Source organism: Sphingopyxis sp. GC21 (genome assembly GCF_025727575.1).
GTDB classification, from domain to species: domain Bacteria; phylum Pseudomonadota; class Alphaproteobacteria; order Sphingomonadales; family Sphingomonadaceae; genus Sphingopyxis; species Sphingopyxis terrae_A.
On the sequence record NZ_CP095845.1, the window covers coordinates 2,440,845 to 2,496,883 of the forward strand.

Consider the following 56,039-nt stretch of genomic DNA (forward strand, 5'->3'; position numbering starts at 1 on the left):
CTTCACCGCATGGATGCTGGTGTCGCGGACCATCGATTCGACGCGGTCGACGAGCAGCATCGGGTAACGATGCGGAAGCAGACTCAGGATCCGGCGGATATCCGCCGGACCCATCGTCTTGTCGTCACTGTCGGTCATGCGCGCTTAGCGGGTGACCGGCGGCGTGCCGCCCGACGCGGCCGGCTGGGCAGCCGCGGCGGCGCGCGCCTGGTCCATCGCCTGCTGGTTCTTCTGCTGCACGAGCTGGCCGGGCTTGTAACCCGCCGGCGGCGTGATCGACACGTTCGGCAGAATGCGGTTAAGTTCGGTAACGACCGCATCGGTGATGTCGGTGCTCGGGTCACGCGCCAGCACGGCGTCGGGCTGCAGCAGCAGGTCGACCTTCTTGGCGGTCATCGCGGCGCGGATCGCCTCGTTCATGCGAACGCTGATCTGATCCTCGACATAGGCGATCGCGAGGTCGACGGGTTCGCCGATCTTGTTAAGCTCGGCGGAAGCCGCCTGGCGCTTGTCCTGCACGGCCTTGGCAGCGGCCTGGAGCGCAGCCTGATTCTGCGGCGTCTTCTTCGCTTCCTCATTATATTTGGCCACCAGCACGTTCAGTTCGGCCTGCAGCGTCTGACCGCGGGTTTCCTGCTGGTCGATCTGCGCCTTGTAGGTCGTCTGGATCTGCTGCGATGCGACGGTGAAGGCGTTCGAACGCGAGGCCGCGACGCGAACGTCGGCGAGCGCGACCGATTTTGCCTGTGCAACGGCCGGAGCCGACAGAAGCGGCGAAACCGAAAGCGCGGCAATGGCGAGCGCCGAGGCGGCAATAATTTTCTTCATCAGAATTGTGTTCCTACATTGAATGAGAAGCGTTTCGTATCGTCACCCTCTTCTTTGCGAAGGGCGTAAGCGAAGTCGATCCGGAAAGGACCAAACGGAGAGTTCCAGTTGACGCCGGCGCCAATCGCGACGCGCGGTTTCCAGCTGTCGCCCAGATAGCGTTCCTCGAATGGTGCCAGCGGCGTGAAGCCGTTGGTGGCGTCGCAAGTGGTATATTGCCCAGTCGGCGTCACCACACCGGTCGTTGTGTCGGTGACGACGGTCTGACTCGCAAATGTCGTCGCGCCGGTCGAGGCATTACGGCAAAGATATTTGGTGATACCATCGGCCGGGTCTCTGAAATCGGCCAGCGTTGTCAGCGTCGGGCGCTTAACGCCCCAGACCGACCCGAAGTCGAGGAATACCGACGGGCGAAGGCCGAGCTCCTTGGCGCCGCTGCCGAGCGGAATATCGACCTCGAACCGCCCCTTGTAATAGGCGCGTCCGCCCAGGGCGTCGTCGACGCGGGCATTGTCCGACGTGTCGAGGATCGGGTTCATGGGATCGGTCAGATCGACATTGCCGTAGCGCACGACGCGGGGGCCGACGCCGCGGATGTCGAAGCCGCGCAGTTGCGGTTCGCCAAGGAAAAAGCGGTCGGTCAAACGCACCTTGTCGCTGGTCGGCGACGGAGCATCGCCAAGGGGATAGATATAGCCGCCTTCGGCTGAGATGTTCAGGATGAACTTGCTGCCGAGGTTGAAATGCTTGCTCGCCGTCGCGGTCGTCCGGACATACCGAACACTGCCGCCGAGGCCGGCAAAATCCTGTCCGAGCGTGAAGGACTGACCGCGCGTCGGGCGCAGGCGGTTGTCGCGATCGTCATAGGCGATGGTGTATCCTACGAGCGACGTCGTGCGCTTGCCGATCGCGTCGCAAAGATAGCGGCCGGCGACCAGCGGGTCGCAATTGCCCCCGAAATAATAGAGATTCTTGTCGAGCGTCACATCGTCGAGATTGAGGCTGTAGCGGCCGAACACCGACATGAATTCGGTAAGCGGAACACCCATATTGACCTGGAAGCCCGTCGTAATCTGCTGGAAGGTCGTCTGGCGGTTGTTGTTGATGAAGTTGAACGAGTTGAGGTCGCGGCGATAGATGCTGCCGCCAAGCGAGATGTTGCGGTCGAACAAATAAGGCTCGGTGAAACCAAGTTCTACCGACTTCGAATAGCTCGAATAATTGACCGATGCCTGAAGCTGCTGGCCGAGACCGCGGAAGTTGCGCTGGCGGATCGACGCCTGGAGCAGAAAATTCTCGATCGACGAGAAACCAGCGGAAAGCGACAATTCGCCCGTTGGCTTTTCCTCAACATTCGTTTCGAGGATGATGCGATCTGGAGTCGAGCCTTCCTTGCGCTCGATCTCCAGCTTGTCCTGGAAATAGCCAAGGCTGTTCAGGCGGTTCTCGGTGCGCTTGACGCCGAAGCTGTTGAAGGCGTCGCCTTCGTTGAGGCGAAACTCGCGGCGCACCACCTTGTCATGCGTCAGCGTGTTGCCGTTGACGTCGATACGCTCGACATAGGTGCGCGGACTTTCGCCGACGTCGAAAGTGATCGCCATCGTCCGCGTTTCGGGATCGCGGCGGAATTCGGGATTGATGTCGGCGAAGGCATAGCCGAAGAGGCCGGCGGTTTCGCTCAGGCTTTCCACCGTATCTTCCACAAGCTTGGCGTCGTACCAGTCGCCCGTCTTCATCGGCAGCAGGCGCTTCAGCGTCTCCGGCTTGAAGTCGCGCAGCTGGCTCTTCACGTCGATGTCGCCGAATTTGTAGCGCTCGCCTTCTTCCACCACATAGGTGATGATGAAGTCCTGCTTGTTGCTGGTCAGCTCCGCCACCGCCGAAATCACGCGGAAGTCGGCATAGCCGTGCTGGAGATAGAAGAGGCGCAGCTTCTGCTGGTCATAGGCCAGACGATCGGGATCGTAGGTCGTGTTCGACGACAGGAGATTGCCGAGGCTGGCCTGCTTCGTCGCCATTTCGCCGCGCAGTTCGCCGTCGCTGAACTGTTCGTTGCCGATGATGTTGATCTGGCGGACCTTCGACTTCGGCCCTTCGTCGATCTCGAACACCACATCGACGCGGTTCTGGTCGAGCTGGACCATCTTGGGATCGACGGTCGCGGCGAAGCGGCCCTGCCGCTTGTAGAGTTCGATGATGCGCGCGACATCGGCGCGGACCTTCGAGCGGGTGAAAATCTGCCGCGGCGCAAGCTTGATCTCGGGCCGGATCTTGTCTTCCTTCAGCCGCTTGTTGCCTTCGAGAATGACGCGGTTGATGACGGGGTTTTCCGTCACCTGGATCGTCAGCGCGCCATTGTCGTCGCTGATCTGATAATCCTTGAACAATTCGGTCGACGCCAGATCCTTGAGCGCCTGGTCGAGCACCGAACGGTCATAGGGCTGCCCCACGCGCAGGCGCAGATAGGAGAGGATCGTCTGCGCCTCGAGCCGCTGGTTGCCAACGACGGTGATCGTCTTGATCGTCGCCGCGGTCGGCGCCGCCTCGGTCGGCGGAACGGGCAGCGTCGATGTCACGGGCGGCGGGGTGACTTGCGCCAGCGCCGCAACCGGCCACGCCAGCATCGACCCGGTCATAAGCACCGCGGTCAGTCGCGTCCGTGCCGAAAATTTCTGTGAAGCCACACCGTTCATCCCGCAAAAATCCGTATCCCTGCGCCCAGGCCCCGCTCCGGCCCAAGTGCGCGCTCTCCCTGCCTTAGTCTGGCTATCCAATCAAGCGGGCGATCCTGTCCCAAACGCCAATTGAGCCCAAATCGTTGAAAGTCACGACCAGCATCAACGTCACGATCACCGCAAAACCGAATCTGAACGCCCACTCCTGCGCCTGCGGCGGTGCCGGCCGCCGCCGAATTGCTTCATAGCCGTAGAAAAGCAGATGGCCACCATCGAGCATGGGCAATGGCAACAGATTTATGAACCCCAGATTGATGGAAACGAAAGCGACGAAGAAGATCAGGCTGGAAAGCCCCAGCGTCGCCATCTCGCCCGATTGTTTCGCGATCTTGAGCGGGCCGCCCATTTCCTTGACCGACCGCTGCCCGGTGAGGAATTGCCCCAATATATCCCCGGTCAACCGCACGATACCCCAGGTCTGGGACGCGCCAGCCTGAACGGCCGCGAGCGGATTGACAGGTTCCAAGGCAATCTCGCCCGACCGGATGCCGATCACCGCGCGTTCGCCCTTGTTGCCGAAGCGATCGGTTTCGGTGATGACGCGCGGCCGCAGCAGCACATCGATGCGTTCGCCGCCGCGCTGGATCGCAAGCTCGGCGGGTTTGCCAAGGTCGAAGGCCACCGCCATCGGAATGTCGTCGAATTTCTCGATCGCGCCGCCGTTGATCGCCACGATCCGGTCGCCGACCCGCAGATCGGCGGCTTCGGCCGCGCTGCCCGGCTCCACCGCGCCGACGACGGGGGGCGTCGTCGGGACGCCATAGGCCATGTTGAAGGCGGCAAAGATCGCGATGGCGAACAGGAAGTTGGTCACCGGCCCCGCGAGCACGATGAGAGCGCGTTTCCAGACCGGCTGCGCGGGAAAGCTGTGCGAGCGTTCTTCGGCGGGCATGTTTTGCCAGTTGGCGTCGAGCTGGCTCACCGCATCACGGTCGCCCGCGAACTGGACATAGCCGCCGAGCGGCAGCCAGCCGATCTTCCATTCTGTGCCGCGCTTGTCGGTCCAGCCGAGGATCTTGCGCCCGAAACCGATCGAAAAGGTGTCGGCTTTCACGCCGCACCAGCGGCCGACGATGTAATGGCCATATTCGTGCACGAACACGAGCGGGCCGAGCACGACCAGAAACGCAAGAATGGTGAACAGGAAACCGGGCGACTCAAGCATGTTCGAGTTGGTCCACAAAATGCTGCGCGACCGCGCGGGATGTCGCGTCGACGCTGAATATGTCCTGAAGCGCGCCCGGCACGGCGGGCGCATCGGCATCGAGGACGCGCTTTACCGTGTCGATGATTGCCGGAAAGGATATCCGCCCTGCAAGGAAAGCGGCGACCGCCACCTCGTTGGCGGCGTTGAGCTGCGCGGGCCGCGCGCCGCCCTCGGCGATCGCGGCGCGGCAGAGCGCCGTTGCCGGGAAGCGTGCTTCGTCGGGCGCTTCGAAATCGAGCCGCGCGATGGCGGCAAGATCGAGCGGCGCGCACGGCGTCGCCATACGCTGCGGCCAGGCGAGCGCGCTCGCGATCGGAATGCGCATATCGGGCGATCCAAGCTGCGCCAGCGTCGAACAATCGACATATTCGACGAGGCTGTGGATCACCGATTGCGGGTGAACGAGGATTTCGATCCGGTCGAGGCCGACGGGAAAGAGATGATGCGCCTCGATCAGTTCGAGGCCCTTGTTCATCATCGTCGCCGAATCGACGCTGATCTTGGCGCCCATCGACCAATTGGGATGCGCGACCGCCTGCGCCGGGGTGACGCGCGCCATCGCCTCGGCCGACATGGTGCGGAACGGGCCGCCGCTCGCGGTCAGAATGATGCGTCGCACCTGATCAAGGCGCCCGCCCGCCAGGCACTGAAAAATCGCATTATGTTCGGAATCGACCGGCAGGATCGTCGCGCCGGACCGCTGCGCCGCCGCGATCATCAACTCGCCCGCCGACACCAGCGATTCCTTGTTCGCGAGCGCCACGTCGCACCCGGCTTCGATCGCCGCCATCGTAGGCGCGAGCCCGGCGGTACCGACAATCGCGGCGAGTACGAGATCGGCCGGCAACCGCGCAGCGTCGACCAATGCGTCGGCGCCCGCCGCCACGCCGATATGCGTGTCCGCCAGCGCCGTCTTGAGTTCGTCATGACGCGCGGGATCGCCGATCACGGCGACTTCGGGGGTGAACTCGCGCGCCAGACGCGCCAGTTCGGCAACGTCGCTGTTGGCGCTGAGCACGACGATCTGCCACGCGTCGCGGTCGCGGCGTACGAGGTCGAGGGCCGATTGCCCGACCGAACCCGTTGCGCCAAAGACCGAGAGGCGGCGCATGTCAGCCGGCCGCCCGGACCGCGATCTGGCCCGCGACGGCGAGCGCACCGAGAATGAGCGCGACCGGCAGCAGGCCGTCGACGCGGTCGAAAATGCCGCCATGCCCCGGAATCAGCTTGCCCGAATCCTTGACCCCGGCGCGGCGTTTCATCCAGCTTTCGCCAAGGTCGCCGAGCTGCGCGAGGAGGCCCATGAACAGGCCGATCCACAGCGGGACACCGATAATCTGGCCGCGGTCACCGATCGTCGCGCTGGCAATCAGCGCCGCGATCATGCCGCCGACGAGCCCTGACCAGGTTTTCGAAGGGCTGATCGTCGGCGCGAGCCGCGCGCCGCCAAAGGCGCGTCCGGCAAAATAGGCGCCGATGTCGGTCGCCCAGACCATGCCGAACACCCACAGCGCCGCCGTCATTCCCAGATTCTGCCGGATATACCAGAGCCCGCCGATCGCACCGATGACGAGCAGCAATCCGAGCGCCGAGAAGGCCGCCTTGCCGCCGCTGCCGAGCCCCATCGCGCGGACGAGCTGGAACCATTCGACCAGCAGCAGCGCGCCGCCGACGAGCAGCAGCAGGCCGAAGGCGATGCCGCCGAACCACAGCGCGGTGCCGGCGATCGCGAACAGGATGATCGCCGACCCGATGCGCACCCACAGATCCGACTTCGCTGCGTCCGCCATGCCTTATAATCCTCCGAAACGGCGCTCGCGCGCCGCAAAATGATCGAGCGCCGCCTTGAGGTCGGCGGGTTTGAAATCGGGCCATAGCCGATCGGTGAAATAGAGCTCGGCATAAGCCGCCTGCCACAGCAGGAAATTCGACAGCCGCACTTCGCCCGACGTGCGGATCAACAGGTCGAGCGGCGGCATGTCGGCGGTGTCGAGATGCGCCGCGATCGTCTCGGCGCTGATCTCGCCTTCCGCCGCGGCGGCCTTCGCTGCCCGCACCAGTTCGTCCTGCGCGCCATAATTGAGCGCGACCGCCAGCGTGGTGCGCCGGTTATGCGCGGTGCGCGCGATCGCATCCTCGATCAGTGCGACGACATCGGGCGCGAGCGCGCGCCAATCGCCGATGATCTTGAGCCGCACGTCATTGGCGGCAAATTCGTCGATATCGCTGACGATGAAGCGCTTGAGCAGGCCCATCAGATCGCTGACCTCGTCCTCCGGCCGCTTCCAGTTTTCGGACGAAAAGGCGTAGAGGGTCAGCGCTTCGATCCCCAGGTCGCCGGCCGCGCGCACAATCGTACGCACCGCCTCAACCCCCGCGCGATGACCGGCGATGCGCGGCAGGTGGCGCTTCTTGGCCCAGCGGCCGTTGCCATCCATGATGATGGCGACATGGCGGGCATCGTGATGCGTTTCGGACACCGGAAAAGCCTAAGACTCCGTTCGCCCTGAGCTTGTCGACGGGCCGTTCTTTCCTGGGCAAGAAAAGGACGGGGCTTCGACAGGCTCAGCCCAAACGGCCGAGAGGGCAGCGCGGAGGAGCACTAGCCCAGAATTTCCTTTTCCTTCGCCGCCGCCGCCGCATCGATTTCGGCGATCGTCGCGTCGGTCAGCTTCTGCACTTCGGTTTCGGCGCGCTTGCGCTCGTCCTCGCTGATTTCCTTCTTCGCCTCGTCCTGCTTCAGATTGTCCATGCCGTCGCGGCGGACATTGCGGGCGGCGACGCGCGCCTTTTCGGCATATTGCCCGGCAAGCTTCGACAATTCCTTGCGGCGTTCCTGCGTCATTTCGGGGATCGGCAGGCGGAGAAGCTGACCATCGACGATCGGGTTGAGGCCGAGCCCGGCCGAGCGGATCGCCTTGTCCACCGGGCCGACGTTCGACTTGTCCCACACCTGCACCGCCAGCATCCGCGGTTCGGGCGCGCTGACCGAGGCGACCTGGTTGAGCGGCATATGGCTGCCGTAGACCTCGACCGTCACCGGATCGAGCAGCGCCGAATTGGCGCGACCGGTGCGCAGCCCCGCAAGGTCGTGCTTCAGCGATTCGACCGCGCCGTGCATGCGGCGTTCCAGGTCGGCCTTGTCATATTTCGCCATCTGTCTTTCCTCTCTTGATCGTTTCAGGCCGCGCCGCCGACCACGGTGGCGACGCCCTCGCCGGCCAGCACCCGCGCCAGATTTCCGGCTTCGCGAATGTTGAACACGACGATCGGAATATTATTGTCGCGGCACAAGGCCACCGCGCTCGCGTCCATCACCTTCAGATTGTCGGCGAGGACACGGTCATAACTCAGGCTGTCGTAGCGCACCGCGCTCGGATCCTGTTTCGGATCGGCGTTATAGACGCCATCGACGCTGGTGCCTTTCAGCAGCGCATCGCATTTCATTTCCGCCGCGCGCAGCGCCGCGCCGCTGTCGGTCGTGAAATAGGGTGCACCGACGCCCGCGGCAAAGATGACGACGCGGCCCTTTTCGAGGTGGCGTTCGGCGCGGCGGCGGATCACCGGTTCGCACACCTTGTCCATCTCGATCGCCGACTGGACGCGGGTCTGGACGCCGAGCTGCTCGAGCGCATTCTGCATGGCAAGCGCGTTCATCACCGTCGCCAGCATGCCCATATAGTCGGCCTGCGCGCGGTCCATGCCCTTCGCCGCCCCCGCCATGCCGCGAAAGATATTGCCGCCGCCAATGACGAGGCAGAGTTCGAGGCCGCGATCCTTCGCTTCCTTGACCTCGGCCGCCATGCTCGCGACCGTTTCGGGATCGATCCCGAAGGGCGTCGGCCCCATCAGCGCCTCGCCCGACAATTTGAGCAGGATGCGTTTCATGCCGGGCAATGCCATGTCGGGGGGAACCTCTTGCAAACTCGTAATATGCGAATGGCGCGCACCCTAGAGAGAGTGCGCGCCATTGCCAAGCGGACTGCGGCGCCCCAGGCGCAGCAATCCGGTTCTGCTTTTAGACGCCCGCGGCGGCGGCAACTTCGGCGGCGAAGTCGCTCTCTTCCTTCTCGATGCCTTCACCGAGCTGGAAGCGGATGAAGCCGGTCAGCGTGATCGTCGCGCCGACGTCCTTGCCCGCAGCGGCGACGACTTCGGCGACCGGCGTCTTGCCGTCCATCACGAAGAGCTGCGACAGCAGCGCATTTTCCTTGCGGAACTTGGCGATCGAACCATCGACCATCTTCGCGACGATCTCGGCCGGTTTGCCCGACTGGGCCGCCTTTTCTTCCGCGATCGCCCGTTCACGCGCGACGAGATCGGCGTCGAGATCGTCGCCGTTCAGCGCCAGCGGGTTGGCGGCGGCGACATGCATCGCAAGCTGCTTGGCCAGCGGTTCGAGAACATCGGCGCCAGCGGTCGATTCGAGCGCGACGAGCACGCCGATCTTGCCCATGCCCGGCGCCGCGGCGTTGTGGACATATCCGGTCACGACGCCCGAGTTCACCGACAGGATCTCGGCGCGGCGCAGCGACTGATTCTCGCCGATCGTGGCGATATTGTTGGTGAGCTGTTCGGCGACCGTGCCGCCCGTCGGGTAGCCGGCAGCGGCGAGCGTTTCGATGTCGGTGATGCCTTCGGCGAGCGCAACCTGCGTCACGTCGCGAACGAACGCCTGGAACTGTTCGTTCTTGGCAACGAAATCGGTTTCGCTGTTGACTTCGACGACGGCGCCCTTGGTGCCGTCCGCGGCAACGCCGACCAGACCTTCGGCAGCGACGCGGCCGGCCTTCTTGGCCGCGGCGGCGAGGCCCTTGGTGCGCAGCCAGTCGATCGACGCTTCGATGTCGCCGTTGTTTTCGGCAAGCGCCTTCTTGCAGTCCATCATGCCTGCGCCGGTGCGGTCGCGCAGTTCCTTGACGAGAGCGGCCGTAATTTCAGCCATCGGATGTTCCTTTCAAAAGGGCGGGCGCAATTGGACCCGCGGGACGCCCGCGCGCATGGCGGGGCGATAAGTCAAAGGGATGACAGGGGCGACCGCCGGTCGGCGCGCCGCCCCGTCATGCCGCACGGGCTCAGGCGTCGGCCTGGCGCTCGGTTTCGGCAGCCGCTTCGGCCGGGACCTGTTCGTCCTCGGTCAGCACGGGCTCGGCAACGGGTTCGACCGCCGCACCCAGATCTTCGCCGCGATCGGCGCGGGCCTGCTGGCCGCCGCGGGTCGCCGCCTGGGCAACCGCTTCGCAGTAAAGACGGATCGCGCGCGCCGCATCGTCGTTCGCCGGAACGGGGAAAGCGATGCCATCGGGCGAGACGTTCGAATCGAGGATCGCGACGACCGGGATCCCAAGGACGTTGGCTTCCTTGATCGCCAGCTCTTCCTTGTTCGCGTCGATCACGAACATCACGTCGGGAATGCCACCCATGTCGCGGATGCCGCCGAGGCTGAGCTCGAGCTTGTCGCGTTCGCGGGTCTTGTTGAGCACTTCCTTCTTGGTCAGACCCGAGGTGTCGCCCGAAAGCTGTTCTTCGAGCGACTTGAGGCGCTTGATCGAGTTAGAGATCGTCTTCCAGTTGGTGAGCATGCCGCCCAACCAGCGGTGGTTGACGAAGTGCTGACCCGAAGCGCGGGCCGCATCGGCGATCGGGCCCTGCGCCTGGCGCTTGGTACCGACGAACAGCACCTTGCCGCCGGCGGCCGAGGTCGACGAGATGAAGTCGAGCGCACGCGCGAAGAGCGGCACGGTCTGCGAAAGGTCGAGGATGTGGATGCCGTTGCGCGCGCCGAAGATATACGGCTTCATGCGCGGGTTCCAACGGTGGGTCTGGTGGCCGAAGTGGGCGCCAGCTTCGATAAGATTCTGCATCGTGACGACAGGAGCCGCCATAGTCTTTCTCCTTCCGGTTAGTCCTCTGAAAGGCAAGAACCGAGCGATCCGCTAGAGAATCATCCCGGCACCGGTATGTGCGCCTTCCATGTGGAATGGGCGGGCCGTTAGACGGCTTGCCCGCGAAAAGCAAGGCCCAAGCGTCGATTAGCCCCCCTATTGGCTCGGCGCGCCTTGCACCGCGCCCGACTCAACTCATCGACAAAACATAACGCTTCGCCGCATTAGCATTGAGAACAAATAGAGAACATGGAACGAAAAGGTCAGCAAAACCGTAGCTCCGGGCGAAGGTTTCGCACAGGGAAGCCGAAAGGACAAGAAAATGGTTCAGGTCGCCGCCGCTCTTCTCTTCGCAAGTGCCGCCGGACTGGGTGTGCTGGTGATTCTCGCCATGCTGCGCACCAATGGCGATGCGATCTTGTCGGCGCTTGCCGGCGAAGGCGCCTTCCCGCACGGCTCGTCCCCGCAGACCGGCCCGGCCGCGACCGTCGTGCCGCTGCGCCGCCGCGACATGCCGCGCGGCGTTCGCACCCCTGTTCGCGTTCAGCCGCTGATCAGCCGCGCCGCCTGACTTTCGCGTAGCTCGCAAGTCCGAAGGGCAGCAGAGCGACATAGAAGACGCAGATCGCAAGCAAGGTCGGCCACGGCGCGGTGACGAGCGCTGCGCCGAGCAGCCCCACCCCCGCCAGCGCGAACAGCCGCCACGACCGGCGCAGGCGGATCGACGACCAGCTGTATGTCGGGATTGCCGAGATCATCAGCATCGCGACGCCAAGCGCCCACGGCATGACGACATACCATTCGCGGAACATGTCGTTGCCGGTCGAAAGCCAGAGATAGACGGGAACAAAGGCAAGGCCAGCCCCCGCAGGCGCCGGAATGCCGGTGTTGAAGCCCGCCGACTTGTGCGGCTGGACATCGGCGTCCATCCGCGAATTGAACCGCGCCAGCCGCAGCGCGCAGCCGACCGCGAGCGCCAGCGCCGCAGTCCAGCCGAACTTGGGCGCGTCGTCCAGCGACCACAGAAACAGGATCATCGCCGGCGCAACGCCGAAGGCAATGACATCAGAGAGGGAATCGAGTTCGGCGCCGAATTTGCTCTGCGCGCGCAGCAGGCGCGCGATGCGCCCGTCCATCCCGTCGAGCACCCCGGCGAAGATCACCGCCGCCAGCGCCTTTTCCCATTCCTCGCCGATCGCGAAACGCACGCCCGTCAGGCCGAAGCACAGGGCGAGCGCGGTAATCGCGTTGGGCGCAAAGGCACGCAGCGGGATGCCGCCGATACGGCGCGGGTCGACACCCGTCCGGGGATCGCGATCGCCCGCCATTATTGCCCGATGCCGTCGATCGTGTCGCCCTTGCCGAGCCGGGCAACAATCGTTTCGCCGGCCAGCGTGCGCTGCCCCAGCAACACCTGCGGCGCGGTGCCTTGCGGCAGATAGACATCGACACGGCTGCCGAAGCGGATCAGGCCGACGCGTTGGCCCGTCGCAAGCTCGGTTCCCATGCTCACGAAGGGCATGATGCGCCGCGCCACCAGCCCCGCAATCTGGGTGAAGCCGATGCGCACCCCGTCAGCGCGTTCGACGACGAAATGCTGGCGCTCGTTTTCCTCGCTCGCCTTGTCGAGATCGGCGTTCACGAACTTGCCGGGGATATAAACGAGCTTGCGCAGCGTCCCGGCAACCGGGGTACGATTGATATGGACGTCGAACACGCTCATGAAGATCGATACGCGCAGCATCGGCGCATCGCCCAGCCCGTCGGCCCCAGCGATTTCGGGCGGGGGCGGGACTTCGGCAATCTGGGTGACGAGCCCGTCGGCAGGCGCGATGACCAGGTCGGCACTGGTCGGCGTCACGCGCACCGGGTCACGGAAAAAGGCGCCGACCCACGCGGTGATTCCGGCCATCAGCCAGCCGGCGATTTCCCAGCCGAGCAGCCAGAAACAGACGGTGACGATCGCCGCGATCAACAGGAATTTGCGGCCCTCGGGGTGAATCGACGGCCAGCGCCACTTGATGCCGCCGCCGGGGCGGTTGGAAGAGATGGTGGTGGACATGCCGATTGTTCTAGGGCGCGCATCGAGCACTGACAATCGCTTATCCCGCCCCGCCCGCTCGCGGGACGGCACCACGGCGGTTGAACATTGCCCCGGCTTTGCCTAAGGCCCCCTGCAATTCGACTCCCCAAGGAAAAGGCAGCAGCATGGGCAAGATCAAGGTAGTCAACCCGGTCGTCGAACTCGACGGCGACGAAATGACGCGGATCATCTGGCAGTGGATTCGCGAACGGCTGATCCTGCCCTATCTCGACGTCGACCTGCATTATTACGACCTCGGCATCGAGGAGCGCGACCGCACCGACGACAAGATCACCGTCGAAGCCGCCAATGCGATCAAGAAATATGGCGTCGGCGTGAAGTGCGCGACGATCACCCCCGACGAAGCGCGCGTCGAGGAATTCGGCCTCAAGAAGATGTGGAAGTCGCCCAACGGCACGATCCGCAACATCCTGGGTGGCGTCGTGTTCCGCGAACCGATCGTCATCAAGAATGTCCCGCGGCTTGTCCCCGGCTGGACCGACCCGATCGTCGTCGGCCGTCACGCCTTCGGCGACCAGTATCGCGCCACCGATTACCGCGTCCCCGGTCCCGGCAAGCTGCGCCTGGTGTTCGAAGGCGAGGACGGCACGATCATCGACGAGGAAGTGTTCCAGTTCCCCTCGTCGGGCGTCGCAATGGCGATGTACAATCTCGACGATTCGATCCGCGATTTCGCGCGCGCCAGCATGAACTATGGCCTCGCGCGCGGCTGGCCCGTCTATCTGTCGACCAAGAACACGATCCTGAAGGCCTATGACGGCCGCTTCAAGGATCTGTTCGAGGAAGTCTATCAGAACGAATTCAAGGCCAAATTCGAAGCAGCCGGCATCATTTACGAGCATCGCCTGATCGACGACATGGTCGCCTCGGCCCTCAAATGGTCGGGCAAGTTCGTCTGGGCCTGCAAGAATTACGACGGCGACGTCCAGTCGGACACGGTGGCACAGGGCTTCGGCTCGCTCGGCCTGATGACCAGCGTGCTGATGACGCCCGACGGCCAGACCGTGGAATCCGAAGCCGCGCACGGCACCGTCACCCGCCATTACCGCATGCACCAGCAGGGCAAGGCGACCTCGACGAACCCGATCGCGTCGATCTTTGCCTGGACCGGCGGGCTCAAGCATCGCGGCAAGCTCGACGGCACGCCCGAGGTGACGAAGTTTGCCGAAGACCTTGAGCGTGTGTGCATCGAAACCGTCGAAAGCGGCAAGATGACCAAGGATCTGGCGCTGCTGATCGGTCCCGATCAGAACTGGCTGACCACCGAGGGCTTCTTCGAAGCAATCGTCGAAAATCTCGAAAAGAAGATGGGCTCCTGAGCCAGCGGGCTTAAACAACCGAAAAGGTTGGGATAGGCATCTAGCCAATCGGGGCCGGCCTGCATAAGGTCGGCCCTTATGGTAAGTGAACAGGACACATCGGCTATCGGCAACGCGCTGGTGGTGCTGGGGGCGGCGGGAATCGTCATCCCGGCCTTTGCGCGCTTTCGCATCTCGCCGGTGATCGGGTTCATTCTCGTCGGGCTGCTCGTCGGGCCATCGGGGCTCGGGGCGCTCGCCGCCGATTATCCGTGGCTGCGGCACATCACCATCGCTTCGAGCGAAGACATCGCGCTGTTCGGCGAATTCGGCATCATCCTGCTGCTCTTTTCGATCGGGCTCGAACTGTCGTTCCGACGCCTGTGGCAGCTGCGCAAGCTGGTCTTCGGCATCGGGGCTGCCGAACTGTTGCTGGGCGGCGCGATACTGGGCACGGCGCTGTTCCTGCTGGGCGATCATTCGACCGCCGCGGCCTATGGCCTCGGCATCGCCCTCGCCCTCTCATCGACGGCGCTGGTGCTGCCGATCGCGGGCACCAAATCGGCCGTCGGCCGCGCTTCCTTTGCGATGTTGCTGTTCGAGGATCTGGCGATCGTCCCGATCATCTTCGTTCTCGGCGCGCTGTCCCCCATCGCGGCGAGCGACAATACCGAGCTTATGCTGACGACGCTGTGGCAGGGCGCGCTGGTCGTGGCGATCCTCGCGGTCGCGGGCTGGTTCCTGCTGCCGCGCATCTTCGCGCAGGCCGCGCGCGCAAAGGATCCCGAGCTGTTTCTGGCGGCGAGCCTGCTGGTCGTGATCGTCGCGGCGCTGGCGACCGCCGCGGTCGGCCTGTCGCCGATCGTCGGCGCGCTGCTGGCCGGCCTGATGATCGCCGAGACCGAATATCATAGCGAAGTCGAAGCAATCACGGCGCCGTTCAAAGGCCTCGCGCTCGGCGTGTTCCTGATCAGCGTCGGCATGGGGCTCAACCTCAAGACGATCGCGGCGCAATGGCCCGAGCTGATCGCCGCCGTAGTCGGCGTGGTCTTGATCAAATCGATCGTGACCGCGGCGCTGCTGCGCTTTTCGGGCGCCGCGCGGCGCGGCACGGCGGCCGAGGTCGGATTGCTGATGGCCAGCCCGTCGGAAACGACGCTGATCGTTCTTGCAACGGCGCTTCAGGCGCAGCTCATCAGCCGCACCACCGCCGAATTCTGGCAGCTCGTCACCGCAATCGGCCTGACGATCACGCCGCTCCTCGCCCGCGTGGGCCACGATGTCGCGCGCCGGATAGAGATGCGCAGCGGCGACGCGCAGGAAGAAGAAACGCCCGAAGGCCGTACCGTCGTCGTCGGCTTCGGCCGCGTCGGGCGCACCGTCGCCGAATTGCTGCGCGAACATCAGCGACCCTATGTCGCGGTCGACGCCGATATCGACACCGTCGCGGCTGCGAAGCGCGACGGTTTTTCGGTCCGTTTCGCCGATGTGGCGCGCCCGGGCAGCCTCGACCGGATGGGGATCGAAAATGCCGACGCGATCGTGCTGACGATGGACGATCCGGTGCAGCAATTGCGCATGACGCGCCAGCTTCGCCAGAAATATCCCGAGCTGCCGATCATCAGCCGCGCGCGCGACGCCGATCATGCCGCGGCGCTCTATCGGGCCGGCGCCACCGACGCAGTGCCCGAAACGCTCGAAAGCTCGCTGCAACTCGCCGAAGCGGTGCTGGTCGATCTGGGCGTTGCGATGGGCCCCGTCATCGCCTCGATCCACGATGTCCGGGCGCGCATGCGCCACGACATCATGACCAAGGGCGAGCTCGCCGACGAACCGCGCATCCGCAAGCTGCGCCGCCCCGAAGGCAGCGCCTGACTATTTGCCGCCGCCGATCGCCCCGCCATCGAGCGCCGCCGCCTGCGCCAGCGTCATTCCCTTCGGCAGCACCGCCAGCGACCATTTCCGCCCCGGCACCAGATATTGCCGCGCCAGACGCTGAATATCGGCGGCGCTGATATTGGTCACATCGTCCTCGATCGCCATCGCCGCCTTGATATAGCGCGGATCGCGCGTCGCGCCCTCGAGCAGATACATCCAGTAGAGATTGCCGGTCGTCGCGCGCGCGACCTGTTCGCGGATCGGCCCGGCATTGCGCGCGAGTTCGTCGGCGCTGACGGACCGCGCGACGAGATCGGCGGCAATGTCGTCGGCGATGCTATAGAGCCGGTTAACGTCCTTCGGCGCCAGCAGGCTGCCGACCAGCAGATAGCCGCCGCTCTTTTCGAAACCCGTCGGCCAATGGCTGTCGACGACCGGGCCATAGCTTGCGCCCTGTTCGGCGCGCAGCCGGTCGAACAGGCGGTCGTTGAAGATCGCAGCGAGCACATCCATCGCCCGCGCATCGCGCATATTGTCGATCCCGCCGCTCGTCGGCCAGGCGATCATCGCCGCCGCCTGCCCCTTGTCGCCGGTATGATAGGCAACGAACGGCTTTGCATTATGCTGCGCGAAGGCGACGCTCTGCCCGCCCGCCGGTGCGAGCGGCTGGCGCGGCGCAAGCGCTCCGAAACTTTCGGCAAGCAACTGCTTGTAATCGACCGATTCGAGATCGCCGAATATCTGGACCTCGATCGGGCCGCTCTTGAGGCGCGGTTCCCAGAAAGCGCGGAAGGCGGCGGGCGTAAGCCCTTCGATCGCGGCGCGCGACGGCGGCGCCCAGCGCGTGTCGCCGCCCGCCAGCCAGCCGCGCAGATTGCGGTCGAGTACCGCATTGGGCGTCGCGTCATTGAGGTCGAAACCGGTCAGCAGGCCAACGCGCAGCCGCTCGATCGGCGAGGCATCCCAGCGCGGCGCCGCGAGCTTGGTCGCCATGAGGCGCAGCTGATCGCGCAGATCGGCGGGGTTGCTCTCTGCGGTCATCTCAAAGGCGTCGTCGTCGATATCGAAGCCCATCTGGATCTGGCGACCGTTGGTTGCCTGGTCGAGCTCGTTCTGGCCCCACGGACCGACACCGCTTGCCATCAACGCATAATCGCCGGTCCACAGCAGATTGGGTGCGTTCCCCGCGACGCTGCGATTGCCGCTGCCGAAGCGGACGTTGACGCGCACCTTGCCGGGTTCGACCTTGTTGTCGGCCACCAGCGCGGTCACGCCATTGGCGAATTCGAGACGCTGGACATGCAGGCCGGGGAGCGGCGTTTCGGATTCGATCGTGCCGGGATGCCCCAGCGCGGGAAGCTGGCTGAAATCGACCTTGGCCGCCGCGACGCGATCGTCGCGCGCGGTGACGGGCGCGGCAAGCGCGGCCAGCAACGCCTTGTCGCCGCCTTCGATCGGCGTCGGCGTCGTCAGCACGAGCCGCGTGACGGGCGCCGCGAAAATCGCCCGGCTGATGTCGAGCATCACCTGCGGCGTCGCCGACGCGCGGATCGCGGCGAACATATCGACCTGCCCCTTGGGGCTCGTTACCGTTTCGCCGATATCGACCGCGCGGACCATGTCGTCGGCGAGGCGCGATCCTGGCTCGTTGGGCGCATTTTCCAGTTCCTTGCGCAGAAAGGCCTCGATCTCGTTCGCTTCGCGGTCGATGTCGGCCTGCGACGGCGGGGTCTGGACGGCATCGGCGATAACCCCGCGCACGTCGGCAAGCGCGGCCTTCCAGTCGCCGAGCGGCACGATTTCGGCCGAGGTGACATCGGCGCTGCGGCTGACATAATCCTGGCTGACGGTGGCAACCAGATAGCTGCCGCCGCTGCGCGCGCGATTTTCCAATCGGCGATTGACGAGCGCCTGCGCGAGATATTCGAGATAAAGCCGCCGCGTGTTTTCGACGGTGTCGATGCGCTTTTTCCACGGCCGGATCATCGCGAGCGTCAGCGCGAGCGGCTGGTTTGCCTCGACGATTTCCTTCGCGACCGGTTGCGACGGATCGGGCTTGCCAAAATCGGGCTGCGCCGGGTTCGGTCCGGGCTCCTTCCAGTCCCCGAAATATTTGCCGATCAGCGCGGCGAACTGTGCGGGGTCGCCATCGCCGACCATCACGACGACGGCGCGGTCGGGACGATACCAGCGATCGTGAAACGCCTGAACGCTTTTCGCGCTGGCGGCACCGAGCGCCGCGGTCGTCCCGATCGGCGACCGTTCGCCGAGCAATTGCCCGGCGAACAGATGCCCGCTCGTCGCGTCGGCGATACGCTTTTGCGGCCCGTCCTGTTCGCGCAGTTCGGACAGCACGACGCCGCGCTCGGCCGTCACCGCGGCATCGGTGATCCGCGGTTCGCGCACCATGCCCGAGAGCAACTTCATGCTTTCGTCGAGCGTCGTCGGCGTGACGCTGGGCAGATCGAGCTGATAGACGGTCTGCGTCGGCGTCGTTTGCGCATTTGAATCGCTCCCGAAGGTGACACCGAAACGCTGCCAGATGCGCTTCGTCTCTCCGTCGGGAATATGCAACGAGCCGCGAAATGTCAGATGTTCGAGCAGATGCGCAAAGCCGCGTTCGCTGTTCGATTCGAACATCGACCCGACATCCATCCGCACCCGGATCGACACCTGACCCGGTGGCACGCCATTGTTGCGAACGGCGTAGCGCAAGCCATTGGGGAGAACCCCGAAGCGCCAGCCCTCGTCGCGCGGAATATCGCTGCCTTCATAAAGCCAGTCGCTTGCTTGCCCCGCGAGCGTCGATGCGGCCGCCGGTGCCGGAGTCGATTGCGCCGTAGCGAGCGGCGCGATCAGGAGCGCCAGCGCGCTGGCGCAGGCCGGAAGCAGGAAAAGGGAAAGCGATCGACGCGCGGTCGACGGGGGAGAGACGGACATCGCGGCTATTTATCGCTTTCGAACCTTGCTGGCCACTGAACTGTCACAGCTTGTCCTTCGCGAAGGAGGCGCCTAGCCAGAACCGATGCAACGCCCACCGCACGCCCCGGTTGCCGCCATCGTTCAAATGACCAGCGGAATCGATCCCGACGCCAATCTGCGGGTGATCGATCGCGCGCTGGCCGCGGCGGCCGCCGAAGGCGCCGCGATGGCCTTTTTCCCGGAGATGTCGCTGCTGCTCGACCGCGACCGGCAAAGATCGGCTGCGCATATGCAGCGCGAGGCCGACAGCCCGTGGCCCGCAGCGCTCGCGGACATGGCGCGGCGCCACCATATCTGGCTCCACAGCGGATCGATGCCCCTGCTCGCCGACGGCAGCGAGCGCCGCGTCAACCGCAGCCATGTAATCGACGACAAGGGCGAGATCCGCGCACGCTACGACAAGATCCACATGTTCGACGTGACCCTGCCGACGGGCGAGAACTGGACCGAGTCGGCCGCCTATGCGGGCGGTGACGCGATTGTCCTCGTCGATACGCCGCTTGGCCGGCTGGGCTTTTCGATCTGTTATGATCTACGCTTTCCCGAGCTCTATCGCGCCCTCGTGGACGGTGGCGCCGAACTGATCGCGATCCCGGCCGCCTTTACCGTGCCGACCGGCGAAGCGCATTGGCACCCGCTGCTCCGCGCCCGGGCAATCGAAACCGCCTGCCACGTCATTGCGGCGGCGCAAGCGGGAACGCACGCCGACGGGCGCGCGACCTTTGGCCACAGCCTCGCCGTCGATCCCTGGGGGACGGTGCTGATGGACGTGAGCTTGCAAAAGGATGACGGCGCCGCGGGCTATGATATCGGCTTCGTGGCAATCGACGCGCAGGCGCGGAAACGGGCTCGCGACGCCATCCCCCTCGCCCGATCGCGCTCGGTGCGGAATATAGAGATTTAGGCCGGGGGCTCTAGGCCGGGGGCTCTAGGCCGGGCGCTGTCACCGCGCAGAAGACAGCCTGCAGAATCACAAAGGGCTCCGAGCAAAGCCCGGAGCCCTTTGGTATCGGTTTGACCCGGAGCCTGTTACGGGCTGGTCGGGCTGTCTTCGTTGTTATCCGAAGCGATGATGATACCGCCGATGATAGCCGCGAGAGCGACAACAGCGATGATCCAGCCGGAGCCTTCCAGCTTGCTTTCACCGTTGAGTTCCGAATTGGCGCGTGCCGAGTCGAACGACTGAGCCGAAGCGGTGATCGGCGCCGCAAGCATCGAGGTCGCCGCGAGGGAGATCGCAGCCTTCTTAAGCAGGTTCATCTTATTCTCCGTCCACTGGATATATCGTCTCGATCCACACCGCGAAATGGCTTCCCCGCCATGGACCTGCCCGATCGGTTTAAGCGTAATTGCCGTCGATTGCAATCACCATTTCCCTATTTCGGTACTAGTTAGGAAATTGCTAAATATTGCAAAAGTTGCGCAGCTGGTCGCGATTCTAACCCCGCCTGACTTGCTCGAACGCTTCGCTCGTCACGGGATAGCCCAGATGACCCGGAATGCACAGATGCGGGGTGCCGTCCCGCTCCTCTATCCACGGCGTTACCAGTTCGACCGGATAATTTTCCGCGTGGCGCGCGAAGCCCGCAAAATCGTCGGCCTGCGCGATTCGTTCGAGGTTGCGGCGCGTGGGAAAGATGACCGACACCTCGCCGCGATCGGCGAGCGTCAGCGTATCGCGGGCGCTGGACCAGAATATGTGGCTATGCTCGGCCTCCTCGACCGTCAGTTCGTGCCCGTGCGGCGGCGCCGCAACGGCATAGAAGCGTGTGTCGAAGGTTCGCGCTTCCTTGAAATTGGGGCACCAGCGCGCAAAGGGCACCAGCCCGCCGAGCTGGATCGGCGCCCCATGCGCGGCCAATATGTCCGACAGCAACGTGCCGCCCAGAAGCGCGCGGCGAACATCGGCAAGGTCGGGTTCGGCAAGGTTGGGCAGCCCGACGCCAAGCCCCGTTTCCTCAAGCGTTTCGCGCAACGCAGCGACCCGCGCCGCGCCTTCGGCCGGATCCTCGCCAAAGCCGTAACGCTCGGCGACCAGATGATCGTCGGGATCGACGCGACCGCCGGGAAAGACCACCGCCCCCGCCGCGAACGCCATGTTGCTCGCGCGTTTGACCATCAATATCTCGTCGGGATCATCGTTGCCGGAGGGCCGCATGATGACGAGCGTGGCGGCCGGGATGGCCCCGTCGGGTAGCTTGGGCGATTGCGGTGGCGCGGGATCGGTCATGAAAATTCGATAACTAGGCTTTGCGCGCTTGTCATCTGCCATTGCCGCCAGCGACGACGGCCCCATTGCCGCGGCATTCAAGAGGGTGCAAGATGCCGCAACTTGGCGCGGCCGGAGGCAAGGCAATGGGATTGGCCGAAATATTGGGGGTCGCGGGCAGCATCAGCCTGTTGTCGGGCTGGCGCCTCTACCTCACGATCCTGGCGACCGGCGTCGCGATGCATTTCGGCTGGCTGCCGCTGCCCGAACATTTGCAGGCGCTGCAGATATTGGCGAACCCCTGGGTCATGGGCGTCGCCGCAGTCGGTACGCTCGCCGAGTTTCTGGCCGACAAGATCGCGTGGGTCGACAGCATCTGGGACAGCGTACACGGTATTGTCCGCCCGCTCGGCGGCGCGTTGCTGACGCTCGCGCTCGTCGACAGCGCCGATCCGGCGTGGCAGATGATCGCTTTCATCCTCGGCGGCGGCGGCGCGCTCATCAGTCACAGCGCCAAGGCAACGACCCGCGCGGTGGTCAACATCAGCCCCGAACCCTATAGCAATGCCGCGGTATCAACCGGCGAAGACGTCGCGACGACGGGACTTCTCGCGCTGGTAATCGCCTTTCCCGCGGTCGCCATCGTCATTGCCCTATTGCTGCTGATCGCCGCTGTCCTCGTCATCATTGCGCTGCGAAAATTGCTCCGCAGCGTCAGAGGCGGGCTCAAACGCGCGCTCGGCGACCCCGCAGACGCCCCACCGCCCATCGTCTGAGCGTCAGGCGGTGAGCAATTCCTTGAGGGGCGTTTCGCCATCGGCGAGCTGCTCGGGGGTTGCGGTGGTGCCGGCGGTGACGAGCATGCGGCCCTGGACATAGTCTTTGGTGGCATTGACGCAGTCGAGCGCGATGACCTTGCCGGCCTTCAGGTAGACGACCGAGAAGCTGCGGCTGGCGGGATCGCCGCGCAGCACCGCCTGGTCGTGGTCCGTCGAGAGGCCGACAGTCTGGAGCTTGAGGTCATATTGGTTCGACCAGAACCAGGGGATCGCATGATAGGGCGCTTCGGCGCCGCAGATGCCCTTGGCCACGACATTCGCCTGGTCATTGGCATTCTGCACCGATTCGAGGCGGATCACCGCGCCTTCGGCAAAATCGTTCGCATGCGCCGCGCAGTCGCCGATCGCATAGATGTCGGGCAGGCTCGTCCGGCAGAGCGGATCGACCAGCACGCCGTTGCCGCCCTCGGCCCCCGCCGCGAGCAGCGGTTCGACCGCCGGCACGATGCCGATGCCGACGATGACGAGATCGGCGGGGATCACCGCGCCATCCGCCAGCCGCACGCCAGTGACATGCGTGTCGCCCTCGATCGCCGCGACCTGGGCGCCGAGCCGCAGGTCGACGCCATGAGCGCGGTGCTCCTTCTCGAAGAAGCGCGACAGATCCTTGCCCGCGACCCGCGCAAGCACGCGGTCCAGGGCCTCCAGCAGCACGACCTTCTTGCCCGCCTTGGTCAGCACCGCCGCCGCCTCCAGCCCGATATAGCCGCCGCCGATCACCACGATCTGCTGCGCGCTTTCCGAAGCCGCCTTCATCGCGTCGGCATCGGCGCGCGTGCGCACCCCCTGCACGCCGGGCAGGTCGCCGCCGGGGATCGGCAGCATCCGCGGATGGCCGCCGGTCGCCCAGACGAGCTTGCCATAGCCGATGGTCTCGCCGCCGTCGGTGGTGACGCGGTGCGCGGCCGGATCGACCGCCACGACGCGCTTGCCGAGCAGCATCGTCACGTCGCGCTCGTCCCAATAATTAGCGGGGCGCAGCTGGATGCGCTCGAACTCTTTCTCGCCTGCGAAATATTCCTTCGACAAGGGCGGCCGCTCATAGGGAAGCTCCGCCTCCTCCCCCACGATCGCTATGCTCCCGGTAAACTTCTGCGTCCGCAGCATGATTGCCGCCTGCGCGCCCCCGTGGCCCCCGCCAACTATCAACACGTCGAAGTTCATGGTCCGCCCATCTCCCGGATCGCTGCTTGCGCTGCGCGCCCCGTGACACGCACGGCGAGGCTGCGCAAGCGCGGGCTGCGCCGATCGCCGCATTAACATTTCCCAATCGATGCGATCCTATTAGGGGGGCAGCATGCGTTTGGCGACAATCACCAACTGGGCCTATGCCGCGACGGTCGTGCTGACGATCGCGTCGAGCACGACGATGCTGCTGGCCTCGAACGCGACCGACCGCGAACGGGCGGCGGTCGAGCAGCGATACCGGCTCGATCAGGCGACCGCGACGCTGGAGGAGGATGTTTTCCTGCTCAGCGACCGGGCGCGACAATATGTGAACACCGGCGATCCGACCTATCTGGTCGGCTATCGTTCCGAAGAGGCGGCGCTCAAATCAGTCGAGGAGCGCATTTCTCATATCGGCGATGCCGGGGCATCGACCGGCGAGATCGAAGCGTTGGCCGATGCGGTGCGGCTCGCCGATCTGCTCCATGACGAACAGCATGCGGCAGTCGCCTCGCACGAGGGCGGCGACGAAGCGAAAGCGCGGCAATTGCTGTTCGGTGCCGAATATGAACGCCAGCTCGACCGCGCCGAACTCGAACTCAAACGCTTCCGCGACCGGCTCGACGCGCGGGTCCAGTCGCAGGTCAATTCCGCGACCGAGGTGGCGCGGCTGTGGAAGGGCATTTCGGAGATCACGCTGGCGCTGACCGCATTACTGGTGCTGTGCGTGCTGTATTTCGTCTTCAAGCAGCGCGTGCTGCACCCGGTCGTCAAGCTGAGCGACGTCGTCAACCGGTTGGCGGCGCAGGACTTCGCCGCCGAGCCGCCCGCCTTCGACCAGGTCGACGAGATCGGTGACATGGCGCAGGCGATCCGCATTTTCCGCGAAAACGGGTTGGAACGGCAAAGACTGGAAAGCGAACGCGACGCCGATCGCGCGATGCGTGACCTGCTGTCGCGGATGACACAGCGGCTGCAGGGCTGCGACACGATGGACGATCTGAAAGACGTCGTGCAACGCTTTGTCCCCGAAATAACGCCGGGGCTTGCCGGGCGCCTTTATCTGCTCGACCGCCAGCGCAACATGGTGGTCGAGGCGTGCGGGTGGCAGAACGCCGGCCATTCGCGCGCAGAATTTTCGGCGCTCGCCTGCTGGGCGCTGCGCCGCGGACTGCCGCACCGTCCCGCGGGCGACAATGTCGATGTGCCGTGCGACCATGTCGACCGCAGCGATGCCGCGGCGCCCATCGACACGCTGTGCCTGCCGCTCACCGCGCAGCGCGAGACGCTGGGCCTCCTTTATTTCGAAGCGCCGGCGGGCAACCCCGGCGCGCTGTCCGGCCCCGAAATCTATCTCGATATGCTGGCGGAGAATATCGGGCTGGCGATCGCCAATCTGCAATTGCGCGAAACGCTGCGCGAATTGGCACTCGCCGACCCGCTGACCGGCCTGTCGAACCGCCGCCAGCTCGACCAGCTGCTCGGTATCCAGATCGCGCAAGCCGAACGGCTGGGGCAGGATCTGGGCTGCCTGATGATCGACGTCGATCATTTCAAGCGTTTCAACGACGTCCACGGACACGACGCGGGCGACACGGTGCTGCGCGAAGTCGGCAAGGTGCTGGCGGGCGTGAAGCGCGATGCGGGCCTCGCCTTTCGCTATGGCGGCGAGGAGTTCATGCTGCTGCTCCCCGGCCTGTCGGTCGAGGGCGCGACCGAGCGCGCCGAGGAAATCCGTACCCGCGTCGCCGCACTGGCGCTGGGATCGGAGGCTGGGAATATGGGGCCGGTAACGGTGTCGATCGGCGTTGCGATCACCCCGCTGCACTGCCCGCCCGACCGGCTGGTCCGCACCGCCGACGCCGCCCTGCTGCGCGCGAAGGCGATGGGCCGCGACCGGGTCGAGGTGGCGCAACAGCGCGATTCCTTCGCCGCGGTCTGACGGGCCGCGCCGCGAGGGCGCGGCCCGCCGAAGCCAGGATCAGGCAATGATGCGCTTCAGCTTTTCGAGCGCCGTCTTGTCATTCTCGTGATAGTCGATGGTGGTGACGAAGTGGCCGTCCTTGTCCATCAGATAGATGGCGGCGGTGTGATCGACCGTATAGTCGCCGCCCTCAATCGGCACCTTGCGGACATAGACGCCATATTCCTTCTGGATTTGGGCAAGCTGGGCATCGGTTCCGGTCGCCCCGATGATCGGCGTCTTGAACAGCGCGACATAGCTGCCGATGTCGGCGGGCCGGTCGTGCTGCGGATCGACCGAGACGAAGACGATGTCGAACTTCATCCCGTCGGGACCGAGTTGTTCGCGAAGCTGCGCCATGCGCGCGAGGCTGGTCGGGCAGACGTCGGGGCAGCGGGTGAAACCGAAGAAGATCGCGAAGGGCCGGCCCTTCAGCGTCCGGTCGGTGAGCGTCGAGCCATCGGCCGCGGTGAGCGTGAAAGGGCCGCCGATCGCGGTGCCGGCGGAGGCGGCCGGCGCGCTCTTGCTGCCGTCTCCGCCACCAACCGCCAATATGACGCCGAAGACTGCGGCGACGGCGACGAGCACCCACAGGATGCGACGAACGACGACCATCGGCGGGGTGCCGCCCTCAATGTCCGCCATGACCGCCCTCCATCGGTGCGGTCGATGCGATCGGTTGCACCTTGAAGCGCACGGCGACCTTCCCCTGCCGCGCGAAGACCAGCGTCGCGGGGATCATGTCGCCCTGCTTGAATGGCTTTTTGAGGCCCATGAACATGATGTGATAGCCGCCGGGCTTGAGTTCGAGCGTGCCACCCGCCGGGATGGCGAGGCCGCCGTTGACCCGGCGCATCCGCATCACCCCGTCCTCGACCTTCATCATGTGGATCTGGACGTCGGCGGCGGCGGGCGAAGTCGCCGAGATGAGCCGGTCTTCGGTCTTGCCCTTGTTCGTTATGGTCAGAAAGCCGCCGCCGGCCTTTTGCCCCGGCGCGGTTTCGCGCGACCAGGGGTGGCCGATGGCGAGCGCGCCGGCGGCGACGCCGTGCGCGAGCAGCGGCGGCGCGGCGACCAGCGCCGTTGCCGCCAACATGATGCGGATTGAAGGTTTCATCGAACGATCTCCTGTTGAAAAACTATTGTCTGCGCGGGATGCGCGGCGGCCCAGTTTTGAGCGGCTGCCGATCCGACCTGCATCAGCAGGCACAGACCGACAGCCGCCCAGCAGCGGCGGCGAAACCGGCGCAATGCGGCAATGCGGCGAGGCGGAGATGGGGCCATGTCCTACCTCATGTGGTTGCTTGCCGCGAGCGCACGGGCGAGGATCGGGGCGATCTCGCGCCGCTCGTCGAGGTTCAGGCAATGCCCGACCTCGAAGCGCTGCATTCGGTGGTGGAAGACGAGTCGGCAGTCGGTCGGCCCGCGCCGCTCCAGCTCGAAGCGAAGCCAATAGGACGGCAGGTCGACGGCCGCCCTGCTGCGCCCGCGCCAGACGAACCGGCCATCCGACAGTTCGAGCCATTCCTCGGGCGGCGGATTGCGCTGGTGCCATTCGAGCGCCAGCACCAGCGCCGCCATCGTCGACAACGCGAACAGCGGCACCAGCCAGCGCCCCTGCAGCGCTGGCAGGATCGCCATCGCCATGAACAGCAGGATCAGAACGGTAAAGGTCTCGCGCCCGTGCTCCGTCAGGCGCGACCGGTTCTCGCGCATGCGCAGGCGGATGCCATCGGGCGCATCGAACGCGGACGCTTCATCGTCCGCATGCCACCCCTCGGGACGGCGCATTATTTCGTACATGGACAATCTCCGGCAGGACCGCGCGATCAAGGCGCGCGGCTGTCCGACACAGCGGGTTCAGCGTGTCAGGCGTGCGCCGGAGGGCCGCGCAGCGGCGGGCGGAGACGGGAAAGACGACGCAGCGGCGGCACCGGAAGCGGCGCGAAACCGAGCGCGAACAGAAACGCGATCGCCGCAAGCAAAAACGCCGGATCGGCGGCGGCGACGGCGCCATGTGCGAGCGCGGTAAAGGCGCATTCGCCCTTGCCGCCATGCTTGGCGGGCACATCTTCGCTGCCCTTTTCGAAGGGAATCACGATCTGCTGCGCGAGCGGCTGGCCGCCGGGATCAGAGCAGAGGACGACGTCGATCGTCCGCGATGCATCATGGCCGGGCATATAGCCCGCGGGAACCAGCGCTTTCGAAAGCAACGCCAGCGCGACCAGCCACATGGCCAGCCCGCGATGACGTGCAATCCAGGCGCGTACCCCCGTCATTGGTCCCCTTTACGCTGGCGCGCGACGCTTGTCACCGGCCGCGCGTACCGCGGCGGCCGGACAAATTGTCTCAGGCCGATCAGCCGATGGTGCGCGCCAGTTCGCGGTTGAGCCACAGGGCGACGAGCGTGCCGACCGCGCCCGACAACAGATAGCCGCCGGCGGCGATCAGGCCGAAGCTGCTCGACAGCCAGAGCGCGACCATCGGCGCGAAGCCCGCGCCGAACAGCCAGGCAAGGTCGGAGGTGAAGGCCGATCCGGTGTAGCGGTGCCGCGGCAGAAATTCGGACGAGAGCGCACCCGACGACTGGCCGAACGACAGCCCGAGCAGCGCGAAGCCCAGGATCATGAACACCGCCTCGCCCGCTTCGCCCGCGTCGAGGAGTTGCGGCGCGAAGCCGCTGAACGCGGCGATGGCAGCGGCGGTCGCGCCCAGCACGGTGCGGCGGCCGAAGCTGTCGGCGAGCCGGCCCGACGCGATGATCGCGAGCACGCCGACGAACGCGGCCACCGCCTCGATCATCAGGAAGCGCGCCGGTGTTTCCTCGGTGAACAGGAACACCCACGACAGCGGGAAAACCGTAACCATATGGAAGAGCGCAAAGCTGGCGAGCGGCGCGAAGGCGCCGGTCAGGATGACCTTCCATTCCGACCGTACCGTTTCGGTGAGCGGCGCGGGTTCGAGCGACTTGTCCTCGAACAGTGCGGCATATTCGGGCGTGACGACGATGCGTAGCCGAGCGAAAAGCGCGACGACGTTGATCGCGAAGGCGACGAAGAAGGGATAGCGCCAGCCCCAGTCGAGGAAATCCTGCGCGGGCAGCGCCGAGATCAGGAACATGAAGAGCAGGCTTGCGACGATCAGGCCGAGCGGGGCGCCGAGCTGCGGAATCATCGCATACCAGCCGCGCTTGCCCGCCGGCGCGTTGATCGCGAGGAGCGAGGCAAGCCCGTCCCACGACCCGCCGAGCGCCACGCCCTGGCCCATGCGGAACAGCGCGAGGAGCAGCGCGGCGCCGATACCGATGGATTCATAGCCGGGCAGGAAGGCGATCGCTGCCGTCGACCCGCCGAGCAGGAACAGCGCGGTCGTCAGCTTTGCGCCGCGGCCATAGGCGCGGTCGATCGCGGTGAAGATCACCGTGCCGACGGGGCGCGCGACGAAGGCGAGCGCGAAGATCGCGAAGGACCAGAGCGTCCCCTGCAGCGGATCGAGCTGCGGAAAGATCAGCTTCGGGAACACCAGCACCGATGCGATCGCATAGACGAAGAAGTCGAAAAATTCCGACGTGCGCCCGATGACCACGCCGATGGCGATCTCTCCCGGCGCGATCGGATGGCCGTCATCGTGAAGCGCGCGGGCGTCCCGTTCGGCCTGGGTGGTGGTGGGCGCGGAATCGGCAGACATGGATAGGCGGTCCTGCATCGGGCGCCGCCGCCGGCATGCGCGACGGGCATGCACGGAGGGATGGCGCGAGTCGGGTTATAGGGCGCGGCGCCCCTTCATGAAAATGCCCCTGCGTCATTGATCACGATCAAGGGATTGGACAAAATGTCCTATGTGCGGTGCAGCAAAGCGGGCCTAGGCGCGCCGCCATGCCAGAAAAGCTCTCCCGTCCGTCCACCCGATTCCGGTTGCTGCCGCTGCTCGCGGTGTTTCCGCTGCTCGCCGGTTGCAACATGGTCGTGCTCGATCCTGCGGGCGACGTCGCCCAGCAGCAGGGCAATCTGATCCTGGTTTCGACCGTGCTGATGCTGCTCATCATCGTGCCGGTGATGGCGCTGACGATCTTTTTCGCCTGGCGCTATCGCGCCGCGAACAAGGCCGCGACCTACAAGCCCGACTGGGACCATTCGACGCAGCTTGAGCTGGTGATCTGGGCCGCGCCGCTGCTCATCATCATCTGTCTGGGGGCGGTGACATGGGTCGCGACCCATTTGCTCGACCCCTATCGCCCGCTGGCGCGCACCGCGCCGGGCCAGCCGGTCGCAGCGGCGACGCAGCCGATCGACGTGCAGGTCGTCGCGCTCGACTGGAAATGGCTGTTCATCTACCCCGACCAGGGCATTGCGACGGTAAACGAGCTGGCGCTGCCCGCGCATCATCCGGTGCGGTTCCGCATTTCGGCATCGTCGGTGATGAACAGCTTTTACATCCCCGCGCTTGCCGGCCAGATTTATGCGATGCCGGGCATGGAGACGAAGCTCCACGGCGTCTTCAACCAGACCGGCGATTTCACGGGCTTTTCGGCCAATTATTCGGGCGCCGGCTTTTCGAACATGCGCTTCGCGGTAAAGAGCCTCGACGATGCTGGTTTCGCCGCCTGGGTCGCCGCCACAAAGGCCGAGGGCAAGACGCTCGACCGCAACGCCTATCTCGCGCTCGAAAAGCCCAGCGAAAGGGCGCCGGTTCAGCGCTTTGCGGCGGTCGAACCGCAGCTTTTCGACGCCGTGGTCAACATGTGCGTCGAACCCGGCAAGATGTGCATGCACGACATGATGTCGATCGACGCCGCGGGCGGTGCCGGCATTGCGGGCATCCACAATGTCCGCAGCCTTGCCTATGACAAGTTCGCCGCGCGCGGCTCCGAGCCCGGATATTGGGGCAAGCGCTATGTCGCCGCGCTGTGCAGTTCGCCGCTGATGGCGAAGGCCGACACCCCCGACGCCGCCCCGGCGAGCCAGGCGCCGCTGACCGGCGCCGGCCTGCCCAGCCCCGGCAAGCGCGCCGCGCCCGCGCAGACCGCGCTCAACGCCGCCTCGCCCCGCCCGCTTTCCTGATTTTTGTCGCCGAGATCGCCATGACCCCGCACCCCGCCCCCGAAACCGGCCCCTTCCTCGGCCGCCTGTCGCTCGACGCGATTCCGATCCACGAACCGATCCTGATCTTCACGTTCGCCGCGGTGGTGATCGGCGGGATCGCAGTGCTCGGCCTGATCACCAAATATCGCCTCTGGGGCTATTTGTGGAAGGAGTGGTTCACCACCGTCGATCATAAGCGCATCGGGATCATGTACATGATCCTGGGGCTGATCATGTTCCTGCGCGGCTTTGCCGACGCGATCATGATGCGGTTGCAGCAGGCGATGGCGTTCGGCGGGTCCGAAGGCTATCTGAACGCGCACCATTATGACCAGATCTTCACCGCGCACGGGGTGATCATGATCTTCTTCGTGGCGATGCCCTTCATCACCGGCCTGATGAACTATATCGTCCCGCTGCAGATCGGCGCGCGCGACGTCAGCTTTCCCTTCCTCAACAATTTCAGCTTCTGGATGACGACCGCGGGCGCCGTGCTCGTCATGATCTCGCTGTTCGTCGGCGAATTCGCGCAGACGGGCTGGCTGGCCTATCCGCCGCTGTCGGGCATCGCCTACAGCCCCAATGTCGGGGTCGATTATTATATCTGGGCGCTGCAGATCGCGGGGGTCGGCACCACGTTGTCGGGGATCAACCTGATCGTCACCATCCTGAAGCTGCGTGCGCCCGGCATGGGCCTGATGAAGATGCCGGTCTTCACCTGGACCAGCCTGTGCGCGAACATCCTGATCGTCGCGTCCTTTCCCGTGCTGACCGCGGTGCTCGCGCTGCTGACGCTCGACCGCTATCTCGGCACCAACTTCTTCACCAACGACTTCGGCGGATCGCCGATGATGTATGTGAACCTGATCTGGATCTGGGGGCACCCCGAAGTCTATATCCTGATCCTGCCGCTATTCGGCGTGTTCAGCGAAGTGACCTCGACCTTTTCGGGCAAGAAGCTCTTCGGCTATACCTCGATGGTCTATGCGACGATCGTCATCACGATCCTGAGCTACCTCGTCTGGCTGCACCATTTCTTCACCATGGGATCGGGCGCGAGCGTCAACAGCTTCTTCGGGATCACGACGATGGTGATCTCCATCCCGACGGGCGCCAAGCTCTTCAACTGGCTGTTCACCATGTACCGCGGCCGCATCCGTTTCGACCTGCCGATGATGTGGACGGTGGCCTTCATGCTGACCTTCGTGGTCGGCGGGATGACCGGCGTGCTGCTCGCGGTTCCGCCCGCCGACTTCGTGCTGCACAACTCGCTGTTCCTGATCGCGCATTTCCACAATGTCATCATCGGCGGCGTCCTGTTCGGCCTGTTCGCGGCGATCAACTATTGGTGGCCCAAGGCCTTCGGCTTCAAGCTTAACGTCTTCTGGGGCAAGATCAGCTTCTGGTGCTGGGTCGTCGGCTTCTGGCTTGCCTTCATGCCGCTCTATATACTCGGCCTGATGGGGGTGACCCGCCGGATGCGCGTGTTCGACGATCCCAGCCTGCAAATCTGGTTCGTGATCGCCGCCATCGGCGCCGCCGTCATCGCGGCGGGGATCGCCGCCATGCTTGTCCAGTTTGCGGTCAGCATCTGGAAGCGCGACGAACTGCGTGACGAAAGCGGCGATCCGTGGGGTGGCCGGACGCTCGAATGGGCCACCAGTTCGCCGCCGCCCGACTATAATTTCGCTTTCACGCCGGTGATCCACTCGCTCGACGCATGGCACGACATGAAGACGCGCGGTGCCGAGCGACCGGTCGGCGGCTTCCGCGACATCCATATGCCGAGCAACACCGGCGCCGGGATTATCCTTGCGGGGATCAGCCTGGTGATGGGTTTCGCGCTTGTCTGGCATATCTGGTGGCTCGCCGCGCTAGGCTTCGTCGGCCTGGTCGGCGGTGCGATCACCCACACCTTCAACTACAAGCGCGACTTCCATATCCCCGCCGCGACAGTGGCCGAGGTCGAGGATGCGCGCACCCGCCAGCTTGCGGCGGCCGGAGCCTGATCGATGAGCAGCACCACCCTCCCCGCCGCGGGCGAAGCGCCCGCCTTCTACGAACTCGACGAGCATCCCCATCCCGAAGGGCACAGCACGATGCTGGGCTTCTGGATCTATCTGATGAGCGACTGCCTCATCTTCGCGATCCTGTTCGCCTGCTACGCGGTGCTCGGCGGCAATTATGCCGCGGGACCGGCGCCCAAGGATCTGTTCGACCTGAAGCTGATCGCGCTCAACACCGCGATGCTGCTCTTTTCGTCGATCACCTATGGCTTCGCCGTGCTGCAGATGCAGCAGGGCAAGGTGAAGGGAACCCAGCTCTGGCTGGCGATCACCGGCCTGTTCGGCCTCGCCTTCCTGAGCATCGAGCTTTACGAATTCCACCATCTGATCGAACTTGGCGCGACGCCGCAGCGCAGCGCCTTTCTGTCGGCCTTCTTCACGCTGGTCGGGACCCACGGGCTGCACGTGACCTTCGGGATCATCTGGCTGGTGACCCTGATGATCCAGCTCGGCAAGCATGGGCTGATCGCCGCGAACAAGCGTCGCGTCATGTGCCTGTCGATGTTCTGGCACTTCCTCGACGTCGTGTGGATCGGCGTCTTCACGATCGTCTATCTGATGGGAATGCTGCGATGAGCGCGAACCACGACCACCACGCCGCCGACCACGCGCATCACGAGATCGAGATGCCGCACGCGTCGATGCGCGATTATGCGATCGGTTTCGTCCTGTCGGTGATCCTGACCGCCATCCCCTTCTGGATGGTGATGACGATGCCGCTGTCGACCGGTGTGACCGCGGCGATCATCATGGGCTTCGCGGTGGTTCAGATCGTCGTCCACATGGTGTATTTCCTGCACATGACGCCGAAGGCGGAGGGCGGCTGGTCGATGACCTCGCTGCTGTTCACGATCATCGTCGTCGTGATCATGCTGGCGGGGTCGCTATGGGTGATGCACCACCTCAACACCAATATGATGCCGATGCCGCACGACATGAGCCAGTTGCCGTGACCCGGCCGCGCCGCGCGGCCTTTGCCGCGGCGGCGCTGGTCGTGGCGGCGCTGCTCGCGGCGCTGGGCGTCTGGCAGCTCGAACGGCGCGAGTGGAAACATGCGCTGGTCGCGGCGGTCGATGTGCGCATCCACGCCGCCCCCGTTCCCGCGCCACCACCGGCCGCATGGCGCGGCATCGACGCGGCCCACGACGCCTATCGCCGCGTCACCGCGACGGGCCGCTTTCGCCACGACCGCGAGACGCTGGTTCAGGCGGTCACCGATCGCGGTGCCGGCTATTGGGTGATGACGCCGCTCGAAACGCCCGGCTTCACGCTGCTCGTCAATCGCGGCTTCGTGCCGCGCGAGCGCCGCGATCCGGCAACGCGCGCCGCGGGCAATACCGCCGGACCTACGACGGTAACCGGACTGCTGCGGGTGACCGAGCACGGCGGCGGCTTCCTGCGCGCCAATGATCCCCACGCGAACCGCTGGTATTCGCGCGACGTCGCCGCGATCGCAGCGGCGCGCGGTCTCGGCCGCACCGCGCCCTATTTCGTCGATGCCGACGCTGCGCCGAACCCCGGCGGCCTGCCCGTGGGCGGGCTGACCGTCGTCAAATTCCCCGACAATCATCTGGTCTATGCGCTGACCTGGTTCGCGCTGATGCTGCTCGCGCTGTTTTTTACCTGGCGGCTGTGGCGTCCGGGCGCCGATGCGTCCAATATGCCGGACGAATGAGCGAAGCCACGGCCCCACCGATCGCGCTTCCGGCGGCCGACGCCGGCCAGCGGAACATGTCGCTGCTGATCCAGCTGCGCTGGATCGCGGTCGGCGGCCAGCTCGCGACGATCGAGGTCGTCAACGGGCTGATGGGCATCAAACTGCCGCTTGCGCCGCTGCTCGGCGCGATCATCGTCCTCATCGCGATCAATCTCGCCAGCCTCGCGCGGCTACGCGGCGGCCATTCGGTCGCCAACCGCGAGCTGACGGCGGTGCTGCTGTTCGATGTCGCGGCGCTGGGGTGGCAGCTTCACCATAGCGGCGGCCTCACCAACCCCTTCGCCTCGCTGTTTCTGCTTCAGGTGGTGATGGGCGCGATCCTGCTCACGCCGCGTTCGTCCTGGGCCGTGGTGGCGGGCGCGATCGTTGCGATGGTCGCGCTGCGCATCGATCCGACGCCGCTCGTCCTGCCGCAACCCTATGCCGCCGATCCGCTGGCGCTCTATCTCAAGGGCAGCCTCGTCTGCTTCCTGTTGATCGCGGTGCTGCTCGTCGCCTTCGTCACGCGGATGAGCCGCAACCTGCGCGAACGCGATGCGGCGCTGGCCACCGCCAGCCAGCGCGCGGCGGAGGAGGATCATATCGTTCGCATGGGCCTGCTCGCCTCGGGCGCCGCACACGAACTCGGGACGCCGCTGTCGACGCTTTCGGTGCTGATCGGCGACTGGCGCGCGGCGCCGCGGTTGGCGGACGACACCGAATTGCAGGAGGATCTGGCGGACATGGATGCGGCGGTCGGCCGCTGCAAATCGATCGTCAGCGGCATTCTGATGTCGGCGGGTGAAGCGCGCGGAATCGCACCGCAGCTAACGACTGCGCGCCGTTTCGTCACCGACATCGTAGACGACTGGCGCGCCGGGCGCCTGCCTGGCACGCTCGATTTCAGCGACCGGATCGGTCCCGATGTCGATATCGTCTCCGACCCCGCGCTGCGTCAGGTGATCGACAATGTCATCGACAATGCGGCCGAAGTCTCGCCCGACTGGATCGGACTCAGCGCACTGCGCGACGGCGAGATGCTGGTGATCGAGATCGCCGACCGCGGCCCCGGATTCGATCCCACTATGCTCGAGACGATCGGTCAGCCCTATCGGTCGACCAAGGGCCGCCCCGGCGGCGGGCTCGGCCTGTTCCTACTGGTCAATGTCGTGCGCAAGCTGGGCGGTCTGGTCAGCGCCGACAACCGCGATGCGGGGGGTGCGGTGGTGCGGATCACGCTGCCGATCGCGGCGATCGCGCGGGGCGAAGGGAGAAGGGGATGACCGAACGGCGCCTGCTAATCGTCGAAGACGACGAAGCCTTTGCGCGGACGCTGAAGCGGTCGTTCGAACGGCGCGACTATGATGTGCGGGTGGCGCATGGGCCCGAGGGGCTGGATGAGCTGCTCGCCGGATTCCATCCAGATTTCGCGGTGGTCGACCTGAAGCTCGGCGCCGCATCGGGTTTGGGCTGCGTCCAGACGCTGAGCGCCTTCGACCCTGCGATGCGCATCGTCGTCCTGACGGGATTCGCCAGCATCGCCACCGCGGTCGAGGCGATCAAGCTCGGCGCCTCCTATTATCTCGCCAAGCCGTCGAACACCGACGATATCGAAGCCGCCTTCGGCCGCGCCGAGGGCAATGTCGACGCGCCCCTCGACGGGCGCCAGTCCTCGATCAAGACCGTCGAATGGGAGCATATCCACCAGACGCTCGTCGAAACCGGGTTCAATATTTCCGAAGCCGCCCGCCGCCTCGGCATGCACCGCCGCACGCTGGCGCGAAAGCTGGAAAAGCGGCAGGTTCGCTGAACGCGGGCACCGCCGGTTTGCCGCCGTTTCGGGGCGCCCCACCGGAAAATTTTCGCATTCCTTTGCGGGGTGCGTGTCATCGCGGCGTCTCATCCCTGTAACATAGGGAGATTGGCATGACGCCAGGCGACGACTTCGGAATGATCCGCCAACGGTATCGCGATTGCTTCGCTGCCGAACTGTCCCCCGGCTTTTCCGACTATATTCATCGTCCTGGTAGCGACGGATCGACCGCCGCGCTGGGCTATGCGCGCGCCGCCGATGCGCCACTATTTCTGGAAGCCTATCTCGATGCGCCCGTCGAAGAGCTGGCGTCGATCGCGCTGGACCGGCCCGTTGCGCGCCGCCAGATCGTCGAGATCGGCAATCTGGCAGCCGTCAATCCGCTGGCGATGATCGCGCTTTGGGGCGCGGCGGCGAACGATCTTGCCGCGCTTGGCGATGTCGCGGTCGCGACGCTGACCGCCCCGCTGCGCGCCATGTTTCGCCGCATCGGCATCCCGATCGCCGCCATCACCCCTGCCCGCGGTGAGCGGCTGGGATCGGCGGCATCGGCGTGGGGACGCTATTACGATCAGGATCCGTGGGTCTGCGCCGGCAGCATCGCCGACGGGCAAGCCGCCATCAACAGCTTCCTCGAACGCCGCGCCGCGCGGCAGGCGGCCTGACATGACCATATTCGACATTCTGACCGCCCAGGCGGCCGCGCGCCCCGATGCCGTCGCCATCGATGCGCTCGACGGCCAGCCGCTGCCCTATGGCGCACTGCGCGATCGCGTCACGGCGCGTATCGCCGACCTCGCGCCGCGACTGCAACTGGGCGTCCCGGTCGCGTTGCAGCGCGACCATGGCCGCGAAAGCGCCGAACTGGAACTCGCGCTCCTCGCGGCCGCCATTCCGGTGCTGTCGCTTCCCGGCTTCTTCACCGCCGACCAGTCGCGCCACGCCACCGGCCTGTGCGGGGCCGTACCCGATCCGACGATCCGTTCCGTCGGGTCGGGCAAGCCCCGCCAGTCCGCGCCCGTCCCCCTCCCCGGTGGGACGGCGCGGATCAGCTTCACCTCGGGGTCGACTGGCACGCCCAAGGGCATCTGCCTTTCGGCCGACCATATGCTCACCGTCGCCCGCGCGATCGTCGCCGCGGTCGGGACCGAGCACGCCGGACGGCACCTCGCACTGTTGCCGCCGGGCATCCTGCTGGAAACGGTGGCGGGCTTTTTCCCGACGCTGATCGCGGGCGGCACCTATGTCTGTCCGCCGCAGGCCGAGATCGGGATGGCCGACCCCTTTCGGCCCGATTTCGCCAGGGCGGTCCGCCTGATCGCCGAACAGCGCATCACCTCGCTGATCCTGGTTCCCGAATATCTCGACGGCATCGTTCGCGTCATGGAGGCGGCGGATATCCGCCTGCCGCTTTTGACGCTGGTCGCGGTCGGCGGTGCGCGCACCCCTGTCCCCTTGGTGGAGCGCGCCCGCCGACTCGGCCTGCCCATCCGGCAAGGCTATGGCCTGACCGAATGCGCATCGGTCGTGTCCCTGCAGGACGCAGCCGATGACGATCCGACGTCGGTCGGCCGACCGCTTTCCCATATGCAGGCGCGTGTAGCCGACGATGGCGAGATCGTGCTCGAGGGTCCGATCTGCCTCGGCGCGGTCGGCGGCGCTGCGCCGCACGCGCCGCTCCACACCGGCGACATCGGCACGATCGACGCCGCGGGACGGCTGCACATCGACGGGCGGAAATCGAGCCTGATCATCACCAGTTTCGGCCGCAATATCTCGCCCGAATGGGTCGAGGCTGCGCTCACTCGGCAACCGGCGATCGCGCAGGCAATGGTGTGGGGCGACGGCCGACCGGCGCCCGAAGCGCTGATCGTGCCGGCCCATGCCGACGCCGATCTGGATGCCGCGGTCGCCGCCGCCAATGCCCTGCTGCCGGCCTATGCCCGCGTCCGCAGCTGGCGCGAAGCCGCGCACTTCACACCGATGAACGGGCAGCTCACCGGCAACGGCCGCCTGCGCCGCGCCGCGATTGCCGCCGCCTATCTGGACGGCACGGCCGACTTTTTCACCGAACTCGAGGCGCAAACGGTGCGCGAGCGCCTGCGCTTCCTGACCATTCCGCAATTGCAGGCGGGACTGACGGGCACGATCACGCGCGACGTGTACCTCGCCTATCTGGCGCAAGCCTATCACCATGTCAGCCACACCGTCCCGCTGATGCAGGCGGCGCGCGCGCGGCTCGGCGGACGCCCTGCGATCGTGGCCGCGCTCGACGATTATATCGCCGAGGAAACCGGCCACGAGGAATGGATATTGTCCGACATCGCGGTTGCCGGCGGCGACGCCGCGGCGGTGCGCGCCAGCGCACCTGCGCCCGCAACGGCCGCAATGGTCGATCACGCCTATCGCCGGATTGCGACGGGCAATGCCATGGCCTTTTTCGGCATGGTCTATGTCCTTGAAAGCGTCAGCGTAGCGCTGGCGACGCGCGGCGCCTCGGCGGTCGCGAAGAATCTGGGACTGCCGCCGCAGGCCTTCACCTATCTGACCTCGCACGGGGCGCTCGATCAGGATCATATGGCCTTTTTCGCAGAGCTCGTGAACGGGCTCGACGATCCCGCCGACCGCGCGGCGATCCTGGGGATGGCGCGCGAGATGTTCGCGCTTTTCGGCGGGGTTTTCGCGGGCATCGAAATGGAACCGGCGCGTGCGGCGGCTTGACGGACAGCGAGTCGCCATCACCGGCGCCGCTGGCGGCCTCGGCGCCCCCGTCGCCATTCTGCTTGCGCAGGCTGGTGCCCATACGATCGGTATCGACCGCAGCGAAAGCACCGCGTGCCACGACAGCATCGTCACCGATCTTTCCGACGACGATGCGCTCGCCGCGCTGGCCGAACGGCTGGCGGGCGACACCCCCGATATATTGATCAACATCGCCGGGGTCATGCGATTCGGCCTGCACGAAAGCCAGCCCGTCGAGGCGCTGGCGCTGTGTTACCGGATCAATCTGCTCGTTCCCGCGGTGCTCGCCCGGGCGGTCGCGGCGCCCATGCGGCAGCGCGGGAGCGGGCAGATTGTCAATATCGGATCCGTGCTTGGCGCTATCCCCTACCCCTGGTTCGCCGCCTATTCGAGCAGCAAGGCCGGGCTCGCCGCGTTCAGCCAGGGATTGCGGCGCGAATTGGGCGGCAGCGGCGTCAGCGTGACGCACGTCAATCCGCGCGCCGCGCGCACCGCCTTCAACAATGCCGAGGTCAACCGCTTCCTCGAAATTACCGGCATGAAGGCCGATGCCCCCGAATGGGTCGCGCAGCGGATCGTCGCCGCGATCCTTGCCCGGCACCCCACGCTCAGCATCGGCGCGATGGAGCGCGTCTATGCCGCGCTCAATGCCATTTCGCCGCGGCTGATCGACACCGGCCTCGCGCCGCAGATCCGGCGCGCCCGCGCAGAATTTTCGTGAAGCACGACAAAGGAGTAGCCCGATGAAACTGCAGATGACGCGCGCCGCGGCGGTCGCGGCGATGGTGCTCGCGGCCGTGCCGGCCGTGGTGATGGCCGGTGCCGCCGAAGATGTGAAGTCGATCAACGACGGCTGGGCGCACATCGTATACGAGGTGCACGGATCGAGCACCCAGACCAAGGCACTCGACGCGCTCGCCAAGCAGGCCGCCGTGCTGGTCGCCCGCTATCCCGGCCGCGCCGAACCTTTACTGTGGCAGGGCATCGTCACCAGCGAGCAGGCGAACCGCGCCAACATCTTTCACAAGCTGGGCCTTGCGACGCGCGCGCGCGACATCATCGCCCGCGCCTATGCGCTCGATCCGCATGCCGCCAAGGGCGGCGCGGCGATGAGCCTGGGCGTCCTCTATTACAAGGTGCCGGGATCGCCGATCGGCTTCGGCGACACCGACAAGGCGCGCAAGCTGCTGAAGGAAGCGCTCGCGCAGGATCCGGGCGGGCTCGACGCCAATTATTTCTACGGCGACTTCCTGCTCGATCAGGGCGACAAGGCTGGCGCCCGCGCCTTTCTGCAAAAGGCTTTGCGCGCGCCGCACGATGGCACGCGGCCCGTGTGGGATGCCGGACGCCGCCGCGAGGTGCAGGCGCTGCTCGCCAAGACGCGCTGACATGGCAGCCCGCATGGCCGCCGCCTTCGCGGGACAGCTCGCGCGCCCGCGCGGTATCGCAGGGCGGCTGCTCGGCCGGGCAATGGATCTGGCGAACCGCCGGCCGACGCGGCTCGCGATCGACCTGCTGGCGCCGCGCGCGGGCGAACGCGTCATCGACATCGGGTGCGGGACCGGCGCCGCGCTTGCGGCGGTGCGGCGCCGCGCCGACGTGGACGCTGCGGGGATAGACCCGTCGCCCGTCATGGCCGCGATGGCCGCGACCCGGCTGGGAGAGGGCGCCGATATACGCTGCGCCGAGCTTGCCGCGATGCCCTTTCCGCCGACCTCGTTCGACGCCGCGCTGCTGCTTAACATGCTTTATTTCTGCGATCCCGACGGCCGCGACCTTGCGCCTCTCCACCGGATATTGCGGCCCGGTGGCCGCGCGGTCGCCTATGTCACGCACCGCGACACGATGCGCGACTGGTCTTTCACACGCGTCGGCTTGCACCGGCTTTATGACGAGGCGGCGCTGGAGCGCATCTTCATGGGCGCGGGCTTCGCGCACAATCGCATCACGATCGCGCGCGTCGCAATCACCCCTTCGATTACGGGGTTGCTCGCGCGGGCCGCGCGCTAGGGTCAAAGCCGCTTGCGCGCGGAAGGCAATCTGGGTGAATAGGCGCATGACGCTTATCCATCAGCTCATGCTCGCCACGCTCGTCGTCGGGACGACGGTCATCGTGCACCTTGTGGGGCTGGCGATCCTGCTCGCGGTCCTGCGCCGCTATCGCCGCGCCGAGCGCCGCGTCCTGATCGTTCTGCTGAACGGTGCCGCGATCCTGGTCGCCGCTTTCGGGCTGTTTGCGCTGCATTCGGTCGAGATATGGATATGGGCGGGGGTGTTCCAGTGGCTCGGCGCCTTCGCCGATTTCGAGCATGCGCTCTACTTTTCAACCTCGACCTATGTGACGATCGGATATGGCGATATCGTCCTGCCGCCCGGTCTCCGCATCCTGGGCGCGATCGAGGGGGCGAGCGGCATCATCCTGATCGGCTGGTCGACCGCCTTCTTCTTCTCGATCGTCGATCGCATGAAATTGCTCGAACGCCATTTCGACGCCGACCATCCCCGCTGAGCGCTCAGGACGCCGGAAAGGCCGGCGCCTTGCTGACCATCGCGGGCAGCGGACGCCCCATCACCCCGGTGAACCATGCCGCCGCCTCGACGAGGTCCAAGAGCGCGAGACCGGTCGCGATGCCGCTGCGTTCGAGCATATAGACGACATCCTCGGTCGCCACATTGCCCGCCGCGCCCGGCGCGAAGGGACAGCCGCCGAGCCCGCCGAGCGAGGCATCGACGATCGTCGCCCCTGCGGCGACCGCCGCCCAGACATTGGCAAGCCCCGACCCGCGCGTGTTGTGAAAATGCACGCGCACCGGCAGCGGCCCAACCGCTTCGCGCACGCGCGCGACCGTTTCGGCGACCTGTGCAGGCACCGCGACGCCGATGGTGTCGGCGAGCGCAATCTCGCGCGGCTGCGCATCGGCGACGCGCTTTGCCATGTCGATGACGCGCCCCATCGGAATCTCGCCCGCAAAAGGACAGCCGAAGGCGGTGGCGATGGTGATCTGTGCGCTCCGTCCCGCGGCATGGGCGAGCTCGACTATTTCGATCGCCGCCGCGAGCGATTCGTCGGAGCTTTGCCCCTGGTTGCGGATGCCGAAGGCGTCGCTGGTGACGCAGACCGCGCCCAGCTCGTCGATCCGCCCCGTCGCCAGCGCACGCTTGGCGCCGCGACGGTTCAGCACCAGCCCGATATAGATAACATCGTCGCGATCGGGCAGCATCGCGACCAGCTGCTCGGCATCGGCCAGCTGCGGAACGCGGCTGGGATTGACGAAGCTCGTCACCTCTATCCGCCGCGCGCCATAGGCGATGGCGCGGCGGACCAGCTCGGCCTTGTCGGCCGTCGAAACGACGGTCTTTTCATTCTGCAGCCCGTCGCGCGGTCCGACTTCGACCATTTCGATGCGGGTTTTGCTGGCCATTTTCGCGCCTCGGTTCAAATGCTGTTAAAGCGGGGTTGAAAATTACATAGTATTCTAAGTATAAAGAGTCCATGGGCTGCGTTCGACGGGTCGCCGGCTAGGGCGACTTAGAGGATCGGAGCCGCGAAAGGAACGACATGACAGACAGCAACAGCGGCGGGGGAGCGCTGGACGGCCTTCGGGTGGTCGAAATGGGCCAATTGATCGCGGGCCCGTTCTGCGGCCAGCTTCTCGGCGACATGGGCGCCGAAATCGTCAAGCTGGAGCCGCCCGAAACGGGCGACCAGATGCGCCATTGGGGCCAGGGCGACCGGCCGAGCTGGTGGCGCGTCATCGCGCGCAACAAATATTCGGTCGCCGTCGACCTACGCAGTGCGGAAGGCCAGCAGCTCGCCCGCGACCTCATCGCCAAAGCCGACATATTGATCGAGAATTTTCGCCCCGGCACGCTCGAAAAATGGAACCTCGACCCCGCAGAGCTGCGCAAGACCAATCCGGGCCTGATCGTCGTGCGCGTATCGGGCTATGGCCAGACCGGCCCCTATTCGGCGCGCGCCGGATTCGGCGGCATCGGCGAAGCGATGGGCGGCTGGCGTGGTATCGTCGGCTATCCCGACCTGCCGCCCGCGCGCATGGGCGTGTCGATCGGCGACACCCTGGCCGCGACCTATGGCTGCCTCGGCGCGCTCGCGGCGCTGCATCACCGCAACAAGACCGGCGAGGGCCAGATCGTCGACTCGGCGCTTTACGAGGCGGTGTTGCAGGTGATGGAATCGACCGTCGCCGATTATTCGGCGAGCGGCACCAAGCGGCGGCGCACCGGGTCGACCCTGCCCGGCATCGCGCCGTCGAACGTATATCCCTGCAAGGACGGCGAATATCTGATCGGCGCCAATCAGGACGCCGTTTTCGCGCGGCTTGCCGCGGCGATGGGCCGCCCCGAACTTGCGAGCGACGAGCGCTATGCGACCCACCGCGCGCGCGGTGCGCGGCAGGAGGAACTCGACGCGCTGATCGGCGAATGGACGCGCACGATGACGATCGCCGAACTGGAGGCGAAGATGATCAAGGCGAGCGTCCCCGCCGGCCGCGTCTATGATGCCGAGGATATGCTCGCCGACCCCCATTTCGCGGCGCGCGAGGCGCTCGTCACCGTTTCCGACGCCGAATTGGGCGAGGTGACGATGCAGGGTGTCTTCCCCAAATTGTCGGACACGCCGGGCAGCGTGCGGCGCCCCGCCCCGCTCACTGTTGGTCAGGACAGTGCCGACGTTCTCGAGCGGTGGCTCGGCCGCCCGGCCTAGGGTCGAACGGGCAGCAGAAGAGACGCGCGGGCGCCTTTACGCCCCGAACGCTGGTGGCATGGCCGCGCCGCGATCTTCCTTGCAAATCCCCTTGCCCGTCAAAAAGCGATGCTTACAGTGTCGCGCACGATTATTACCCGAACAATGAGGATCGCCTTGCCATGCCCCGTAGCAAATTTCGCGCGCCGCTCGCGCTGGTCGCCCTGTTCATGACGCCCGCGGCGGCGCAGGCGGCCGAAGACGCCGCGGCGGCGGCGCCTGCGCCCGCGCTGCCCTATCCGGCCACCGAACGCGGCGACACCGTCGATCCGCAGTTCGGCGTCAATGTCGCCGACCCCTATCGCTGGCTGGAAGACGATGTTCGCGTCAATCCGAAGGTCGCAACCTGGGTCGCCGAGCAGAACAAGGTGACCGACGCCTATCTGGCGACGCTGCCCGGCCGCGATGCGTTCAAGGCGCGGATGACCGAGCTTTACAATTACGAACGCTTCGGCCTGCCGCGCAAGGCGGGGTCGCGTTATTTCTACACGCGCAACGACGGGTTGCAGCCGCAATCGGTGCTGACGGTGCGCGAAGGGCTGACCGGCGAAGGCCGCGTGCTGATCGATCCCAACACATGGGCCAAGGACGGCGCGACCGCGCTCGCCGAATGGACGCCGTCGGAAGACGGCAAATATCTGCTCTATTCCGTGCAGGATGGCGGCACCGACTGGCGTATCGTGCGCGTGATGGACGTCGCGACGGGCAAGGATACCGCCGACGAGATCCGCTGGGTCAAATTCTCGTCGCTCGATTGGGCGAAGGACGGCAGCGGCTTTTACTATTCGCGCTTCCCCGAACCCAAGGAAGGCGAGGCCTTTCAGTCGCTCAACGAAAATCACGCGGTCTATTTCCACAAGCTCGGCACGCCGCAGAGCGCCGACGTGCTGATCCATGCGACGCCCGACCAGCCCGAACTCAATCACGGCGCGCTCGTCACCGATGATGGCCAATATGTCCTCGTCGTTTCGTCCAAAGGGACCGACGAACGCTTCGGCCTGACACTGCATCCGGTGAAGGGCGGCAAGGCGATCACGCTGGTCGACGATTATGCGAACAATTGGGAATATGTGACCAACCAGGGCACGCGCTTCACCTTCCTCACCAACAAGGATGCGCCGCGTCAGCGCCTTGTTTCGCTCGACATTCGCAAGCCCGCGGCGCTCACCCAGATCGTCGGCGAACAGGAGGGGACGCTGGTCGGCGCGTCGCGCGTCGGCGACCGCATCATCCTGTCCTACCTCGGCGATGCCAAGTCGGAGGCCCGGATGGTCGCGCTCGACGGCAAGCCGGTGGCGAACATCAATCTCGGCGAGATCGGCACCGCGAGCGGTTTCGGCGGCAAGCCCGGTGATCCTGAAACCTTCTACGCCTTCTCCAGCTTTGCGCAGCCCACGACCATCTATCGCCTTGATACGGTAAGCGGGAAGAGTGAGATTTTCGAGGCGCCGAAACTGACCTTCGATCCCAAGGATTTCACGGTCGAACAGCGTTTCTACACGTCGAAGGACGGCACCAAGGTGCCGATGTTTCTGGTGATGAAAAAGGGGCTCGACCGGTCGAAGGGATCGCCGACTTTGCTCTATGGCTATGGCGGTTTCAACGTGTCGCTGACCCCCGGCTTTTCGCCCACGCGGCTCGCCTGGGCCGACAAGGGCGGGGTCGTCGCGATCGCGAACCTGCGCGGCGGCGGCGAATATGGCAAGGCGTGGCACGACGCCGGTCGGCTCGCCAACAAGCAGAATGTCTTCGACGATTTCATCGCGGCCGGCGAATATCTGATTGCTGAAGAAATCACCGGCCAGGGCGAACTGGCGATCGAGGGCGGGTCGAACGGCGGCCTGCTGGTTGGCGCCGTCACCAACCAGCGCCCCGACCTGTTCGCGGCCGCGCTGCCCGCTGTGGGCGTGATGGACATGCTGCGCTTCGATCGCTTCACCGCGGGCCGCTACTGGACCGACGATTATGGCTATCCGTCGAAAGAGGCCGATTTCCGCAATCTGCTGAGCTATTCGCCCTATCATAATATCAAGGGCGGCCGCACCTATCCGGCGATCCTGGTGACGACCGCCGACACCGACGATCGCGTCGTACCGGGTCACAGCTTCAAATATACCGCCGAGCTGCAGCACGAGGATATCGGCTCCAAGCCGCACCTGATCCGCATCGAGACGCGCGCCGGCCATGGCTCGGGCAAGCCGACAGACAAGATCATCGCCGAGGCGGCGGACAAATATGCCTTCGCTGCCAAATGGACCGGCCTCGACGTTGAATGATCGCGCGGCGGCGGCGGACGATAGCGTTCGCCGCCGCCCACCAGCCGAAAGCCATCGCCTTGTCCTACGCCCTCTCCTTCACCGCCACCGATCCTGCCGCGCTGTGGGCGGAGGCGGCCGACGCCGCCGCCGGTCTCGTCGCGGGTGAGCCCGATGCGATCGCCAATATGGCCAATGTCGCGGCGCTGATCTGGCAGGCTGTTCCCGATCTCAATTGGGCGGGCTTCTACCGCTTCGACGGCACCGAACTGGTGCTCGGCCCGTTCCAGGGCAAGGCGGCGTGCATCCGCATCCCGCTCGACAAGGGGGTGTGCGGCGCCGCGGCGCGGCTGCGCAAGACGCAGCGGGTCGAGGATGTCCACGCCTTTCCCGGGCATATCGCCTGCGATGCGGCCAGCCGCAGCGAGCTGGTGGTGCCGATCGTCGCCGAAGGCCGCCTGATCGGCGTGCTCGACCTCGACAGCCCCTCGCCCGCGCGCTTCACGGCCGACGATCAGGCGGGCGCCGAAGCGCTGATCGTCCGCATCGCCGCCGCGCTCGCGGGTTAAAGCTGCGTCAAAATGGGACGCGATCCGCACGGTTAACGGATTCGCGGAAAAGCGCCGATTTTGCTAACAGACTGTTAACCAAGCCATTGCCCCCACGGGCGATTCCGCTGGAACAGGGAGTTTAGCATGCGCACCGTTTTGTTGTTGGGGGCTGCCGCCGCATCGTTGCTGCTGGCCGGCCATGCGACCAGCGCCGAGGTCACCAAGACCCAGACCACCGTCGTCACGACCACCGACGAAGCGGCCCCGCGGCTCGACTATGAGGCGCCTTCCGCGCCCGATGTCCGCGTCTACACCGGCTATCCCGACCGGATGCCGAGCGAAGTCGAATATCGCCACATCGACGGCTACCAGTCCGAAGGCCGCTGGACGGGTACGTGGAACGGCACCTACGAAGATCGCGACGGCCGCCGTTACGAGGGCAGCTATGAAGGCAGCGTCGAGGGGCGCACCGGCGCCGACTATCCGCCGCCGCCCTATTATCAAGGCGGTTTCGATCCGCGCGAGGACATGGAAATGGGCCGTCGTTGCGGCCATGGCGGCGCGGCGACCGGTGCGGTCGTGGGCGGGATCGTCGGCGGTGTCGTCGGCAATCGCGTTGCCGGTCATGGCGACCGTACCGCCGGCACGCTGATCGGCGGCGGCGTCGGGGCGCTCGCCGGCGCAGCGGTCGGCAGCGAGGCGGACAAGAAAAAGTGCGACGAATGGTGGGCGCGGCGCGGCGGTGCCCATGGCGGCTATTATCCCGGCCATCCCGGCTATCCGGGCGGCTATGCCTATAGTTACGGCTATGGTTATGGCTATTACATGCCGGGCGTCGTCGTCACGACGATCATCAACGGCCCGCCGGTCGTCACCGAACGCGTCGTGACCACGACCAAGACCTATTATGAAAATGTGCCGGTGCGGAAACGCTATGTGGCCAAGCGGAAACCGAAACCCAAAGCCAAGCCGCGCTGCGTCTGCTGACGTGCCCTGAACTGGTCTGGTCGCCAGACTTGGCTTAGTGAGGCCCGCCGATCCGTCGAGGAACGGCGGGCCTTTCCTTTCGCCGCCCTTTCGCCACGGTTCAGCGGCGTGAAAGCATGGTGCGCCTAGATCATCGGGCGACGGCGGACGCCCCTGTCCGCGTTCTGGAGTGACTGAAATGCGCAAGATGACCGGCTTCACCGCAGCGGCGGCGGTTCTGGTTACGACGGTCGGGCTCAGCGCGACCCCCGCCGAAGCACGCGGACGCCACGGCGGCTGGCACAATCGCCACGACGACGGGATCGGCGCCGGCGAGATCATCGGCGGTATCCTGATCCTGGGCACGATCGCGGCGGTTGCCAGCGCGGCGAGCAAGCAAAGTCGCGAGACGCGCAACCGCGACTTTCGTTACGACCCGCCCTATCGCGACGATCGCGCGCAGGACGCCCCCGATTATCAGCGCCGCGACGATCGCGGTCCGGACGGATATGGCACCGGCGACGCCTATCGCGGCGGAGAGATCGAGCAGCGCGCGGCCGATGCCTGCGGCTGGGCGGCCGAGGGCGAAATGGGCGACGATGCCCGCGTCGAAAGCATCACCGACACGCGGCCCGCGAACGGTGGCGACGGCTGGTACGTCACCGGAAACATATCGCGCCCGGGCGGCGAGCTGCACAGTTTCGGGTGCAGCTATCGCGGCGGGCGCGTGGTCGACGTCAGCATCAACTGACCCCATTGCAATTGGATTTTCGGCCCTTCGCCAGCGATGGCGGAGGGCTTTTCTCTGCCCGCCTCCGTCAAGCTGAACCCACGCCGAACCAAGGCTGAACCGCAGATAAGCGCCGGGTTCAGCACCGCGTCACGGCGCCTTCGCTATCAAGGGGCATCGCAGGCCGCACGGGTGCCGCCTGCTGAATAGGAGACCGAACCATGGCGAAGAAGCCCATGAACTGGACCAAGGCCGCAATCGGGGCGGCCACCGCCGGCGCGATGTTGAGCGCCACCCCCGCGCTCGCGCGCGACCGGTACGATCACCGCGACCGCGACGGGATCGGTGCGGGCGAAATCATCGCCGGCGCCGTCGTCCTCGGCGGCCTCGCCGCCATCCTGTCGGCCGATAACGATCGTTACGACCGCTATGACCGCAACGATCGTCGCTATCGCGACCGGTACAATGATCCGCGATACGGCTATGGTTATGATTATGGCCGCTATGGCAACAGTCGCGCAGCGGTCGGCCAGTGCGTCCGTGCCGTCGAGCGCGGCACCAGCCGGTATGGCCGCACCGACGTGACGCAGGTCACGAGCATCGATCGCAAGCGCGACGGCTATCGCGTCAAGGGCCGCGTCGTCGTCAACGAAGGCTGGCGCGGACGCTGGGGCCGCGGCGGTTCCTATGATCGCGGCAAGTTCAGCTGCGACGTGCGGTATGGCCGCGTCGTCGACGTCGATTATTCGGGTCTGCGGTAACGCGGAGCCCCTTCTCCCGGCCCGCCCGCGCCTCGGCGTGCGGCGGGCCGCCTTGCACAAGAGCGTTGCCGGGCGCGGTTAACGCGGCGGTGGGCCGGAGGCGAGCGGCCCGGCCCACGCTCGGCAGGTCGCCAGAATATTCCCGCGTCAATTCAGATGCTTCGTGTCCGAAGCATATCGGTGGCGCCCGCACTCGGTCCGTCGCAAAAGTCGCGAAATCCGAAAAGACGCTATACGAAAATTTACCTTCTTTCGTTATGCGCGGAGATGGGACCACAATAACCGCCTGACGTGGGTGACAGGCGGCAGAAGCTTATTGGGTCGCCCATGCCGAATTTCGAGGCCGATACCGCCTCAACGGCTTCAGCCGAAAAGCGCCAACCGCGCCAGTCGCGACTGGTGAAGGCGTCGCTTGCGTGCGACCGCCTCGGGCGCTTCGATGTGACCCTGCGCAATATTTCCGAAACCGGCGTTGGCGGGCAGTCGCCGCATGTGCTGCAGGTTGGCGAGCGGCTGACCGTCTATCTTCCGGGTCATCAGCCGATGGAGGGCGTGGTCCGCTGGGTCAGCGACAAACGCTTCGGCCTGCAGACCGAACGGACGATCGAGCCGGCACGGCTGCGCGCGGCGCACGCCGATCAGCTCGTCGCCGCCGACAGCAAGGCCGAATTCCAGATCATGGCGCCGACGCAGATGTCGACCTGGCGCCCGGGACTGCGGCAGGTTTCGTCGCTGCCGGGTCATTACGGCAAACCGAAGATCTGACCCGCGCATCGCCGCGCCACAAAGGAAAACCGGCGCAGATCGCTCCGCGCCGGGTCCCCCGTTGATTGATTTTCGTCGGTAAAGCGCGTCAGGCGACCCGGCGCACTTCATTCCCTTCTTCGTCGATATCGCGCAGCACATAGCCGCGACCCCAGACCGTCTCGATATAATTTTCGCCGCCGCACGCGAGCGCGAGCTTCTTGCGCAGCTTGCAGATGAAGACGTCGATAATCTTCAATTCGGGCTCGTCCATGCCGCCATAAAGGTGGTTCAGGAACATTTCCTTGGTCAGCGTCGTGCCTTTGCGGAGCGAAAGCAGCTCCAGCATCTGATATTCCTTGCCGGTCAGATGGACGCGGACGCCATCGACTTCGACCGTCTTGGTGTCGAGATTGACCGCCAGCTTGCCCGTCTTGATGACGCTCTGGCTATGGCCCTTCGAGCGGCGGACGACGGCGTGGATGCGCGCGACCAGCTCGTCGCGATGAAAGGGCTTGGTGACATAATCGTCGGCGCCGAAGCCGAACGAGCGCACCTTGGAATCCATTTCCGAAATGCCCGAAAGGATCAGCACCGGCGTCTGCACCTTTGCGGTACGGAGCTTTTTCAGCACGTCATAGCCGTGCATGTCGGGCAGATTCAGGTCGAGCAGAATGATGTCGTAATCATAGAGTTTGCCAAGGTCCAAGCCTTCCTCACCCAGATCGGTGGTATAGACGTTGAAGCCTTCGGTCGTGAGCATCGTGTCGATCGCCTTCGCGGTCGTCGGCTCGTCCTCGATCAGCAGTACGCGCATTAGGCACCCCTTGACTGTTTCCCACGATGGACCCGCAACCCGTCCGCGGCTCCCTCGCAGTGCCACCAACGCCCCCGTTGCAGGGCTGGCGGAACATTAACCATGAAACTTGTGAAGGGAAAAGGTTAATTTTGATTTAACCCGCAGAAATCCACGAGTCGCGACCCGCGCAGCTGCGTTTCAGCGTATCGGCGAGATAGTCGGACAAGGCCCGTACCCGCGCCGGGCGGAGGCGCGACGGTGGCGACAACAGGTGCAGATAGGCCTGCGGCAGCGACCAGTCGGTCAGGATCGGAACGAGCCTGCCGGCGCGCAGTTCGGCGTCGATGATGAAGTGCGGCAGCACCGCGATGCCGCCCCCCGCGACCAGCATCGGCACGATCACATCGCCATTGTTCGTGAACAGCGGGCCTGCCGGAACGATCGTCGCTTCCTCGCCTTCGCGGTGGAAGCGCAGCGGCCGCGCCTTTTCGCGGTGGCCGTACCCAGCGAGCCGATGCCCCGCGAGTTCGAGCGGGTGGCGCGGCGTGCCGTGGCGCTCGAGATAGGCCGGGCTGGCGATCACCGACGTCGGGATCGGCACGATGGTGCGCGCGAGCAGGCTGCTGTCGTCGAGGCTGGCGACGCGCAGCGCGAGATCGAAACCTTCGGCGATCAGATCGTGGCGCGCATCGCTGAGCGTCAGTTCGATCTCGACCGCCGGATGCTCGGCCATGAAGGCCGCGAGCGGCGCGCCGAGCACCTTGATCCCGAAACTCATCGGCGCCGCGAGTCGGATCGGCCCTGCGAGGTCGAAGCGGTCGCCATGCGCCGCCTCGGTCGCGGCGGTCGCGGCGGCGACCATTGCCCGCGCCTCTTCGAGCAGCCCGGCGCCCGCCGTCGACACGGTCACCGACCGCGAACTGCGATGGAGCAAAGTGATCCCGAGCGATGCTTCGAGCCGGCTGACCGCCTTCGACACGCTGGCCTTCGACAGGCCGAGCGCGCTCGCCGCGGCGGTGAATCCGCCGCTGTCGGCCACCGCCACGAAGCAGGCCCAGCCTTCATAATCGGGAAGCGCCACAACATCCTCCAATTGGAAACGATAGGTTTCGATCTACGCTATTTCAGAAACAAATGCATCGCCTATCTTGGCCTCAACACGCCGCCCCCGATGTCCGGGATGGCGGCCAGAAAGGAGATGCCCGATGATCGACGTTCGCAAGTTCGACACGCTGGGCCACGCCAATCACGGCTGGCTCGACGCCCGCCACCATTTTTCCTTCGCCGGCTATCACGATCCCGACCGCATGGGCTGGGGTGCGCTGCGCGTCTGGAACGACGATGCCATCGCGGCGCAGGCCGGCTTCCCGCCGCACCCGCACCGCGATATGGAAATCATCACCTATGTCCGCACCGGTGCGATCAGCCACCGCGACAGCATGGGCAACAGCGGCCGCACCGCGGCCGGCGATGTCCAGGTGATGAGCGCCGGCACCGGGGTGACGCACAGCGAATTCAACCTCGAGGACGAGGAAACCACGCTGTTCCAGATCTGGATCATCCCCGATCGCGATGGCGGCAATCCCGGCTGGGGCCAGCGCGAATTTCCGCAGGCCGACCGTTCGGGACGCTTCGTGACGTTGGCCAGCGGGATCGAGGGTGACGACGACGCGCTGCCGATCCGCGCCGATGCCCGGGTCGCGGCCGCGACCGTGACCGCGGGTAGCCGCGTCGCCTATGATCTGGGCGCTGGCCGCAACGCCTATCTGGTCGCCGCCAAGGGCCGAATCCGCATCAACGGACAGGATGCCGATCCGCGCGACGGCATCGCGATCCGCGATGTCGGAACGATCGAGGTCGAAGCGCTCGACGATGCCGAACTGGTGCTGGTCGACAGCCTCTGATCCCACCCCCTCGGGCCGCCGCCTGCCATCCCCCTCCCTTGCGGCGGCGGCCCACCCCTTCCCCTCCCGACTGAAAGGAAACCGAAGATGGCAAAGATTTTGGTGCTCTATTATTCGAGCTATGGACATATCGAGCAGATGGCCGACGCCGTCGCCGAAGGCGCGCGCGCCGCGGGCGCCGAGGTCGATATTCGCCGCGTCGCCGAAACCGCGCCCGAGGCGGTGGTGAAGGCCGCCGGCTTCAAGACCGACACCGCGCATCCGCTGCTCGGTGATCCCAAGCAGCTTGCCGACTATGACGCGATCGTCGTCGGTTCGCCGACCCGCTTCGGCCGCATGGCCAGCCAGATGGCGAGCTTCTGGGACACCGCCGGCGGCGTCTGGGCGCAGGGTCTGCTTACCGGCAAGGTCGGCGCGGCCTTCACCTCGACCGCGTCGCAGCATGGCGGACAGGAAACCACGCTGTTCAGCATCCTGACCAACCTCCTCCACTTCGGCATGACGATCGTCGGACTGGACTATGGTTATGCCGGGCAGATGGGCGTCGATGAAGTCAAGGGCGGTGCCCCCTATGGTGCGACGACGCTCGCCGATGGCGACGGATCGCGCCAGCCGAGCGAAGCCGATCTCGGCGGTGCCCGCTATCTGGGCGAACGCGTCGCGAAAACCGCGGCGAAGCTCGCGGCCTGACCCCGATGCGCCGTCTGCCGAGCCTCTTCCTCTCCCACGGCTCGCCGATGATGGCGCTCGAGCCCAGCCCGGCGCGGGACTTCCTCGCCGGGCTGGGCGCCCGCTTGCCGCGTCCGCGCGCGATCCTGGTCGTCTCGGCGCATCACGATGCACGGTTCGAGGGCGGCCAGGCGACGGTCACCGCCTCGCCCGCGCCGCCGACGATCCATGATTTCGGCAATTTCCCCCAAGCGCTGTTCGACATGCGCTATCCCGCACCGGGCGATCCGGCGCTTGCGCAGCGGGTCGTGGACCTGCTCGCCGCTCATCGCCTCGCCGTCGCCGCCGATCCCGACCGCGGGCTCGATCATGGGGCCTGGGTGCCCCTGTCGCTGGTCTATCCCAAGGCCGATATTCCGGTGGTCCAGCTTTCGATCGCCTCGCATGCGCCGCCCGAATGGCATTATGCGCTGGGCCGTGCACTCGCGCCGCTTCGCGATGAGGGCGTATTGCTGATCGGTTCGGGCAGCATCACGCACAATCTTCGCGCACTTTTTTCGGCGCGCCTGCCGATCGACGCACCCGCGCCCGCATGGGTCACCGGCTTCACCGACTGGGTGGCCGGACATATGGCGGCGGACGCCGTCGACGAGGTGCTGCACGCTGTAGAACGCGCGCCGCATGGCCGCGACAACCATCCGACGATGGATCATATCCTGCCCTTGTTCGTCGCGATGGGTGCGGGTACGGCAGCGGACGGCCTGCACGCCGCACGGCTCCATGCCAGCACGACCTATGGCCTGCTGGCGATGGACGTTTACGCTTTCGGCGAAGGGGCGGCCCGCCTATAGGCGGGAGATGCTTCTTTCCGACCATATTCTCTTCCTCGATGGCGAGGCGCTTGTCGTCGACAAGCCCGAAGGCCTGCCCGTCGATCCGCCGCGCGACGGCAGCCTCAGCCTCGAAAACCATCTCGACGGCCTGCGCTTTGGCTTCAAGCGCTGGCCGCTCGCCGTTCACCGGCTCGACCGTGACACCTCGGGTTGCCTGCTGCTCGCGCGCAATCCCAAGGCGCACGGCCGTTTCACCCGCGCTTTCGAGGGGCGCGAGGTCGAAAAACAATATCTCGCGATCATCGACGGCGTGCCTGATGGCGATGGCGGCACCATCGACCTGCCCCTCGCGAAGACGTCGACCGCGGAGACCGGCTGGCGCATGGTTGTCGATCCGAATGGCAAGCCATCGGTATCGCACTGGGAAAAGCTTGCCGTCGTCGACGGGCGGGCGCTGCTGCGTTTCCGTCCCGAAACCGGCCGCACCCATCAGCTTCGCGTCCATGCGCTCGAGGGGCTGGGTCTGCCGATCGCCGGCGATCCCGTGTACGGCAACGGCCGCGGCAAGGACCGCACCCTGCTCCACGCCGAGCGGTTGGTGGTAAAACGTGACGTCAAGCCGTCAATAATTGCCGAAGCCCCCTTCCCCGCGCGCTTCGCCGCGCTCGGCTTTTCGCCACCCGAAGGCGCCGCCCCGACCCGTGGCTGACATTCCCGAAGCCGCGATTTCGGAAAAATTCCTAGCCGGCACCGGGCCGGGCGGCCAGAATGTCAACAAGGTCGCGACCGCGTGCCAGCTTCGCGTCGATGTGTTCGCTCTCGGCCTCCCGCCCGACGCCTACCGCCGGCTCAAGACGCTCGCGGGAAGCCGGATGACGGCGGCGGGAGAACTCGTGATTCTCGCGCGCAGCTATCGCACCCAGGAAGCCAACCGCGCCGATGCGCGCGCGCGGCTGAACGAGCTCGTCGATGCGGCGCTGGTTCGGCCTGAAAAGCGGATCAAGACAAAGCCGAGCAAGGCGGCCAGGGCGCGCCGCGTCGACGGCAAAAAGGCGCGCAGCGCGGTCAAATCGATGCGCGGACGCGTGCGATCGACCGACTAGGGCCGGGCGCGCATGCACCTCTATCGCCTCGACGTGACCGCCGAAATCGCCGCGCAGGCGATCGGTGCCGATTCAGGGCGCGATCCCTGGGCCCGCGGCTATGTCACCCCCGGACGCCCGGCGCCGGTGGTCGTCGGCGACGGAAGCGCGCAGAGCCGCCCGTGGCTGCGCCCCAAGCTGTGGGGCGTCCCGCCGCCGCCGCGCGGCGACCAGCCGGTGACGACGGTGCGCAACCTTTCGAGCCCCTTCTGGATCGGCACGCTGCGTCATCCCGAACTGCGCTGCCTGATCCCCGCGACCCGTTTCGCCCTGTGGTCGGGGACGGCCGGCGCGCGGCAACAGCTGTGGGCCGCGCCCGCCGACCAGCCGGTCTTCGCCTTTGCCGGCATCCATCGCCAGGGCGAGGATTGGCCGAGCTTCGCGATCCTGACCGTCGAACCGAACCGCCTGCTTAGCCATCACGGCGCGCAAGCGATGCCGGTCATCCTCCGCCCCGGCGATTATGCGCGCTGGCTGACCGCCGACTGGCGCGACGCGGCCAGCCTCGTCCGTCCCTTTCCGGGGCAGGAGATGACGCTGGCCGAAGACCCCATGGTATAGGCGATTTTCACCAATTCCGTCGACTTTGCGTTCACCAGCGCGGCGCTAAAAATGCGAATCGATAATCCGACCAGTGGGATTGAATACAGTGGCCAACGCCTGCACGACCGACACCGAAGAGCTTTCGCCGCAAGCGCGCCGCGCCGAACGCGCCACCGTCCGCGGGCGCGCGCGCTATCGCGAAGCGGGCTTCAACCCATTCGACGTCGAACTGTTCGACCTGTCGTCGACGGGCTTTCGCATGATCACCTTTTCGCGGCCGCAGATCGGCAAGCAGATATGGGTCAACCTGCCGGGCCTGCAGCCGCTCGAAGCGGTGATCCGGCGCGCCGACGGCAACAGCTTCGGCTGCGAATTCGTCTACCCGCTCCACCCCTCGGTGGCGGCGCACATGCAGTCGAAACTGCGCTAAGCTTCCGGCTTCTCCGACTTTTCCAATATATGCTTCCACTCGTCGGGCGTCACGCGCCCGACCGACAGGCGCGACAGGCGGATAAGGTCCATGTCGGCAAGCTTGGGGTCGGCCTTGATCGCCGCCAGCGTCACCGGATGCGCGAGCGGGCGCACGGGCGCGACGCGCACGATGACCCACGGCGATCCTTCCTCGGCGGTCGGATCGGGCGCGCTTTCCTCGGTAATGCGCATGATCCCCACGCATTCCTTGCCGATATTGCTGTGATAGAACAGCGCCTCGTCGCCGACCTTCATCGCCATCATGTTCAGCTTGGCGCTGTGGTTGCGCACGCCGTCCCACATCCCCGTGCCGTCCTTGACCAGGTCGTCCCAGCCATAGACGTCGGGTTCGGATTTCATCAGCCAATATTGCTTGCCCATGGCGCGGGCCTAGCCCAGCGCGCGCCGACGCG

Annotated in this window: 59 protein-coding genes (1 of these 59 only partly in view); 33 read left to right on the forward strand and 26 right to left on the reverse strand. The window is 65.8% G+C overall.

Annotation, left to right across the window (positions count from 1 at the left end):
- From fabZ to rpsB, 11 genes are all read right to left on the reverse strand, one after another.
- Positions 1–138, reverse strand: partial view of a 3-hydroxyacyl-ACP dehydratase FabZ gene (gene fabZ, locus MU856_RS11755; RefSeq protein WP_186402657.1) — the 5' portion only. Its footprint begins 336 nt before the window's first position; 138 of the gene's 474 nt are visible here — the first part of the coding sequence; it begins with the start codon at positions 136–138; the stop codon falls past the left edge of the window.
- Between the two features lie 6 nt (positions 139–144).
- Positions 145–828, reverse strand: coding sequence for an OmpH family outer membrane protein (locus MU856_RS11760; protein WP_062900582.1), 684 nt, complete (start codon positions 826–828; stop codon positions 145–147).
- On the reverse strand, positions 828–3,521 hold the full coding sequence (gene bamA / locus MU856_RS11765) for an outer membrane protein assembly factor BamA (RefSeq protein WP_062900583.1): 2,694 nt from the start codon (positions 3,519–3,521) through the stop codon (positions 828–830). Before bamA ends, MU856_RS11760 begins: the two co-directional genes overlap by 1 nt.
- Before the next feature lie 73 nt (positions 3,522–3,594).
- Positions 3,595–4,728, reverse strand: coding sequence for an RIP metalloprotease RseP (rseP, locus tag MU856_RS11770; protein WP_263587660.1), 1,134 nt, complete (start codon positions 4,726–4,728; stop codon positions 3,595–3,597).
- Positions 4,721–5,881 (reverse strand): 1-deoxy-D-xylulose-5-phosphate reductoisomerase, encoded by a 1,161-nt coding sequence (locus MU856_RS11775; RefSeq protein WP_186402655.1) that lies wholly within the window; start codon positions 5,879–5,881, stop codon positions 4,721–4,723. Before MU856_RS11775 ends, rseP begins: the two co-directional genes overlap by 8 nt.
- A 1-nt stretch (position 5,882) precedes the next feature.
- Positions 5,883–6,560: a phosphatidate cytidylyltransferase gene (locus MU856_RS11780; RefSeq protein WP_062900586.1), complete on the reverse strand. Its 678-nt coding sequence runs from the start codon at positions 6,558–6,560 to the stop codon at positions 5,883–5,885.
- A gap of 3 nt (positions 6,561–6,563) precedes the next feature.
- Positions 6,564–7,250, reverse strand: a complete 687-nt coding sequence (gene uppS / locus MU856_RS11785; RefSeq protein ID WP_082819790.1) for a polyprenyl diphosphate synthase — start codon at positions 7,248–7,250, stop codon at positions 6,564–6,566.
- Between the two features lie 122 nt (positions 7,251–7,372).
- Positions 7,373–7,927 (reverse strand): ribosome recycling factor, encoded by a 555-nt coding sequence (gene frr / locus MU856_RS11790; protein WP_003040152.1) that lies wholly within the window; start codon positions 7,925–7,927, stop codon positions 7,373–7,375.
- Positions 7,928–7,950: 23 nt separating this feature from the next.
- A complete protein-coding gene (pyrH, locus tag MU856_RS11795; RefSeq protein WP_186402654.1) occupies positions 7,951–8,673 on the reverse strand; it encodes a UMP kinase in 723 nt (240 codons plus the stop codon).
- Between the two features lie 115 nt (positions 8,674–8,788).
- The gene (tsf, locus tag MU856_RS11800; protein WP_062900587.1) at positions 8,789–9,715 is read right to left on the reverse strand and encodes a translation elongation factor Ts; all 927 of its coding nucleotides are present in this window, start codon (positions 9,713–9,715) and stop codon (positions 8,789–8,791) included.
- Between the two features lie 130 nt (positions 9,716–9,845).
- Positions 9,846–10,655, reverse strand: a complete 810-nt coding sequence (rpsB, locus tag MU856_RS11805; protein WP_003040161.1) for a 30S ribosomal protein S2 — start codon at positions 10,653–10,655, stop codon at positions 9,846–9,848.
- A 322-nt stretch (positions 10,656–10,977) separates the two neighbouring features.
- Here rpsB and MU856_RS11810 point away from each other — a divergent pair, with 322 nt between their 5' ends.
- Positions 10,978–11,226: a hypothetical protein gene (locus MU856_RS11810; protein ID WP_058812614.1), complete on the forward strand. Its 249-nt coding sequence runs from the start codon at positions 10,978–10,980 to the stop codon at positions 11,224–11,226.
- Here the strand turns inward: MU856_RS11810 and MU856_RS11815 are convergent.
- Positions 11,210–11,983 carry a CDP-alcohol phosphatidyltransferase family protein gene (locus MU856_RS11815; RefSeq protein WP_062900588.1) on the reverse strand — a complete coding sequence of 258 codons (774 nt, stop codon included), beginning with the start codon at positions 11,981–11,983 and terminating at the stop codon, positions 11,210–11,212. The genes MU856_RS11810 and MU856_RS11815 overlap by 17 nt on opposite strands.
- On the reverse strand, positions 11,983–12,717 hold the full coding sequence (locus MU856_RS11820; RefSeq protein WP_003040171.1) for a phosphatidylserine decarboxylase: 735 nt from the start codon (positions 12,715–12,717) through the stop codon (positions 11,983–11,985). The genes MU856_RS11815 and MU856_RS11820 overlap by 1 nt, the downstream gene beginning before the upstream one ends.
- A 146-nt stretch (positions 12,718–12,863) precedes the next feature.
- Between MU856_RS11820 and MU856_RS11825 the strand changes: the two genes are divergently transcribed.
- Both MU856_RS11825 and MU856_RS11830 read left to right on the forward strand, forming a co-directional pair.
- The gene (locus tag MU856_RS11825; protein WP_062900589.1) at positions 12,864–14,078 is read left to right on the forward strand and encodes an NADP-dependent isocitrate dehydrogenase; all 1,215 of its coding nucleotides are present in this window, start codon (positions 12,864–12,866) and stop codon (positions 14,076–14,078) included.
- Positions 14,079–14,156: 78 nt separating this feature from the next.
- Complete coding sequence (locus MU856_RS11830) at positions 14,157–15,932, forward strand: cation:proton antiporter (protein WP_062900590.1); 1,776 nt, start codon at positions 14,157–14,159, stop codon at positions 15,930–15,932.
- Here MU856_RS11830 and MU856_RS11835 read toward each other — a convergent pair whose 3' ends face one another.
- Positions 15,933–18,875: a M16 family metallopeptidase gene (locus tag MU856_RS11835; RefSeq protein WP_263587661.1), complete on the reverse strand. Its 2,943-nt coding sequence runs from the start codon at positions 18,873–18,875 to the stop codon at positions 15,933–15,935.
- 85 nt (positions 18,876–18,960) lie between these two features.
- On the opposite strand from MU856_RS11835, the gene MU856_RS11840 reads away from it, so the two are divergent.
- On the forward strand, positions 18,961–19,821 hold the full coding sequence (locus tag MU856_RS11840) for a carbon-nitrogen hydrolase family protein (protein WP_062900592.1): 861 nt from the start codon (positions 18,961–18,963) through the stop codon (positions 19,819–19,821).
- 125 nt (positions 19,822–19,946) lie between these two features.
- On the opposite strand, the gene MU856_RS11845 is transcribed toward MU856_RS11840, so the two are convergent.
- Complete coding sequence (locus MU856_RS11845; protein WP_263587662.1) at positions 19,947–20,282, reverse strand: hypothetical protein; 336 nt, start codon at positions 20,280–20,282, stop codon at positions 19,947–19,949.
- A gap of 73 nt (positions 20,283–20,355) precedes the next feature.
- Positions 20,356–21,147 carry an NUDIX hydrolase gene (locus MU856_RS11850; RefSeq protein ID WP_186402650.1) on the reverse strand — a complete coding sequence of 264 codons (792 nt, stop codon included), beginning with the start codon at positions 21,145–21,147 and terminating at the stop codon, positions 20,356–20,358.
- Between the two features lie 125 nt (positions 21,148–21,272).
- On the opposite strand from MU856_RS11850, the gene MU856_RS11855 reads away from it, so the two are divergent.
- Positions 21,273–21,902: a DUF4126 domain-containing protein gene (locus MU856_RS11855; RefSeq protein ID WP_062902962.1), complete on the forward strand. Its 630-nt coding sequence runs from the start codon at positions 21,273–21,275 to the stop codon at positions 21,900–21,902.
- 3 nt (positions 21,903–21,905) lie between these two features.
- Here MU856_RS11855 and MU856_RS11860 read toward each other — a convergent pair whose 3' ends face one another.
- Entirely contained in the window at positions 21,906–23,129 is a 1,224-nt protein-coding gene (locus MU856_RS11860; RefSeq protein ID WP_062900594.1) for an NAD(P)/FAD-dependent oxidoreductase, read from the reverse strand.
- Positions 23,130–23,262: 133 nt separating this feature from the next.
- Here MU856_RS11860 and MU856_RS11865 point away from each other — a divergent pair, with 133 nt between their 5' ends.
- Positions 23,263–25,074: a diguanylate cyclase gene (locus tag MU856_RS11865; protein ID WP_062900595.1), complete on the forward strand. Its 1,812-nt coding sequence runs from the start codon at positions 23,263–23,265 to the stop codon at positions 25,072–25,074.
- Between the two features lie 39 nt (positions 25,075–25,113).
- Here MU856_RS11865 and MU856_RS11870 read toward each other — a convergent pair whose 3' ends face one another.
- From MU856_RS11870 to MU856_RS11890, 5 genes are all read right to left on the reverse strand, one after another.
- The gene (locus tag MU856_RS11870) at positions 25,114–25,740 is read right to left on the reverse strand and encodes an SCO family protein (RefSeq protein ID WP_062900596.1); all 627 of its coding nucleotides are present in this window, start codon (positions 25,738–25,740) and stop codon (positions 25,114–25,116) included.
- The gene (locus MU856_RS11875; RefSeq protein WP_062900597.1) at positions 25,727–26,212 is read right to left on the reverse strand and encodes a copper chaperone PCu(A)C; all 486 of its coding nucleotides are present in this window, start codon (positions 26,210–26,212) and stop codon (positions 25,727–25,729) included. Before MU856_RS11875 ends, MU856_RS11870 begins: the two co-directional genes overlap by 14 nt.
- Positions 26,213–26,382: 170 nt before the next feature.
- Complete coding sequence (locus tag MU856_RS11880) at positions 26,383–26,886, reverse strand: DUF2244 domain-containing protein (protein ID WP_202988361.1); 504 nt, start codon at positions 26,884–26,886, stop codon at positions 26,383–26,385.
- A gap of 77 nt (positions 26,887–26,963) precedes the next feature.
- On the reverse strand, positions 26,964–27,374 hold the full coding sequence (locus tag MU856_RS11885; RefSeq protein WP_263587663.1) for a DUF2946 family protein: 411 nt from the start codon (positions 27,372–27,374) through the stop codon (positions 26,964–26,966).
- A gap of 79 nt (positions 27,375–27,453) precedes the next feature.
- Positions 27,454–28,782, reverse strand: a complete 1,329-nt coding sequence (locus tag MU856_RS11890) for an MFS transporter (protein ID WP_263587664.1) — start codon at positions 28,780–28,782, stop codon at positions 27,454–27,456.
- 188 nt (positions 28,783–28,970) lie between these two features.
- Between MU856_RS11890 and cyoA the strand changes: the two genes are divergently transcribed.
- The 13 genes from cyoA to MU856_RS11955 all read left to right on the forward strand — a co-directional run bounded on the left by cyoA (position 28,971) and on the right by MU856_RS11955 (position 41,002).
- Complete coding sequence (gene cyoA / locus MU856_RS11895) at positions 28,971–30,155, forward strand: ubiquinol oxidase subunit II (protein ID WP_263587665.1); 1,185 nt, start codon at positions 28,971–28,973, stop codon at positions 30,153–30,155.
- A gap of 20 nt (positions 30,156–30,175) precedes the next feature.
- Positions 30,176–32,185, forward strand: coding sequence for a cytochrome o ubiquinol oxidase subunit I (gene cyoB / locus MU856_RS11900; protein WP_186402643.1), 2,010 nt, complete (start codon positions 30,176–30,178; stop codon positions 32,183–32,185).
- 3 nt (positions 32,186–32,188) lie between these two features.
- Positions 32,189–32,818 (forward strand): cytochrome o ubiquinol oxidase subunit III, encoded by a 630-nt coding sequence (gene cyoC / locus MU856_RS11905; RefSeq protein WP_058812603.1) that lies wholly within the window; start codon positions 32,189–32,191, stop codon positions 32,816–32,818.
- Positions 32,815–33,195 (forward strand): cytochrome o ubiquinol oxidase subunit IV, encoded by a 381-nt coding sequence (cyoD, locus tag MU856_RS11910; protein ID WP_062900603.1) that lies wholly within the window; start codon positions 32,815–32,817, stop codon positions 33,193–33,195. The genes cyoC and cyoD overlap by 4 nt, the downstream gene beginning before the upstream one ends.
- On the forward strand, positions 33,192–33,917 hold the full coding sequence (locus MU856_RS11915; protein WP_062900604.1) for an SURF1 family protein: 726 nt from the start codon (positions 33,192–33,194) through the stop codon (positions 33,915–33,917). Before cyoD ends, MU856_RS11915 begins: the two co-directional genes overlap by 4 nt.
- Entirely contained in the window at positions 33,914–35,221 is a 1,308-nt protein-coding gene (locus MU856_RS11920; protein WP_062900605.1) for an ATP-binding protein, read from the forward strand. Before MU856_RS11915 ends, MU856_RS11920 begins: the two co-directional genes overlap by 4 nt.
- A complete protein-coding gene (locus tag MU856_RS11925) occupies positions 35,218–35,748 on the forward strand; it encodes a response regulator transcription factor (RefSeq protein WP_062900606.1) in 531 nt (176 codons plus the stop codon). The genes MU856_RS11920 and MU856_RS11925 overlap by 4 nt, the downstream gene beginning before the upstream one ends.
- A gap of 116 nt (positions 35,749–35,864) precedes the next feature.
- On the forward strand, positions 35,865–36,416 hold the full coding sequence (locus tag MU856_RS11930) for a thermostable hemolysin (protein WP_062900607.1): 552 nt from the start codon (positions 35,865–35,867) through the stop codon (positions 36,414–36,416).
- Between the two features lies 1 nt (position 36,417).
- Positions 36,418–38,472, forward strand: coding sequence for an AMP-binding protein (locus MU856_RS11935; RefSeq protein ID WP_202988362.1), 2,055 nt, complete (start codon positions 36,418–36,420; stop codon positions 38,470–38,472).
- Entirely contained in the window at positions 38,459–39,214 is a 756-nt protein-coding gene (locus MU856_RS11940) for an SDR family NAD(P)-dependent oxidoreductase (RefSeq protein WP_062900608.1), read from the forward strand. The genes MU856_RS11935 and MU856_RS11940 overlap by 14 nt, the downstream gene beginning before the upstream one ends.
- Before the next feature lie 22 nt (positions 39,215–39,236).
- Positions 39,237–39,881 (forward strand): tetratricopeptide repeat protein, encoded by a 645-nt coding sequence (locus MU856_RS11945; protein WP_186402636.1) that lies wholly within the window; start codon positions 39,237–39,239, stop codon positions 39,879–39,881.
- A 1-nt stretch (position 39,882) separates the two neighbouring features.
- The gene (locus MU856_RS11950; RefSeq protein WP_238929713.1) at positions 39,883–40,503 is read left to right on the forward strand and encodes a class I SAM-dependent methyltransferase; all 621 of its coding nucleotides are present in this window, start codon (positions 39,883–39,885) and stop codon (positions 40,501–40,503) included.
- 46 nt (positions 40,504–40,549) lie between these two features.
- Positions 40,550–41,002, forward strand: a complete 453-nt coding sequence (locus MU856_RS11955) for a potassium channel family protein (protein ID WP_062900609.1) — start codon at positions 40,550–40,552, stop codon at positions 41,000–41,002.
- Positions 41,003–41,006: 4 nt separating this feature from the next.
- Here MU856_RS11955 and MU856_RS11960 read toward each other — a convergent pair whose 3' ends face one another.
- Complete coding sequence (locus tag MU856_RS11960) at positions 41,007–41,915, reverse strand: hydroxymethylglutaryl-CoA lyase (protein ID WP_062900610.1); 909 nt, start codon at positions 41,913–41,915, stop codon at positions 41,007–41,009.
- Positions 41,916–42,052: 137 nt separating this feature from the next.
- Between MU856_RS11960 and MU856_RS11965 the strand changes: the two genes are divergently transcribed.
- The 7 genes from MU856_RS11965 (at position 42,053) to MU856_RS11995 (ending at position 49,286) form a co-directional block, all read left to right on the forward strand.
- Complete coding sequence (locus MU856_RS11965; RefSeq protein ID WP_062900611.1) at positions 42,053–43,219, forward strand: CaiB/BaiF CoA transferase family protein; 1,167 nt, start codon at positions 42,053–42,055, stop codon at positions 43,217–43,219.
- Between the two features lie 161 nt (positions 43,220–43,380).
- Positions 43,381–45,534: a prolyl oligopeptidase family serine peptidase gene (locus MU856_RS11970; RefSeq protein WP_409372275.1), complete on the forward strand. Its 2,154-nt coding sequence runs from the start codon at positions 43,381–43,383 to the stop codon at positions 45,532–45,534.
- Between the two features lie 59 nt (positions 45,535–45,593).
- Positions 45,594–46,082: a GAF domain-containing protein gene (locus tag MU856_RS11975; protein ID WP_263587666.1), complete on the forward strand. Its 489-nt coding sequence runs from the start codon at positions 45,594–45,596 to the stop codon at positions 46,080–46,082.
- A 126-nt stretch (positions 46,083–46,208) separates the two neighbouring features.
- Positions 46,209–47,051, forward strand: a complete 843-nt coding sequence (locus tag MU856_RS11980) for a glycine zipper domain-containing protein (protein WP_263587667.1) — start codon at positions 46,209–46,211, stop codon at positions 47,049–47,051.
- 178 nt (positions 47,052–47,229) lie between these two features.
- On the forward strand, positions 47,230–47,781 hold the full coding sequence (locus MU856_RS11985; protein ID WP_062900613.1) for a hypothetical protein: 552 nt from the start codon (positions 47,230–47,232) through the stop codon (positions 47,779–47,781).
- Positions 47,782–47,981: 200 nt separating this feature from the next.
- Positions 47,982–48,521, forward strand: coding sequence for a hypothetical protein (locus tag MU856_RS11990; protein ID WP_062900614.1), 540 nt, complete (start codon positions 47,982–47,984; stop codon positions 48,519–48,521).
- Positions 48,522–48,848: 327 nt separating this feature from the next.
- On the forward strand, positions 48,849–49,286 hold the full coding sequence (locus MU856_RS11995) for a PilZ domain-containing protein (protein ID WP_062900615.1): 438 nt from the start codon (positions 48,849–48,851) through the stop codon (positions 49,284–49,286).
- A gap of 88 nt (positions 49,287–49,374) precedes the next feature.
- Here MU856_RS11995 and ctrA read toward each other — a convergent pair whose 3' ends face one another.
- Both ctrA and MU856_RS12005 read right to left on the reverse strand, forming a co-directional pair.
- Positions 49,375–50,082: a response regulator transcription factor CtrA gene (gene ctrA, locus MU856_RS12000; RefSeq protein WP_003040277.1), complete on the reverse strand. Its 708-nt coding sequence runs from the start codon at positions 50,080–50,082 to the stop codon at positions 49,375–49,377.
- 136 nt (positions 50,083–50,218) lie between these two features.
- Positions 50,219–51,157, reverse strand: a complete 939-nt coding sequence (locus tag MU856_RS12005) for a LysR family transcriptional regulator (protein ID WP_263587668.1) — start codon at positions 51,155–51,157, stop codon at positions 50,219–50,221.
- Positions 51,158–51,269: 112 nt separating this feature from the next.
- Between MU856_RS12005 and MU856_RS12010 the strand changes: the two genes are divergently transcribed.
- The 7 genes from MU856_RS12010 to MU856_RS12040 all read left to right on the forward strand — a co-directional run bounded on the left by MU856_RS12010 (position 51,270) and on the right by MU856_RS12040 (position 55,585).
- Positions 51,270–51,968, forward strand: a complete 699-nt coding sequence (locus MU856_RS12010) for a pirin family protein (protein ID WP_263587669.1) — start codon at positions 51,270–51,272, stop codon at positions 51,966–51,968.
- Between the two features lie 87 nt (positions 51,969–52,055).
- Positions 52,056–52,658 carry an NAD(P)H:quinone oxidoreductase gene (wrbA, locus tag MU856_RS12015; RefSeq protein WP_058812593.1) on the forward strand — a complete coding sequence of 201 codons (603 nt, stop codon included), beginning with the start codon at positions 52,056–52,058 and terminating at the stop codon, positions 52,656–52,658.
- Positions 52,659–52,663: 5 nt separating this feature from the next.
- Positions 52,664–53,488: a DODA-type extradiol aromatic ring-opening family dioxygenase gene (locus tag MU856_RS12020; RefSeq protein ID WP_062900618.1), complete on the forward strand. Its 825-nt coding sequence runs from the start codon at positions 52,664–52,666 to the stop codon at positions 53,486–53,488.
- A 7-nt stretch (positions 53,489–53,495) separates the two neighbouring features.
- A complete protein-coding gene (locus MU856_RS12025; RefSeq protein WP_062900619.1) occupies positions 53,496–54,179 on the forward strand; it encodes an RluA family pseudouridine synthase in 684 nt (227 codons plus the stop codon).
- Positions 54,172–54,573, forward strand: coding sequence for an alternative ribosome rescue aminoacyl-tRNA hydrolase ArfB (gene arfB / locus MU856_RS12030; RefSeq protein WP_003040293.1), 402 nt, complete (start codon positions 54,172–54,174; stop codon positions 54,571–54,573). Before MU856_RS12025 ends, arfB begins: the two co-directional genes overlap by 8 nt.
- A gap of 12 nt (positions 54,574–54,585) precedes the next feature.
- Positions 54,586–55,173: an SOS response-associated peptidase family protein gene (locus MU856_RS12035; protein ID WP_062900620.1), complete on the forward strand. Its 588-nt coding sequence runs from the start codon at positions 54,586–54,588 to the stop codon at positions 55,171–55,173.
- A gap of 73 nt (positions 55,174–55,246) precedes the next feature.
- The gene (locus MU856_RS12040; RefSeq protein WP_263587670.1) at positions 55,247–55,585 is read left to right on the forward strand and encodes a PilZ domain-containing protein; all 339 of its coding nucleotides are present in this window, start codon (positions 55,247–55,249) and stop codon (positions 55,583–55,585) included.
- Here MU856_RS12040 and MU856_RS12045 read toward each other — a convergent pair.
- The gene (locus MU856_RS12045; RefSeq protein WP_003040303.1) at positions 55,582–56,007 is read right to left on the reverse strand and encodes an EVE domain-containing protein; all 426 of its coding nucleotides are present in this window, start codon (positions 56,005–56,007) and stop codon (positions 55,582–55,584) included. The genes MU856_RS12040 and MU856_RS12045 overlap by 4 nt on opposite strands.
- Positions 56,008–56,039: the final 32 nt, after the last annotated feature.

Coding starts and splice junctions, on each gene's coding strand:
- MU856_RS11810 (WP_058812614.1), top strand. CDS start 10,978: ATGGTTCAGGTCGCCGCCGCTCTTCTCTTCGCAAGTGCCGCCGGACTG.
- MU856_RS11970 (WP_409372275.1), top strand. CDS start 43,381: ATGCCCCGTAGCAAATTTCGCGCGCCGCTCGCGCTGGTCGCCCTGTTC.
- MU856_RS12010 (WP_263587669.1), top strand. CDS start 51,270: ATGATCGACGTTCGCAAGTTCGACACGCTGGGCCACGCCAATCACGGC.
- MU856_RS11955 (WP_062900609.1), top strand. CDS start 40,550: ATGACGCTTATCCATCAGCTCATGCTCGCCACGCTCGTCGTCGGGACG.
- MU856_RS12035 (WP_062900620.1), top strand. CDS start 54,586: ATGCACCTCTATCGCCTCGACGTGACCGCCGAAATCGCCGCGCAGGCG.
- MU856_RS11850 (WP_186402650.1), bottom strand. CDS start 21,147: ATGACCGATCCCGCGCCACCGCAATCGCCCAAGCTACCCGACGGGGCC.
- frr (WP_003040152.1), bottom strand. CDS start 7,927: ATGGCGAAATATGACAAGGCCGACCTGGAACGCCGCATGCACGGCGCG.
- MU856_RS11985 (WP_062900613.1), top strand. CDS start 47,230: ATGCGCAAGATGACCGGCTTCACCGCAGCGGCGGCGGTTCTGGTTACG.
- MU856_RS11835 (WP_263587661.1), bottom strand. CDS start 18,875: ATGTCCGTCTCTCCCCCGTCGACCGCGCGTCGATCGCTTTCCCTTTTC.
- MU856_RS11935 (WP_202988362.1), top strand. CDS start 36,418: ATGACCATATTCGACATTCTGACCGCCCAGGCGGCCGCGCGCCCCGAT.
- MU856_RS11965 (WP_062900611.1), top strand. CDS start 42,053: ATGACAGACAGCAACAGCGGCGGGGGAGCGCTGGACGGCCTTCGGGTG.
- MU856_RS11920 (WP_062900605.1), top strand. CDS start 33,914: ATGAGCGAAGCCACGGCCCCACCGATCGCGCTTCCGGCGGCCGACGCC.
- rseP (WP_263587660.1), bottom strand. CDS start 4,728: ATGCTTGAGTCGCCCGGTTTCCTGTTCACCATTCTTGCGTTTCTGGTC.
- pyrH (WP_186402654.1), bottom strand. CDS start 8,673: ATGGCATTGCCCGGCATGAAACGCATCCTGCTCAAATTGTCGGGCGAG.
- rpsB (WP_003040161.1), bottom strand. CDS start 10,655: ATGGCGGCTCCTGTCGTCACGATGCAGAATCTTATCGAAGCTGGCGCC.
- MU856_RS11885 (WP_263587663.1), bottom strand. CDS start 27,374: ATGACGGGGGTACGCGCCTGGATTGCACGTCATCGCGGGCTGGCCATG.
- cyoC (WP_058812603.1), top strand. CDS start 32,189: ATGAGCAGCACCACCCTCCCCGCCGCGGGCGAAGCGCCCGCCTTCTAC.
- MU856_RS11860 (WP_062900594.1), bottom strand. CDS start 23,129: ATGAACTTCGACGTGTTGATAGTTGGCGGGGGCCACGGGGGCGCGCAG.
- tsf (WP_062900587.1), bottom strand. CDS start 9,715: ATGGCTGAAATTACGGCCGCTCTCGTCAAGGAACTGCGCGACCGCACC.
- MU856_RS11875 (WP_062900597.1), bottom strand. CDS start 26,212: ATGAAACCTTCAATCCGCATCATGTTGGCGGCAACGGCGCTGGTCGCC.
- bamA (WP_062900583.1), bottom strand. CDS start 3,521: ATGAACGGTGTGGCTTCACAGAAATTTTCGGCACGGACGCGACTGACC.
- wrbA (WP_058812593.1), top strand. CDS start 52,056: ATGGCAAAGATTTTGGTGCTCTATTATTCGAGCTATGGACATATCGAG.
- MU856_RS12025 (WP_062900619.1), top strand. CDS start 53,496: ATGCTTCTTTCCGACCATATTCTCTTCCTCGATGGCGAGGCGCTTGTC.
- MU856_RS11840 (WP_062900592.1), top strand. CDS start 18,961: ATGCAACGCCCACCGCACGCCCCGGTTGCCGCCATCGTTCAAATGACC.
- MU856_RS12045 (WP_003040303.1), bottom strand. CDS start 56,007: ATGGGCAAGCAATATTGGCTGATGAAATCCGAACCCGACGTCTATGGC.
- MU856_RS11855 (WP_062902962.1), top strand. CDS start 21,273: ATGGGATTGGCCGAAATATTGGGGGTCGCGGGCAGCATCAGCCTGTTG.
- MU856_RS11865 (WP_062900595.1), top strand. CDS start 23,263: ATGCGTTTGGCGACAATCACCAACTGGGCCTATGCCGCGACGGTCGTG.
- MU856_RS11925 (WP_062900606.1), top strand. CDS start 35,218: ATGACCGAACGGCGCCTGCTAATCGTCGAAGACGACGAAGCCTTTGCG.
- MU856_RS11930 (WP_062900607.1), top strand. CDS start 35,865: ATGACGCCAGGCGACGACTTCGGAATGATCCGCCAACGGTATCGCGAT.
- cyoA (WP_263587665.1), top strand. CDS start 28,971: ATGCCAGAAAAGCTCTCCCGTCCGTCCACCCGATTCCGGTTGCTGCCG.
- ctrA (WP_003040277.1), bottom strand. CDS start 50,082: ATGCGCGTACTGCTGATCGAGGACGAGCCGACGACCGCGAAGGCGATC.
- MU856_RS11880 (WP_202988361.1), bottom strand. CDS start 26,886: ATGCGCCGTCCCGAGGGGTGGCATGCGGACGATGAAGCGTCCGCGTTC.
- MU856_RS11990 (WP_062900614.1), top strand. CDS start 47,982: ATGGCGAAGAAGCCCATGAACTGGACCAAGGCCGCAATCGGGGCGGCC.
- MU856_RS11820 (WP_003040171.1), bottom strand. CDS start 12,717: ATGTCCACCACCATCTCTTCCAACCGCCCCGGCGGCGGCATCAAGTGG.
- MU856_RS11980 (WP_263587667.1), top strand. CDS start 46,209: ATGCGCACCGTTTTGTTGTTGGGGGCTGCCGCCGCATCGTTGCTGCTG.
- MU856_RS11890 (WP_263587664.1), bottom strand. CDS start 28,782: ATGTCTGCCGATTCCGCGCCCACCACCACCCAGGCCGAACGGGACGCC.
- MU856_RS11760 (WP_062900582.1), bottom strand. CDS start 828: ATGAAGAAAATTATTGCCGCCTCGGCGCTCGCCATTGCCGCGCTTTCG.
- MU856_RS11775 (WP_186402655.1), bottom strand. CDS start 5,881: ATGCGCCGCCTCTCGGTCTTTGGCGCAACGGGTTCGGTCGGGCAATCG.
- MU856_RS11830 (WP_062900590.1), top strand. CDS start 14,157: ATGGTAAGTGAACAGGACACATCGGCTATCGGCAACGCGCTGGTGGTG.
- cyoD (WP_062900603.1), top strand. CDS start 32,815: ATGAGCGCGAACCACGACCACCACGCCGCCGACCACGCGCATCACGAG.
- MU856_RS11825 (WP_062900589.1), top strand. CDS start 12,864: ATGGGCAAGATCAAGGTAGTCAACCCGGTCGTCGAACTCGACGGCGAC.
- MU856_RS12020 (WP_062900618.1), top strand. CDS start 52,664: ATGCGCCGTCTGCCGAGCCTCTTCCTCTCCCACGGCTCGCCGATGATG.
- cyoB (WP_186402643.1), top strand. CDS start 30,176: ATGACCCCGCACCCCGCCCCCGAAACCGGCCCCTTCCTCGGCCGCCTG.
- MU856_RS11950 (WP_238929713.1), top strand. CDS start 39,883: ATGGCAGCCCGCATGGCCGCCGCCTTCGCGGGACAGCTCGCGCGCCCG.
- MU856_RS11995 (WP_062900615.1), top strand. CDS start 48,849: ATGCCGAATTTCGAGGCCGATACCGCCTCAACGGCTTCAGCCGAAAAG.
- MU856_RS11870 (WP_062900596.1), bottom strand. CDS start 25,740: ATGGCGGACATTGAGGGCGGCACCCCGCCGATGGTCGTCGTTCGTCGC.
- MU856_RS11945 (WP_186402636.1), top strand. CDS start 39,237: ATGAAACTGCAGATGACGCGCGCCGCGGCGGTCGCGGCGATGGTGCTC.
- MU856_RS11960 (WP_062900610.1), bottom strand. CDS start 41,915: ATGGCCAGCAAAACCCGCATCGAAATGGTCGAAGTCGGACCGCGCGAC.
- MU856_RS11815 (WP_062900588.1), bottom strand. CDS start 11,983: ATGGCGGGCGATCGCGATCCCCGGACGGGTGTCGACCCGCGCCGTATC.
- MU856_RS11780 (WP_062900586.1), bottom strand. CDS start 6,560: ATGGCGGACGCAGCGAAGTCGGATCTGTGGGTGCGCATCGGGTCGGCG.